The sequence below is a fragment of the Stutzerimonas stutzeri genome, assembly GCF_009789555.1.
In the GTDB taxonomy this organism is placed as follows: domain Bacteria; phylum Pseudomonadota; class Gammaproteobacteria; order Pseudomonadales; family Pseudomonadaceae; genus Stutzerimonas; species Stutzerimonas stutzeri_R.
This window is the reverse complement of sequence record NZ_CP046903.1, coordinates 107,789-164,992: the sequence shown is the minus strand read 5'-3', so window position 1 is coordinate 164,992 and position 57,204 is coordinate 107,789. Positions and strand designations below refer to the sequence as shown.

The 57,204-nt window shown below is 58.3% G+C and carries 48 protein-coding genes and 7 pseudogenes (2 of these 55 only partly in view); 18 read left to right on the top strand and 37 right to left on the bottom strand.

The annotated features are described in order from the left end of the window. Together nhaA and GQA94_RS22740 are read left to right on the top strand one after the other, a co-directional pair. Window positions 1–1,298, top strand: the 3' portion of a protein-coding gene (gene nhaA, locus GQA94_RS22745; protein WP_046618251.1) for a Na+/H+ antiporter NhaA. Its footprint begins 568 nt before the window's first position; 1,298 of the gene's 1,866 nt are visible here — the last part of the coding sequence; the start codon falls outside the window, past its left edge; it ends in the stop codon at window positions 1,296–1,298. Window positions 1,299–1,323: 25 nt separating this feature from the next. Continuing rightward, complete coding sequence (locus tag GQA94_RS22740; RefSeq protein ID WP_158190230.1) at window positions 1,324–3,975, top strand: excinuclease ABC subunit UvrA; 2,652 nt, start codon at window positions 1,324–1,326, stop codon at window positions 3,973–3,975. A 79-nt stretch (window positions 3,976–4,054) separates the two neighbouring features. Here GQA94_RS22740 and mobH (GQA94_RS22735) read toward each other — a convergent pair. From mobH (GQA94_RS22735) to GQA94_RS22715, 5 genes and pseudogenes are all read right to left on the bottom strand, one after another. Beyond that, window positions 4,055–5,503 (bottom strand): annotated as a pseudogene (mobH, locus tag GQA94_RS22735) (MobH family relaxase); the annotation flags it as partial. After that, window positions 5,501–5,837: pseudogene (locus tag GQA94_RS22730) on the bottom strand (IS66 family transposase); the annotation flags it as partial. The pseudogenes mobH (GQA94_RS22735) and GQA94_RS22730, both read right to left, overlap by 3 nt. Before the next feature lie 267 nt (window positions 5,838–6,104). Beyond that, complete coding sequence (locus GQA94_RS22725) at window positions 6,105–6,410, bottom strand: ArsR/SmtB family transcription factor (protein WP_012464920.1); 306 nt, start codon at window positions 6,408–6,410, stop codon at window positions 6,105–6,107. Between the two features lie 138 nt (window positions 6,411–6,548). Further along, window positions 6,549–7,532, bottom strand: coding sequence for an LLM class oxidoreductase (locus tag GQA94_RS22720; RefSeq protein ID WP_003291626.1), 984 nt, complete (start codon window positions 7,530–7,532; stop codon window positions 6,549–6,551). 66 nt (window positions 7,533–7,598) lie between these two features. After that, a complete protein-coding gene (locus tag GQA94_RS22715) occupies window positions 7,599–8,723 on the bottom strand; it encodes an alkene reductase (protein WP_034000002.1) in 1,125 nt (374 codons plus the stop codon). A gap of 648 nt (window positions 8,724–9,371) precedes the next feature. Between GQA94_RS22715 and GQA94_RS22705 the strand changes: the two genes are divergently transcribed. Further along, entirely contained in the window at window positions 9,372–9,677 is a 306-nt protein-coding gene (locus tag GQA94_RS22705; RefSeq protein ID WP_033999990.1) for a 4-methylmuconolactone methylisomerase, read from the top strand. 100 nt (window positions 9,678–9,777) lie between these two features. On the opposite strand, the gene GQA94_RS23315 is transcribed toward GQA94_RS22705, so the two are convergent. Both GQA94_RS23315 and GQA94_RS22695 read right to left on the bottom strand, forming a co-directional pair. Beyond that, on the bottom strand, window positions 9,778–10,494 hold the full coding sequence (locus GQA94_RS23315; RefSeq protein ID WP_196740286.1) for a transposase: 717 nt from the start codon (window positions 10,492–10,494) through the stop codon (window positions 9,778–9,780). Beyond that, window positions 10,461–11,600: a glutathione-independent formaldehyde dehydrogenase gene (locus GQA94_RS22695; protein WP_158190229.1), complete on the bottom strand. Its 1,140-nt coding sequence runs from the start codon at window positions 11,598–11,600 to the stop codon at window positions 10,461–10,463. The genes GQA94_RS23315 and GQA94_RS22695 overlap by 34 nt, the downstream gene beginning before the upstream one ends. A gap of 262 nt (window positions 11,601–11,862) precedes the next feature. On the opposite strand from GQA94_RS22695, the pseudogene GQA94_RS22690 reads away from it, so the two are divergent. Then, a pseudogene (locus tag GQA94_RS22690) lies at window positions 11,863–12,503 on the top strand (transposase); the annotation flags it as partial. Here GQA94_RS22690 and GQA94_RS22685 read toward each other — a convergent pair. The 5 genes and pseudogenes from GQA94_RS22685 to GQA94_RS22665 form a co-directional block, all read right to left on the bottom strand. Beyond that, window positions 12,497–12,817, bottom strand: a pseudogene (locus tag GQA94_RS22685) (recombinase family protein); the annotation flags it as partial. The pseudogenes GQA94_RS22690 and GQA94_RS22685 sit on opposite strands and share 7 nt — an antisense overlap. Before the next feature lie 286 nt (window positions 12,818–13,103). Beyond that, the gene (locus tag GQA94_RS22680; protein WP_032904188.1) at window positions 13,104–13,511 is read right to left on the bottom strand and encodes a hypothetical protein; all 408 of its coding nucleotides are present in this window, start codon (window positions 13,509–13,511) and stop codon (window positions 13,104–13,106) included. 35 nt (window positions 13,512–13,546) lie between these two features. After that, window positions 13,547–14,008 (bottom strand): hypothetical protein, encoded by a 462-nt coding sequence (locus GQA94_RS22675; RefSeq protein ID WP_032904189.1) that lies wholly within the window; start codon window positions 14,006–14,008, stop codon window positions 13,547–13,549. A 211-nt stretch (window positions 14,009–14,219) separates the two neighbouring features. Beyond that, entirely contained in the window at window positions 14,220–14,450 is a 231-nt protein-coding gene (locus GQA94_RS22670) for a DUF4113 domain-containing protein (RefSeq protein WP_079381875.1), read from the bottom strand. A 106-nt stretch (window positions 14,451–14,556) separates the two neighbouring features. Further along, a complete protein-coding gene (locus tag GQA94_RS22665; RefSeq protein WP_025297873.1) occupies window positions 14,557–14,859 on the bottom strand; it encodes an ArsR/SmtB family transcription factor in 303 nt (100 codons plus the stop codon). An 83-nt stretch (window positions 14,860–14,942) separates the two neighbouring features. On the opposite strand from GQA94_RS22665, the gene GQA94_RS22660 reads away from it, so the two are divergent. The 6 genes from GQA94_RS22660 (at window position 14,943) to GQA94_RS22635 (ending at window position 20,579) form a co-directional block, all read left to right on the top strand. Then, on the top strand, window positions 14,943–16,034 hold the full coding sequence (locus GQA94_RS22660) for an NADH:flavin oxidoreductase/NADH oxidase (protein WP_013983157.1): 1,092 nt from the start codon (window positions 14,943–14,945) through the stop codon (window positions 16,032–16,034). A gap of 126 nt (window positions 16,035–16,160) precedes the next feature. Continuing rightward, the gene (locus GQA94_RS22655) at window positions 16,161–17,150 is read left to right on the top strand and encodes a zinc-dependent alcohol dehydrogenase family protein (RefSeq protein WP_033999986.1); all 990 of its coding nucleotides are present in this window, start codon (window positions 16,161–16,163) and stop codon (window positions 17,148–17,150) included. A gap of 98 nt (window positions 17,151–17,248) precedes the next feature. Beyond that, window positions 17,249–17,542: a putative quinol monooxygenase gene (locus GQA94_RS22650; protein ID WP_033999984.1), complete on the top strand. Its 294-nt coding sequence runs from the start codon at window positions 17,249–17,251 to the stop codon at window positions 17,540–17,542. Between the two features lie 10 nt (window positions 17,543–17,552). Continuing rightward, complete coding sequence (locus tag GQA94_RS22645) at window positions 17,553–18,572, top strand: zinc-binding alcohol dehydrogenase family protein (protein ID WP_158190228.1); 1,020 nt, start codon at window positions 17,553–17,555, stop codon at window positions 18,570–18,572. A 340-nt stretch (window positions 18,573–18,912) separates the two neighbouring features. Next, window positions 18,913–19,545, top strand: coding sequence for a TetR/AcrR family transcriptional regulator (locus GQA94_RS22640; RefSeq protein WP_078465107.1), 633 nt, complete (start codon window positions 18,913–18,915; stop codon window positions 19,543–19,545). Between the two features lie 47 nt (window positions 19,546–19,592). Further along, on the top strand, window positions 19,593–20,579 hold the full coding sequence (locus GQA94_RS22635; protein ID WP_003288722.1) for an MDR family oxidoreductase: 987 nt from the start codon (window positions 19,593–19,595) through the stop codon (window positions 20,577–20,579). Between the two features lie 327 nt (window positions 20,580–20,906). Here GQA94_RS22635 and GQA94_RS22630 read toward each other — a convergent pair whose 3' ends face one another. The 17 genes and pseudogenes from GQA94_RS22630 to GQA94_RS22550 all read right to left on the bottom strand — a co-directional run bounded on the left by GQA94_RS22630 (window position 20,907) and on the right by GQA94_RS22550 (window position 38,072). Beyond that, the gene (locus GQA94_RS22630; protein WP_158190227.1) at window positions 20,907–22,475 is read right to left on the bottom strand and encodes a hypothetical protein; all 1,569 of its coding nucleotides are present in this window, start codon (window positions 22,473–22,475) and stop codon (window positions 20,907–20,909) included. 302 nt (window positions 22,476–22,777) lie between these two features. Continuing rightward, window positions 22,778–23,218: a hypothetical protein gene (locus GQA94_RS22625; protein WP_082041292.1), complete on the bottom strand. Its 441-nt coding sequence runs from the start codon at window positions 23,216–23,218 to the stop codon at window positions 22,778–22,780. Continuing rightward, a complete protein-coding gene (locus GQA94_RS22620) occupies window positions 23,211–25,274 on the bottom strand; it encodes an integrase (RefSeq protein WP_158190226.1) in 2,064 nt (687 codons plus the stop codon). The genes GQA94_RS22625 and GQA94_RS22620 overlap by 8 nt, the downstream gene beginning before the upstream one ends. Then, window positions 25,271–26,944, bottom strand: coding sequence for a site-specific integrase (locus tag GQA94_RS22615; RefSeq protein ID WP_158190225.1), 1,674 nt, complete (start codon window positions 26,942–26,944; stop codon window positions 25,271–25,273). The genes GQA94_RS22620 and GQA94_RS22615 overlap by 4 nt, the downstream gene beginning before the upstream one ends. A gap of 316 nt (window positions 26,945–27,260) precedes the next feature. Continuing rightward, the gene (locus tag GQA94_RS22610; protein ID WP_199270179.1) at window positions 27,261–28,148 is read right to left on the bottom strand and encodes a hypothetical protein; all 888 of its coding nucleotides are present in this window, start codon (window positions 28,146–28,148) and stop codon (window positions 27,261–27,263) included. A 155-nt stretch (window positions 28,149–28,303) separates the two neighbouring features. Beyond that, window positions 28,304–28,858, bottom strand: a pseudogene (locus GQA94_RS22605) (DNA adenine modification methylase); the annotation flags it as partial. 99 nt (window positions 28,859–28,957) lie between these two features. Next, complete coding sequence (locus GQA94_RS22600) at window positions 28,958–29,176, bottom strand: hypothetical protein (RefSeq protein WP_125869341.1); 219 nt, start codon at window positions 29,174–29,176, stop codon at window positions 28,958–28,960. A gap of 70 nt (window positions 29,177–29,246) precedes the next feature. After that, a complete protein-coding gene (locus tag GQA94_RS22595; protein ID WP_019406495.1) occupies window positions 29,247–29,654 on the bottom strand; it encodes a hypothetical protein in 408 nt (135 codons plus the stop codon). A 72-nt stretch (window positions 29,655–29,726) separates the two neighbouring features. After that, window positions 29,727–31,592, bottom strand: coding sequence for a VWA domain-containing protein (locus tag GQA94_RS22590; RefSeq protein ID WP_019406496.1), 1,866 nt, complete (start codon window positions 31,590–31,592; stop codon window positions 29,727–29,729). 81 nt (window positions 31,593–31,673) lie between these two features. Beyond that, window positions 31,674–32,837, bottom strand: coding sequence for a DUF3150 domain-containing protein (locus GQA94_RS22585; RefSeq protein WP_158190224.1), 1,164 nt, complete (start codon window positions 32,835–32,837; stop codon window positions 31,674–31,676). 83 nt (window positions 32,838–32,920) lie between these two features. Continuing rightward, window positions 32,921–33,901, bottom strand: a complete 981-nt coding sequence (locus tag GQA94_RS22580) for an AAA family ATPase (RefSeq protein WP_019406498.1) — start codon at window positions 33,899–33,901, stop codon at window positions 32,921–32,923. A 95-nt stretch (window positions 33,902–33,996) separates the two neighbouring features. Further along, entirely contained in the window at window positions 33,997–34,353 is a 357-nt protein-coding gene (locus GQA94_RS22575) for a hypothetical protein (protein ID WP_019406499.1), read from the bottom strand. Window positions 34,354–34,751: 398 nt separating this feature from the next. Continuing rightward, window positions 34,752–35,552: a hypothetical protein gene (locus GQA94_RS22570; protein ID WP_019406500.1), complete on the bottom strand. Its 801-nt coding sequence runs from the start codon at window positions 35,550–35,552 to the stop codon at window positions 34,752–34,754. Further along, window positions 35,545–37,011, bottom strand: a complete 1,467-nt coding sequence (locus tag GQA94_RS22565; RefSeq protein ID WP_019406501.1) for a 3'-5' exonuclease — start codon at window positions 37,009–37,011, stop codon at window positions 35,545–35,547. Before GQA94_RS22565 ends, GQA94_RS22570 begins: the two co-directional genes overlap by 8 nt. A gap of 20 nt (window positions 37,012–37,031) precedes the next feature. Beyond that, the gene (locus GQA94_RS22560; RefSeq protein WP_019406502.1) at window positions 37,032–37,409 is read right to left on the bottom strand and encodes a hypothetical protein; all 378 of its coding nucleotides are present in this window, start codon (window positions 37,407–37,409) and stop codon (window positions 37,032–37,034) included. A 151-nt stretch (window positions 37,410–37,560) separates the two neighbouring features. Beyond that, window positions 37,561–37,740 (bottom strand): hypothetical protein, encoded by a 180-nt coding sequence (locus tag GQA94_RS22555; RefSeq protein ID WP_019406503.1) that lies wholly within the window; start codon window positions 37,738–37,740, stop codon window positions 37,561–37,563. Next, window positions 37,737–38,072, bottom strand: a complete 336-nt coding sequence (locus tag GQA94_RS22550) for an HU family DNA-binding protein (RefSeq protein WP_158190223.1) — start codon at window positions 38,070–38,072, stop codon at window positions 37,737–37,739. The genes GQA94_RS22555 and GQA94_RS22550 overlap by 4 nt, the downstream gene beginning before the upstream one ends. 267 nt (window positions 38,073–38,339) lie before the next feature. On the opposite strand from GQA94_RS22550, the pseudogene GQA94_RS22545 reads away from it, so the two are divergent. After that, window positions 38,340–38,663: pseudogene (locus tag GQA94_RS22545) on the top strand (DUF4158 domain-containing protein); the annotation flags it as partial. Between the two features lie 554 nt (window positions 38,664–39,217). On the opposite strand, the gene GQA94_RS22540 reads toward GQA94_RS22545, so the two are convergent. From GQA94_RS22540 to GQA94_RS22515, 6 genes and pseudogenes are all read right to left on the bottom strand, one after another. After that, window positions 39,218–39,433 (bottom strand): hypothetical protein, encoded by a 216-nt coding sequence (locus GQA94_RS22540; RefSeq protein WP_144419321.1) that lies wholly within the window; start codon window positions 39,431–39,433, stop codon window positions 39,218–39,220. Window positions 39,434–39,527: 94 nt separating this feature from the next. Continuing rightward, window positions 39,528–41,357, bottom strand: coding sequence for a MobH family relaxase (gene mobH / locus GQA94_RS22535; protein WP_126588709.1), 1,830 nt, complete (start codon window positions 41,355–41,357; stop codon window positions 39,528–39,530). Window positions 41,358–41,738: 381 nt separating this feature from the next. Next, window positions 41,739–42,077: a DUF3742 family protein gene (locus GQA94_RS22530; protein ID WP_047882737.1), complete on the bottom strand. Its 339-nt coding sequence runs from the start codon at window positions 42,075–42,077 to the stop codon at window positions 41,739–41,741. A 404-nt stretch (window positions 42,078–42,481) separates the two neighbouring features. Beyond that, window positions 42,482–42,811, bottom strand: a pseudogene (locus GQA94_RS22525) (AMP-binding protein); the annotation flags it as partial. A gap of 72 nt (window positions 42,812–42,883) precedes the next feature. Then, entirely contained in the window at window positions 42,884–44,914 is a 2,031-nt protein-coding gene (locus GQA94_RS22520) for a PQQ-dependent dehydrogenase, methanol/ethanol family (RefSeq protein WP_047882977.1), read from the bottom strand. 86 nt (window positions 44,915–45,000) lie between these two features. Further along, window positions 45,001–45,930 carry a transporter gene (locus tag GQA94_RS22515; protein WP_082136209.1) on the bottom strand — a complete coding sequence of 310 codons (930 nt, stop codon included), beginning with the start codon at window positions 45,928–45,930 and terminating at the stop codon, window positions 45,001–45,003. 355 nt (window positions 45,931–46,285) lie between these two features. Between GQA94_RS22515 and GQA94_RS22510 the strand changes: the two genes are divergently transcribed. Further along, window positions 46,286–47,776 (top strand): aldehyde dehydrogenase family protein, encoded by a 1,491-nt coding sequence (locus tag GQA94_RS22510; protein WP_047882962.1) that lies wholly within the window; start codon window positions 46,286–46,288, stop codon window positions 47,774–47,776. Between the two features lie 41 nt (window positions 47,777–47,817). On the opposite strand, the gene GQA94_RS22505 is transcribed toward GQA94_RS22510, so the two are convergent. Further along, window positions 47,818–49,710 (bottom strand): sigma-54-dependent Fis family transcriptional regulator, encoded by a 1,893-nt coding sequence (locus tag GQA94_RS22505; RefSeq protein ID WP_158190222.1) that lies wholly within the window; start codon window positions 49,708–49,710, stop codon window positions 47,818–47,820. Between the two features lie 426 nt (window positions 49,711–50,136). Here GQA94_RS22505 and GQA94_RS22500 point away from each other — a divergent pair, with 426 nt between their 5' ends. The 5 genes from GQA94_RS22500 to GQA94_RS22480 all read left to right on the top strand — a co-directional run bounded on the left by GQA94_RS22500 (window position 50,137) and on the right by GQA94_RS22480 (window position 56,638). Continuing rightward, entirely contained in the window at window positions 50,137–50,646 is a 510-nt protein-coding gene (locus tag GQA94_RS22500; RefSeq protein WP_047882961.1) for a sigma-70 family RNA polymerase sigma factor, read from the top strand. Next, complete coding sequence (locus tag GQA94_RS22495) at window positions 50,643–51,608, top strand: FecR family protein (protein ID WP_047882960.1); 966 nt, start codon at window positions 50,643–50,645, stop codon at window positions 51,606–51,608. Before GQA94_RS22500 ends, GQA94_RS22495 begins: the two co-directional genes overlap by 4 nt. Window positions 51,609–51,709: 101 nt before the next feature. Further along, window positions 51,710–54,475, top strand: a complete 2,766-nt coding sequence (locus tag GQA94_RS22490; protein WP_053060113.1) for a TonB-dependent receptor — start codon at window positions 51,710–51,712, stop codon at window positions 54,473–54,475. A gap of 31 nt (window positions 54,476–54,506) precedes the next feature. After that, a complete protein-coding gene (locus GQA94_RS22485; protein ID WP_047882959.1) occupies window positions 54,507–56,348 on the top strand; it encodes an ABC transporter permease in 1,842 nt (613 codons plus the stop codon). Between the two features lie 2 nt (window positions 56,349–56,350). Further along, a complete protein-coding gene (locus tag GQA94_RS22480) occupies window positions 56,351–56,638 on the top strand; it encodes an ATP-binding cassette domain-containing protein (protein ID WP_158190221.1) in 288 nt (95 codons plus the stop codon). 17 nt (window positions 56,639–56,655) lie between these two features. Here GQA94_RS22480 and merR read toward each other — a convergent pair whose 3' ends face one another. Next, on the bottom strand, window positions 56,656–57,090 hold the full coding sequence (merR, locus tag GQA94_RS22475) for an Hg(II)-responsive transcriptional regulator (RefSeq protein ID WP_000429838.1): 435 nt from the start codon (window positions 57,088–57,090) through the stop codon (window positions 56,656–56,658). Between the two features lie 71 nt (window positions 57,091–57,161). Here merR and merT point away from each other — a divergent pair, with 71 nt between their 5' ends. After that, window positions 57,162–57,204: the start of a mercuric ion transporter MerT gene (gene merT / locus GQA94_RS22470; protein ID WP_001294667.1), read on the top strand. It continues 308 nt past the right edge of the window; 43 of the gene's 351 nt are visible here — the first part of the coding sequence; its start codon is at window positions 57,162–57,164; the stop codon falls past the right edge of the window.

Sequence of the window (57,204 nt, the reverse complement as noted above, 5' to 3'; positions counted from 1 at the left end):
GCGAGGAGATCCGGATCGTCCCGTTGCTTATCGCCCTCGCCAGCCTCGTTGGATTGTGGTTGTTGGGGCGCACCCGCCAGTGGCGGGCGACGCCGTATGTGTTGATCGTGATCGTGCTGTGGTTCGCGACCGTGTACTCCGGCATCCATGCCTCCCTGGCCGGGATGGCTGCGGGGCTCCTGATCCCCGCCTACGCGACGCAGCGTCACAAAGTCGTCGCGGCAAGACAACTGTTCCGTGACTTCTGGCAGTCTCCGAGTGCCGCATCGGCCCACGCGGTGGACCGCGGACTATCCCGCGGTATCTCTGTGAACGAGCGGCTGCACGAGTTCCTGCGGCTTCCGGCGGCACTGCTGATCGTGCCGGTGTTCGCCTTGGCGAACGCCGGGGTGGATCTGCGTGGCGGGTTGCTCGCTGAGGCCTTCGGCTCGCCCGTGACCTGGGGCGTCATCTCGGGACTCGTGCTCGGTAAGCTTCTAGGCATCGGGCTCATCACTCTAGCCGCAGTCCGCCTCGGACTGGGGCGCCTGCCGATGGGCGTCGGGATGGGGAGCGTGTTCGGTGGTGCGGCGCTGTCCGGGATCGGTTTCACCGTGTCGCTGCTCATCATCGGGCTCGCGTTCGGTACGACCTCTAACCTGGGCCGCCAGGCGACGGTCGGGGTGCTCGTGTCGATGGTACTCGCCACGTTGCTGGGGTGGCTCATATTCAAGGTCGCCGCTCTCAAGTGGGGGGAGGAGACTGCCGATTTGCCGATGGTACTTGAGCCACCAGTCGATCCGGAGGTCGATCACATCCGCGGTCCGGAGGACGCCCAGCTCACGCTCGTGGAGTACGTTGACTTCGAGTGCGCGTACTGTGCACACGCCACCGGTTCGTGGGACGATCTGCGCGCCCACTTCGGGGACGACCTGCGGTATGTGGTGCGCCAGTTGCCGCACCACCCCCACGGGCCGATCGCCGCGCGGGCGTCCGAGGCGGCATCGAACCAGGGGATGTTCTGGCCGTGGCTGGACTTCGTGTTCACCCGTCAGCATGCGCTGGAGCGAGAGGACTTGATCGGCTACGCCGCCGAGCTGGGTCTTGACATCGATCGGTTCATCGCGGATCTCGACAGTCCCGCAGTGATAGAGCGTGTTGAGCGTGACCTCGTCAGCGCGGTCGCCAGCGGTGCGCACGTCACTCCTACGTTCTTCATCGAGGGGCGTCGTCTGCTCGGCAGTTACGACGCCCGCACTCTCACCGCAGTGCTCGAAGCCAGTCGCCGCGGCCCTCGCACTCAGGAAGTCCCGTCCTGAGCGGGGCGAACTACAGGATAAGAACATGCCAAGCAATTCTTTCGGTGAATCCTCTTGTACCGCTGCAGCCAGCGGCCTCGTGCAGGTGCGTGGCGCGCGCGAGAACAACCTCAAAGAGGTGGACGTCTCCATCCCGCGGAATGCGCTGGTGGTGTTCTCGGGTGTCTCCGGCTCCGGGAAGTCCTCGCTGGCCTTCGGCACCATCTATGCCGAGGCGCAGCGACGCTACTTTGAGTCGGTGGCCCCCTATGCACGGCGCCTGATCGACCAGGCGGGCGTGCCGGACGTAGATGCGATCGACGGCCTGCCACCAGCGGTGGCGCTGCAGCAGCAGCGGGGGTCCAGCAATGCGCGTTCCTCCGTGGGCAGTGTGACCACCCTGTCCAGCCTGGTGCGGATGATGTATTCGCGCGCCGGCGCCTATCCCGCCAACCAGCCGATGCTGTACGCCGAGGATTTTTCGCCGAACACGCCGCAGGGGGCGTGCCCGACCTGCCACGGCTTGGGTCATGTGTACGAGGTGACCGAGGCGATCATGGTGCCCGACCCCTCCCTGAGCATCCGTGAGCGGGCGATTGCTTCCTGGCCACCCGCCTGGCAGGGCCAGAACCTGCGCGACATCCTGGTCAGCATGGGCTACGACGTTGACCGGCCGTGGAAGGACCTGCCGAAAAAGGATCGCGAGTGGATTCTGTTCACCGAGGAAACACCAACGGTGCCGGTGTACGCCGGTTTCACGCCTGCCGAAACCCGCACCGCGCTCAAACGCAAGATGGAGCCGAGCTACATGGGCACCTTCACCGGCGCCCGGCGGTATGTGTTGCACACCTTCGCCAATACCCAGAGCGCGCTGATGAGAAAGCGCGTATCCCGGTTCATGGAGGGCAAGCCGTGCCCCACCTGCCACGGCAAGAGGCTCAAGCCCGAAGCGCTGTCGGTCACCTTCGCTGGGGTGGACATCGGCGCGTTTATGCAGATGCCGCTGGACCACTTGGCGGCATTGCTCGAACCCATCGCACAGGGCGATTTCCGCGCCCATGCAGCGGGTGCGGCTACGGACAAGGAAGCGACCCGGCGCGAGCGTGCCGAACGCGCTGCCACCGGCCGTGCGGTCCATGCGGTATCGCCCGACGTGCGCCGTACCTCCGCGCTGTCGGAAGAAAAGCGCCTCGCCGCACAGCGCCTGGCTGGAGGCGTGATGGCGCGCCTGCGCCAACTGCGCGGGCTAGGCCTGGGCTACCTGACGCTGGACCGGGCCACGCCGACGCTTTCGGCCGGCGAGTTGCAACGCTTGCGGTTGGCCACGCAATTAAGTTCCCTGCTGTTCGGCGTCGTGTACGTACTCGACGAACCCTCGGTGGGCCTGCATCCCTCCGACAGCCAGGCCCTGTACGATGCACTCGACCGGCTGCGCGACGCGGGCAACTCGGTGTTTGTGGTGGAGCACGACCTGGACCTGATGCGCCGCGCGCAATGGCTCGTGGATGTCGGGCCGGATGCCGGGGAGCGTGGCGGCCGCGTGCTCTACAGCGGCGAGCCGGATGGCCTGCGCAAGATTGCCGAATCGCGTACTGCACGTTACCTGTTCGACGAAATTCCCGCACCCGGAAGCCGAGCACGCGAAGCGACCGGCTGGTTGGAGCTGCAGGGCATCCACCGCCATAACCTGCATGGCGTGGATGCGCGCATTCCGCTGGGCGTGCTGACAGCCGTTACCGGCATCTCTGGCTCCGGCAAATCCAGCCTCGTCGCGCAGGCCCTGCCGGAATTGGTGCTGCTGCACCTGGGCCACGAGCCTGAAGTCGATGCCGCCGAAAGCGCCACCAGCGAAGGGCCGGCAGTGGTCGAAGCGACCGGCGGCCATCTGGCGGGCGACGTGGACGCCATACAGCGCCTGGTGCAGGTGGACCAGAAGCCGATCGGGCGCACGCCGCGGTCGAACCTGGCTACCTACACGGGTCTGTTCGACCATGTGCGCAAGCTGTTCGCCGCCACGCCCGATGCTCGACGCCGCCGCTATGATGCCGGACGGTTCTCGTTCAACGTCGCCAAGGGGCGCTGCGAGACTTGCGAGGGCGAGGGTTTCGTTAGCGTGGAACTGCTGTTCATGCCCAGCGTGTACGCGCCGTGCCCGACCTGCCATGGCGCGCGCTACAACGAGGCCACGCTGAAGGTGCAGTGGAACGGGCGCAACATCGCCGAGGTGCTGCAGATGACCGTGGACGATGCCAGCGAATTCTTCGCGGGTGAAGACGCGGTGGCAAGGCCCCTGCAACTGCTGCGCGACATCGGACTGGGCTATCTGCGCCTGGGGCAACCGGCCACTGAGCTTTCCGGTGGCGAGGCGCAGCGCATCAAGCTGGCGACCGAGCTTCAGCGCAGCCAGCGCGGCCGAAGCCTGTACGTGCTCGACGAGCCGACCACCGGGCTGCACGCGTCGGATGCCGACCGGCTGCTGGTGCAGTTGCAGCGCCTGGTCGATGCCAGCAATACCGTAGTGATGATCGAGCACGACATGCGTGCGGTGGCCCAAGCCGACTGGGTGATCGACGTAGGGCCAGGCGCGGGCGCTGCCGGCGGCAGCATCGTGGTGGCGGGTTCCCCTCAGCAGGTGGCCCGAAAGTCTGGCAGCCGAACCGCTCCGTTCCTTGCACGGGAGTTGGCGCGGGTCGAGTAGCTTAGTTCGCCAAATGTTGCCAGCTTCGCGGGGCATTGATCGTCGCCACACGGTGGTGACGGTCGCTGCCCGAGTCGCGTCATCCTTCCTGAGTCAGAGCAAGATAGGGATTGTTGGGCGGTATTTCGGCGAATACCAAGGACCCATTTTCGAGGAGGTAGCCATGCAGTCGGCGGGACTTCCTCGGGCCCGTGACTTCACAGGTCCAAATGTTCAGGCCATTTGAGTGCTTGCGGTGTAGCTGCAGTTTCTCAAAGCGCTTTTGCACCCACTGCCAATCCTGTTGCTTGTCCTGCCTGGCTAGCGCATCCACCTGGGGATGTTCCTGCGCATAGCGATGGAACACGCCGGGACTGACCAGGTAGACGGTGTCGCTCACCGTATGCACGAGCGCCTTGGCGTCGTTGATGATGAGTCGCCGCGCGGCGACTCCCTGTTGCAGCCACGTCATGAAATGCTCCCCGGATGGTATCGCGACTATTGGAGTTGATGCAGGTCCAGGCGCAGGGGTAAGTGGCAAGGGAGACGCTGCGGCTGTGGTTGGGGCAGGAACGTCAGGCTGGGCAGGGACTTTCTCCACTGGCTCTTCACTCTTCCCCATGTCGGCCGTGCCATCCAATCCAACCATCGGCAGCATGTCCTCCATGACGTCGGGCACGGGCGGGGCCGCAGTCGGCAAGGCGGTATCGCTGCGAGGGCATTCCCAAGGGGGAGTCTCCTGACCTTCGGGTGCTGGCTGCCCCACGACCGCGGGCGGTGTGCCTGGTGCACTGCCGTTGATTTCCGCTGGCGTCGTGTCGATCGCCACCGTGCCTGCGAAAAGCGCTGGCCGCTCGCCGGATTCCCAGATCAGCGCGGGCGCGAGGCGCAACAGGGTGAACGAGTAGGACCAGCCGGTCGCACTGGTCACGGTCGCGCGCCAGACCGCCTTGCCGTCTGAGGTAGGCTGGAGCATGCCGTGGTCCTGCAGCACGTTGAAGACGGCGGTGTTGTTCGCAGGAATGCCGTCGATCCCCTGAGACAGCAGGTGCGCGCGCAGCTTGTCCGAGACAGTCTTGCTCACCAGCCACAGCCCATCCTCAGTGAGCCAGCCATCGGAGGCTTCCGGCTGATTCAGCTTCAACTGTTCCTTGAGCAGCAAGCGCAGCCCGTCCAGCAGCTTGCGTTGCAGCGCGTGCCTGGGCGCGGCCATGGCGCGCGCGGGATCGCCGCCCAGTTCCTGTGCCACAGAAGCGCGATCAGCCTGCACGACCAGTTCACCCAGCACGCCGGCGTGCTCGTACTGCCCGGCCAAGACGTAGAGCAATGGTGCCCACAGAGACGGATAGCCGCTGAGCCAGTCTAGGAGCGGACCATCGAGCAATTGGCGGTAGAGCAGCCCTGTTGCGGCGCTGTGCAACCGGTACTCGCGGTCTTCGCGGTAGCGGAAGCGGTACGACTGGTGCAGCGGGCCGTGCCAGGGATGCCACAGCGAGCCGTCTGCCAGCTCGACCAGCAGATCGACGGCCACCTTGCCGATGTCGTGCAGCCACGGCGTTGTAACCGGCGTAGTCGTCGGTCATCAGGTAGCCGCGGTAGCCATCGAGCAGGCGTAGCGGCACCTCCTGCGCGCGGCTGGCTGTGTAGTCGAAAAGGATCACCGGCTTGTCCGGCGGCCCACCGCTTTGCACCCACATCCAGGATTGTGCCGAGGGGTCGCGTCCCGGTTCATGCAGCACCTGCAAGCGCGTTTCGTCGCAGTGCAACACGGGGTAGTCCAGCAGCTTGTCGCGCATCAGGTTGAGCAACGGTTGCAGTTGCTCGCCACTTTGGATCACCCAACGCGCCAGGGGCTGGCGTGGGATGTCGACGCCGTGGCGGCTGCCCCCTAAAGAAGGTTGGCCGTAGAAGAGCACTTGAAGGGCTTCGCGTCCCTCTCTGGAGTGTGCTGTCTTTTGCGTGTACAGCCCCTGGTTTCAGCGTTGTCAAGTGGCAGTTTTGCTATAGGAGCGTTTTTTCCGCGCACCGCATCACTGGTAATGCTATTCGATCACTCGAAGCTTCGGATGATCTGATCGTTATTTGGTCAGATTGCTGTTTTTGACATCGGCAAAGACTGAAATCAGTCAGAAATACAAGGGTGTGCAGCCCTAGATTCTTTCTTGCAGCGCCTTGAAGAAGGCATCGATATTCTCATCGTGGCGTTTGTAGTAGGTCCAGGGGCCGATCCGCTGCGATGTCACCAATTGCGCGCGCTGTAGAGCTGCGAGATAAAGCGATGTCGTTGACTGCGAGAGGCCCGTGCGCTCTTGGATGATACTGACGCACACGCCTACCGTTTCTGGGTCGACTTCCTGCTCGGGAAAGACTGTCCTGGGATCCTTGAGCCAATTGAGGATGGCAAGGCGCGTCGGGTTCGCCAATGCTTTCAGGGCTTCGTTGACGTCAATAGTCATGAATTTTTTGAGACCTATTTTTTTCGATATCTAGATATCTTCCTGATTCGCGCATCAAATTGGAAGGCTTCGCCATGATCTCTGCGCGCCTGCCCGTCGCAATGACGGGCTGGTTTGGACTGGAATCCTATTGCCCTGTCAGGTAGGACTATCGGGCACCTGTGCGCCGAATTGCGGGACGATATGTTTGCCAAGTTCCTCGATAACCTCTGCTGCGGGGCGTTTACCATACTTGAGGTTCAGGATGACGTGATCTACACCGATTTCCTGAAGTGTATCCAGCAAGGCCCGCAGGTGGTTACGTCCCAGTCGGAATCCTAGATGGATAGGCGAGGGTGGCGTGGATGGGTGTTCGTCCAGGTCGATATACAGCGATTGCAAGAACGGCTTGTAGATAGTGCCACATTGTTTAGCCGTTTCCTGTCGCCAATCTTCCACGATGAGTCGCTGCATTTTTGGCGGACGTGGATAGTTGATCCATCCATGGCTTTCACGCGCGATCCAATCGAGCGGCTGGCGGCTGTGTCCGGTTACGAATAGCGGTATTTCCCGAGTCGTAGGTTTGGGAACGAGATCGGCCCCCAGTAACTCGCCGTGACTCCAGCGAATGGGCTCGAAGTGTGTTCGATGGGCTTGGCGTATCACATTGAGGTTTTCTTGAAAGGTCTCGCCACGCTGTTCTGGATCAATGCTGAATGCGGGAAACTCCACGGGACGATCGCCAGAGGCTACTCCCAGGAGCAAGCGACCTCCGCTCAACTGATCAATGCTCGCTGCGGCCTTTGCCGTGTGCAAGGGATTACGCAGAGTAAGGGCGATGGAGGCGGTGCCTAGTGCGATTTTTGTTGTATGGGCTGCCATGTAGCCCAGATACACCCAAGGGTCGAAAACCTGGCCGACATCGCCGAAGCTTGGGTCCCTGAGTGGGACGTCGCGAAACCAGAGCGCCGAAAAACCAAGTGCCTCTGCACGTTTGGCCAGCGCGACCTGATCTAGCATGCTCGGTGTATCACCTTCGAAAGCCTCCAGGGGAAAGAACAGCCCAAGGCTTAGATGACCCTGCCTGAAGGTTCGTTTGAATCCCCTATGCTCTTGGTAGGGGATCGTGCTCGGTTGGTACATGCTTAACTTCCTCGGTCAACAATCGCTGAGCCACGCCCCTGAGTTATGGGGCGTGGCATTGAGCGTTTAGGATTTGTAAGTCGGGTAGTCGGTGTAGCCCTTATCGGTACCGCCGTACATGGTGCTTGGATCAACTGGGTTAAGCGGCCAGTTGTTGGCGATACGAGCGGGCAGGTCGGGGTTCGCAATGAAGGGGCGGCCAAAAGCGATCAGATCGCCCCAGCCAGCTTTTATCACGCGATTTCCTCGTTCAGCGGTGTACTTGCCGGCATAGATAATCTTGCCGCTGAATGTCTTACGAACAGCTTCCCGGAACGTCTCAGGCAGCTCGGGTGCGTTTTCCCAATCGGCTTCGGCGAGCGACAGGTAGGCAATGCCCACTTCCTCGAGGATCTTCACTGCCTCGATGTAGGTTTGATGAGGATCTTCTTCGACCAGACCAAGGTAGACGCGGTCTTCGTCTGTGGTCGCGAACAGCGGGGCGAAGCGAACGCCAACGCGCTCCTTGCCGACCACACCAGCAACAGCGAGGGTGATTTCGCGCAGGAAGCGAAGACGGTTCTGCAGCGAACCGCCATATTCATCATCACGCTGGTTGGTATGAGCCGAAATGAACTGGTTTACCAGGTACCCGTTCGCGCAGTGAAGCTCCACCCCGTCAAAACCTGCGTCCAAAGCATTTCGGGCTGCTTGGGCGTAGAGCTCAACCAGTTCCTTTACCTCCTTGGTGGACAGGGCTCGTGGGGTCGAAGGGTCGGCCAGTGTACCCGTGCCGGGGCCAGTTTCGATGAACACCTTGACGTTGTCCGCGCGGATGGCTGATGGCGCGACGGGCGCTTCACCACCGGGTTGCAGCGATGTGTGCGACACGCGGCCCACATGCCAAAGTTGAGCAAAGATCACCCCCCCTTCGGCGTGAACAGCGTCGGTGACCTTACGCCAGCCTTGTATCTGTTCCGGGCTATGAATGCCAGGTGTCCAGGCATAACCCTGTCCTCGGGGTTCGATCTGTGTGCCCTCGGTCACCATGAAGCCAGCACCGCTGCGCTGACGGTAATATGTGGCCATTAGGTCGTTCGCAATATTGCCGGGTTGGGAGCTGCGCGAACGCGTCAGTGGCGGCAGAACGATACGGTTCTTGAGGGTGTATGGGCCCAGCTGAGTCGTTTTGAAAAGTTCTGATTGTGTCATTTTGCTTACCTGCATATCTGAAATATTCGATGTCGTAGGTCGAAAAAACATGGATCAACGAGGTCTGAAGAGTCCGAGCGGTGCAGGTCACGAAGGCGCGCTGTGCGCCCTGCACCGCGCGGGCGACGTCGGCAGCTGTGGCGTTGGGATGTTGGTGAGAATTTTTCCGTTGGCGGGGTTGATAATGTCGAGGGCTTCACCGTATTCGTCCGAAACTCATTGGTTGTCAATAAACAGGCCGTAGCTGCTGTCGGGAAGGTGATTCGGACGGGTATCGCTGGAATCTTTCATGGGAGTACCTCCTGAGGTTTCTAGCGCGGTTATGGGTAGGCTATTCTCGATATTCATATATGTCAATATATTAATATCGCTTCCGGCACGTACGCATGGTTCCACGCCCTTGCAGCTCACTTCTGGATCAGCTGGGAGCGCGCCGTGCTTCGCGCTAGGGTTGCCTATGCAGTCAGCTCCCTTGAGCTTTTCATCATGGAGGCTGGCTGCATCAGGTATGCCATTGCCGTGATTGCGTTGATGCTATTGCCCGACAACAAAGGTATTCACCTTGACGATCTGGATGACAGCGAAGTTGACGCTACGCCCGCACTTCAACCTTCTTCTCCTCAGACGCATGTATAAGGAATGTTCGCGATGATCCGAATTGTCTACTTGTTGGTAAAGCCTATGTTCCGCCAGGAATGTTTGCGTCACTATCAGATGAGTGAGGGTATCCCTGGCCTGTTTAAATATGAGGTTAGGTTGGTGGCTGAAAACCCTGCCGATACCCATGTGCCATACCTGGATGTAGGGCCGGTTCACGCGATTGGCGAATGCTGGTTCCAAAGCCCGGAGGACTACCAACGATATATCGAGTCGGCAGTGCGCAAAGCCTGGTTCGAACATGGTAAAACGTTCATTGGCCAGCTCAAGCCCTTCGTCACTGAAACACTTGTTTGAAAGCTGCTCGAAGCGGTTATCTCCGATCAGGCCACCCCTCCATTCATTCTGGAGGGGCTTTCATCTACGAGTGAACCCCTGGTTATTGATTTAACGTAAATCACTGGCAGATTCCCCAATGAACATGGGGACCCGTGCGAGTCTCAATTCGCACGAGGTGCCGTCTATGTGTCGATTTGACAGCGTGTCCAACGACTGCGCGTGGGAACCATCGATCAGGTCGCCGATGGGGTAAAACATATCGAGCGGCTGATGCCTGCAAATCTCTCAGAAATCCTGGCAAGTTGCCGGGATGGTTCAGTGACGTGCCATGCAGCAACCCCAAGATGGCCCAACTGCAGGCAGTGAAACTCATTTCGCAGGGGTACACACCGGGACACTGCCTGGACATCAGTACCATCTGGTAGCGCAAAAGGTTGTAGCCCAGCAGCACACCCCATAGCTCTTGAGCGATCATCTCTGGCGTCTTGCTTCTCAGGGTATATTCGCCGCCCAGCAGTCTCTGCTTGATCGCCCGATAGCCCAGCTCGATTTCCCAGCGTTGACTGTAAAGGTCGACGATCTCCCCACCCGGAAAGCGCAGCGGGTCGACCATCGAAGTCAGTACGCTTACCATTTTTCCCTTGATCATCTTGCGCAACAACCGCGCTCGCATTTCGAGCGGACGACAGGTGGTATGTGGTCGGTAAATACATAGCGGCCATACTGTAAGCGCGAGTAGGCGGGTCTTTGGGCTGACGCCCGGCGATATCGTCAGGGCGTCAGATCCATACAGCCGTTCGATCAGGCTGCCGGCTTCAGAATGACCTTTGTCCAACCCTCATCTCGCGCATCGAAATGCTTGTACGCATCGGGCCCTTCCGCCAATTTCAGGCTGTGAGAGATGATCTGCGAAGGCTTGGCGCGGTCGTGATGGATCAGCTCCGCAAGCCTGCGGTTATAGGCTTTGACGTTGGCTTGCCCGGTGCGTATCTGCTGGCCCTTGAACCAGAACGCGCCGAAATCGAAGGCCATTTTGCCTTCCTTCGCCAGTTCATTTTTCGCGCCCGGATCCTGAGGAACAAACACCCCGACGACGCCGATGCCACCCGTGGCCTTGGTGGAAGCTACCAGGTTGTTCATCGTCAGGTGATTGGCCTCATGGCCGTGATTGTCACAGCACTGGTACCCCACACACTCACAACCTCGATCAGTGCCTTTGCCGTGAGTCAGGTTGAGGATCTGATCAACCGCCTCTTTCTCCAGGGAGTTGATTGGCGTGGCCCCCATCTGCGCGGCCAATTTCAATCGATCCGGATGGTTGTCGACCACGAACACTTGCGAGGCGCCTTTGATCATCGCGGCATGAGCTGCCATCAGGCCCACTGGCCCTGCACCGTAAATGGCGATGCTTTCACCCGGCATCAGGCCAGCCAGTTCAGTGGCATGCCATCCGGTGGGGAATATGTCTGACAGCATGACGTAGTCGTTTTCTTTCTCTTGCGCATCCTCTGGCAGCACCAGGCAATTGAAGTCCGCATATGGCACACGCAGCAGTTCTGCTTGACCACCCTGGTATGAGCCCATATCGGCAAACCCGTAAGCAGCACCAGCACTGCCGGGGTTGGCCGTGAGGCAGAAACCGGTCAAACCTTTTTCGCAGTTTTCGCAGAAACCGCAGCCGATATTAAATGGCAAACAGACGCGATCACCTACCTTGATGCGATCTACGCCGGCGCCGACTTCGATGACTTCCCCGAGGTTCTCGTGACCGAAAACACGTCCCGTCTCCATCGAGGTGCGGCCCTCGTACATGTGCAGGTCAGAGCCGCAGATATTGGTAGTGGTGATGCGCACTACGGCGTCGGTAGGTTTTACGATCTTGGCGTCTGGGACATTTTGCACGCTGACGTCGCGTGGCCCGTTGTAAACGATGGCTTTCATTAGACTCTCCCGTTCAAGCGACGATGAGGTGGTTTCGTCTGCTTACGAGATATCTGTTTAGATCTACGAACGTATGTTCCACAAATCGAGCTATGACCAGACGAGTGGTGATGCCGTCGCCCGCGCGTGGCGGCCCTTGAATTTGCAGCTCGTGACGAACTTAGACAGTTGAACGCCATAGAAGGAATATGGCTACGTGTAGTGGTCTACTAATCCTGGACACCCTTTTAGGGCGAGAATGCTCGCCATTCAGAGGTGTTCGATGAGCAGACAACGACGTACTTTCACCCCCGAGTTTAAGCGCGAAGCAGCCAGTCTAGTGCTCGACCAGGGTTACAGCTGTCCTGAGGCAGCCAAATCCCTTGATGTAGGTGAGACCGCACTGCGGCGCTGGGTCAACCAGTTGCAGTTGGAGCGCGGTGGCATCACCCCCACAGCCAAAGCGCTTACGCCTGAGCAGCAGACTATTCAGGAGCTTCAAGCCCGCATCAACCGGCTGGAGCTTGAGAAGAAAATCTTAAAGGAGGCCACTGCGCTCTTGATGGCCGAGGAGCACGGGCGCAGACGTTGAAGTCGATTCGGCAGTTAGCAGCACGCTACCCAGTTCAACTGCTGTGTTCAGTGTTTGAACTGCCTCGTTCCTGTTACTACGCCCATATGGCTCGGCGCCGTCGCATTGATGTTCGGCGGGTGGGTTTACGCAGCCGTATTAGCGAACTTTTCAGTCAAAGCCGTAGTTCAGCTGGCAGCCGCAGTATCGTTGCCATGCTCAAGGATGAGGGCGTCAAAGTAGGTCGCTTCAAGGTCAGGGGCCTGATGAAGGAGCAGGGTTTGATCAGTAAGCAGCCAGGTTCTCATGCGTACAAAAACGCCACTGTTGAGCGGCCTGACATTCCCATGCTTTGGTGGCTGGTTGGGAGATCTAGAGCCACGATTCGCAGCCCTTTTCCGTCGATGGCGGCCTTGAGCTTCGACCAGTCTTCAGCCGGCAGGCGGGACAGTCGGTCGATAGATTCCACCAGCAGTACATCCCCCGGGTGGGAATCGGCCAGCAGGCGCACCAACTCGGGGCGATCAGCACGAGTACCAGATGCGTTCTCAATGTATTGCGCGGCAATGGCCTTGCCATGATCGGCAGCAAACTCCTCCAGGACGGAACGGGCTCGGGCAGCGTCTTGTTCGGCAGTAGAGGCCCGAAGGTAGGCACGGACAAACATTTCTTGATCCCTATGCGTGCTGTTTCAATTTGGGCGTTGCAGAAATATCGTTACAGTTTGGGTGTTAGTTATAGAGCGGCAAGGACGAATCTGCCGCGCCTTTTCCGTATCAGTTGAGGCATACCTCTAAAAACGCTAGCGTAGATTGATTACTTTTTGGTCTGCGATGGGCCGGAGTCGTTGCCGTAGCGGAGGTCCGTTGGCAACGCGACGGTGATTTTGGAAGTTAACGCCATCTCGAGCATGAGCCTGTTGCCGCAGTGGAGGTCAAACGGCAACGGTAGCTTCACCGTTTGTCGCTCCTGAGCCCGAAACAGATGCAGTAGGTTCCGGGTACGGCCATGACGACGCAGACGATTGGCCCCACGCCCACGATTTGCCCCCAGAGGCTTTTCAGCAGCGGATAAGCGAAGAACACCGCTGCCGCTTCTGCCGGTTGCATGGTGGCCAGTCTGCCGAGGATGGCGGCACTCATTCCGGAAAGAAGTAGCAGCATGCAGCCTGTTACCGCCAATACTGGTCGGAGTCGGGATTGTGGATTGTGACGATAGCCAGAAGCTGGGACGTCCAGTGGCAATGGAATCTGCCGGACGAGCCTGCTGCGCCCAATGCGTGCGTCGAGGGTCAGGGCCAGCCAGGAAATTCCGATGGCGAATGTGAGGATGAAGCTAACAACCAGTGCAAGTGGCGACATGATCAAACTCCTCTGAGTGCTGTGGCGACTGCCCGTTAGTCGAAACCGAAGGACGAAAAACTGTCTCCGAAGCTGCTTATGCCGTGATCAAACGACAGGCTGTCAGTCATCGTGTCCGTGCCGAATGCGTTACCCATGACATCGAAACAGCTGTCGAGCATGGGCATTCCGTTGGCGGGATTGAGCCAGAAGGTTTCCATGGGTTCGAAGTGGGTCGATGAGAAAGCTGAGAAAGTATCCTCGGCTTGGGTCTGGCCTACCGGGTCAAATGAATCAGCCCAGTTAGTGTGATCCTGCAGGATGCTGTCGAACGACGTACTCGTGTCCCCATCTTCCAGCGAATCGACCTGATACCACCAACGTTCCTGGCGAATACCAAGGCCGTCATGCACCACGACCGCTTTTCCCTGGCTGGGATAGATGACCGTGGTGAATGCCGCTTTTTCTGGCCGGACGACAGAGGTGATGAGATTGGCAATGTGCGTAAACAGGTTCATGGCTAGCTCCTCGGTTTAGTTGGTTTCAGCATCTCCTGAACCCCAAATAACCCAAGGCATGGGTAAGATCGCATACCGCCTTGGAGACGGATCATCTATTGCAAGCTCGGGTGCGTAGAGGGGCACAAGCACGGCCCGGATCAGCAATCCATTACCGCAGCCAGGCCCTTTCCCTTCCAGGAGAAGCAGCACAGCAGGCGCGCGATGCCGGCTACCGCGCGGATACCCGCCACAATTGATCTACTCGCGTCGTGAAACTCTGGCTCATCAGCTCGCGACGCATGCTCCAGGCGGGGGCTGCTGGTACCACACCAGGTCGCAACGTTCCCCGTCCCCATTTGGCGTTGATCGAATCAAGCACGGCCATCACCTTCTCCGAATTAGCTGGCTGACTGGAGGCGAACAGGTCGTCGGTGAAGGCGTTTACGTCGGGACTAGTCATGCTTCCGCAGTCAGCGGCGAGGTAGTCCCTGAGCTCACTGGAGCCCAGGGTTTCGAAGCAGGCCGTCTTCAGCGTCTTCCTCGATGAATTGACTCTCAAGCCAGCCTTAGCCGCGCTGAGATAAGATCGTCTCGAGCAAACCAGGAAATCGATTGTTCAAATCATCCCTGCGCAACGAGTTCATATGGGTCGTGCCGATGGTTTGGGTTTGGACCAACCCGGCATCTCGCAGCACCCTGAAGTGATGGGACATGGTGGACTTTGGTCGGCCACCGTCCAATTCGCCACAGCTGGCTTCGCCCAGTTCGGCAAGGCGTCGGACGATCTCCAGGCGCACAGGATCGCTCAAGGCGTATAGCAGACGCTCGAGGACGAATTCAGTGACGGGAGGGTGTTTGTAGGGGCGCATGAACGAAGCATACACGGGTTTGCTCTATCTCCATAGTTCGAATACTATCGAATTAACGTAATAGACAACCCTCGGAGAAACCAATGTCTGCGCTGTTCCAACCCTTCACGCTTAAAGACGTCACGCTTCGCAACCGTATTGCGATTCCCCCTATGTGCATGTACTCGTCAAACGATGGCCTGATCAACGAGTGGCACAGTGTTCACTACGCCTCCCTTGCGCGTGGCGGGGCGGGGTTGGTGATTGTCGAAGCAACCGCTGTAGCGCCAGAAGGGCGGATCACTCCTGGCTGTGCGGGTATTTGGAACGATGAGCTGGCCCAGGCCTTCGTACCGGTGGTGCAGTCGATCAAGGCAGCCGGCTCGGTCCCCGGCCTGCAGATCGCCCACGCCGGTCGCAAGGCAAGCGCAAACCGTCCATGGGAAGGCGATGACCACATCGCTGAAGATGACGCCCGTGGCTGGCAGACCATCGCTCCATCGGCCATAGCTTTTGGCGGTCACCTGGCCAAGCAGCCGCAAGCCATGACGCTGGAAGACATTGCCCGTGTGCGTGAGGATTTCGTCGCAGCCGCTCGCCGTGCGCGTGACGCTGGCTTCGAGTGGCTGGAGCTGCATTTCGCCCATGGTTATCTGGCCCAGTCGTTCCTTTCCGAACACTCCAACCATCGCGATGACGCCTACGGCGGCAGTTTCGACAACCGTAGCCGCTTCCTGCTTGAAACGCTGGCGGCTGTTCGTGAGGTTTGGCCGGAGCACCTGCCGCTAACCGCTCGTCTAGGGGTTATCGAATACGACGGCCGGGACGAACAGACGCTGACCGAGGCTATCGAACTGACACGTCGCTTCAAAGATGGTGGCCTGGATCTGCTGAGCGTCAGCATTGGTTTCACCATCGCTGAAACCAACATTCCCTGGGCGCCTGGCTTCATGGGCGAAGTTGCCCAGCGCGTGAAGCGTGAGGCGGGGATACCAGTGGCTTCGGCATGGGGCTTCGGCACGCCAAGCGTTGCCGAAGAAGCGGTCAAGAGCGGTCAGCTGGACTTGGCGATGATTGGGCGAGCACATCTGGCCAATCCAAATTGGTCCTATCTTGCCGCCCAAGAGCTGGGCGTAGAGCGTGCGTCCTGGACCTTGCCGGCTCCCTATGCCCACTGGCTTGAACGCTACAAGTGATCCGTCGGGGCGAAGACGGCCGTCATGGCCTAATCGCCCGCTGCCTCAGCGCCGATGTGCGCTGGTGGCTACCTGGCTGGGCCGCTCATGGCTCGGCCCTTCCGATAGATAGCTGAGGATTACGCTATGTCTCGCGTCATACGCTTTCATCGCACCGGTGGACCGGAGGTTCTCCAGATCGACGAGATCGACGTGCCGGCTCCCGGCGCGAACGAGGTTCAAATCAACGTCAGGGCGCTCGGCATCAACCGGGCTGAAGTGATGTACCGCACAGGCCAGTACGTCATCGAACCGACGTTTCCCGCCATGCTGGGCTATGAAGCGGCTGGGACCGTATCTGCAGTGGGTCCCGGTGTGGTCGGCTTCGCTGTTGGCGATGCGGTCAGCGTAGTGCCCGCGTTCTCCTTTGACGAATACGGCTTGTACGGTGAATTGGTCAACGCGCCGGCTCACGCGGTGGTCAAACACCCGGAAGTGCTCTCTTTCACGGAGGCAGCAGCGACCTGGATGAAGTTTGTCACCGCCTATGGCGCATTGATCGAGCTTGGTGGGCTGCAGGCCGGCGAGACGGTGCTAATCCGTGCGGCGTCCAGCAGCGTGGGGCTTGCCGCTATCCAGATTGCGAACATGGTGGGCGCCGTTCCTGTGGCGCTGACCCGCACCAGCGACAAGCGCGAAGCCTTGCTTCAAGCGGGGGCGGCGGCAGTCATCGCGACCCAGGAGCAGGACATGGTGGCTGAGGTCATGACGGTGACTCATGGCAAAGGCGCTCGCATGGCCTTCGATCCCGTTGGCGGACCCGAAGTGGCCTTGGTGCTCAAGGCGCTAGCGAACCACGGCATCTTCTTCCAGTACGGCGCTTTGGACACTCGGGATATCCCTGTGTCGGTCATGGACCTGCTCGGCAAGCATCTGACGCTGCGCGGTTATCAGCTGTTCGAGATCACCCAGAATCGAGAAAAACTCGAACGGGCCAAGCACTTCATCAATGAAGGGCTCGCCTCTGGACAGCTGCGTCCGGTGATCGACCGTACATTCAGCTTCGACGAGATGGCCGAGGCTCACCGGTACATGGAATCGAATGCCCAGGTGGGCAAGATTGTTGTAACGCTGTAAACCACGTTCAGGTCTTCGCGGCATGGCCGGTAGGGTCACCTTCGGTAAGCCCATGCCAGTTCGATGCGTCTTTCACACATGCACAGACAGGAGGTTCGATGACCACCCCACTCACACTGGTTGCCACATTGGTCGCCAAGGCCGGCTCCGAAGATGAGCTCCAGCAGACGCTGCAGGATCTGCAAGGCCCAAGTCGCGCCGAAGCGGACTGCATCCAATACGACTTTCATAAAGATGCAGAACAGCCTCGCACCTTCCATATGGTTGAGCAGTGGCGAGACGAAGCGGCGCTGACTGCGCACGAGGCCACCCCGCATTTCCAGGCAGCGCTGCCGGTTATCGAGCGCGCCGCCGAAAAATTCTCCGTCATGAAAATGTACCGCGTCTCCTGAGGAGCTCCGAATGAAAGCGATTGCACACTTCAAATGCCTGCCTGTTGAGAACCCTGACGCCCTCGTGGAGATCGATCTACCCGAGCCAGTGCCGGGGCCGCGCGACCTGCTGGTAGAAGTCAAGGCCGTATCGGTCAACCCGGTCGATACCAAAGTCCGCCAGGGCTACGTGCCGCATACAGACGAAACACAGCCGCGCATCCTCGGTTGGGACGCTGCCGGCGTGGTCAAGTTGGTCGGTTCCGACGTAACGCTGTTCAAGCCCGGTGACAAGGTGTGGTACGCCGGGTCGCTGATCCGCCCGGGCAGCAACAGTGAGTTGCAGCTGGTAGACGAGCGCATTGTCGGATCGATGCCACAGTCGCTGGAGTTCGCCCAGGCCGCGGCGCTTCCCCTGACGTCTCTGACCGCTTGGGAATTGCTATTTGATCGCCTCGGCGTAGCGCGCGACACCACCGACCGTGGCGAAACGCTGCTGATCATTGGCGCTGCAGGCGGGGTGGGTTCAATCATGACTCAGCTGGCGCGTCAGTTGACCGGCCTGACCGTCATTGGTACGGCTTCGCGCCCTGAAACCCAGGCCTGGGTCACCGAACTCGGCGCCCATTACGTGATCGATCACACCAAACCACTGAGCGAAGAGCTCAAGCGCATCGGCCTTCCGCAGGTCAGCTACGTCGCAAGCCTGACGCAGACCGATCGGCATTACGAGCAGATCATCGAGTCACTGAAGCCACAGGGCAGGTTGGGCCTGATCGATGACCCGGCCACGCTGGACGTCGTACCGCTCAAACGCAAGAGCCTGTCGCTGCACTGGGAGCTGATGTACACGCGCTCGCTGTACGAGACCGAGGACATGCAGGAGCAGCACAACATCCTCAATGAAGTGGCCCGCCAGATCGATGCGGGTGTGTTGCGCACCACCGTTGGCGAAAACTACGGGCGTATCAGCGCCGAAAACCTACGTCGCGCCCATGCCTTGCTGGAGAGCGGCAAGGCAAAGGGCAAGATCGTTCTGGAGGGCTTCTGACGGTATCTGGCTACCGGCTCATGCGGTAGGTAGCCAATGCTGGATTCAAGAGTAGCGCCCATGAGCGATTCAGTGAGCGCCTTGAAATGCCTCCTATTGAGATCGTCTCGCAAGACCATCACCCAGCCGTCAACGACTTCATCCGAAACGTCCAACTAATAGGAACCCCATATGAACAACGCTACCGGCTATGCCGTCGATATCTCGGGATCGAGGTAGATGACGCTTTGGAAACGGCAGAGCAGACGTTTGGCCATGCATAAAGCACTGAATCCCAAACCGCATTTACGACAAGCAGACAGAATGTTGACATTGTAGACAGTCGGTCTAATGTATTCCCATGACTACTTCAAAGCCCCAAGCCCGCCGTGGCCGACCACCCAAAGTCGCGAGAGGCTTTGACGACACTCGCGAGGCATTACTGTGTTGCGGCATGGAAGTGCTGACCGAACAGGGTTTTGCCGCCACCGGCATAGATGCCGTCCTGAAGCGCGTGCGCGTACCAAAGGGTTCGTTCTATCACTACTTCGACAGTAAGGAAGCCTTCGTCCAAGAGGTGCTGCAGCGCTATGCCGCTTATTTCGCGCGCAAACTGGATCGCTGGCTGCTGGACGATCAGGTACCGCCCCTGCAACGCCTGAGCAATTTCGTCGATGATGCCAAAGCCGGCATGGCCAAGCATGAGTTTCGCCGAGGTTGTCTGGTCGGCAACCTTGGTCAGGAGATCACGGCACTACCCGCCAGTTTTCGCCAAGCACTGGAGGATGTCCTCCTCGACTGGCAAGACCGGCTGGCCAATTGCCTGGTTCAGGCAGTCAACCACGGGCAGCTGGAGCCCGACAGCGATTGCGATGCGCTTGCCGCTTATTTCTGGATTGGCTGGGAAGGCGCAGTACTACGCGCCAAGCTGGCGCAGAACGCCCAACCACTAGACACCTTTGCCAAGGGCTTTCTGGCCGGTGCCGCGAGGTAGTGTTTTTTCGACCATTTAAAGACGATCAGTCTAAATAAGGAGAGACCATGTTCCACGCATTACTCATCGAGAAAAACGACGACAACTATCAGACGCGGCTGACCGAGCTTGATGACTCGCAGCTGCCTGAGGGCGACGTTACCGTGCGCGTCGAGTACAGCACGCTCAACTACAAGGATGGTCTCGCCATCAGCGGACGTAGTCCGGTGGTACGGCGGTTCCCCATGGTTCCTGGCATTGACCTGGCAGGCGTTGTCGAAGCCAGCGATCATGCTCGTTACAAGGTTGGCGACCGGGTGTTACTCAATGGTTGGGGCGTTGGTGAGACGCACTGGGGGGGCCTTGCTCAAAAAGCCAGGCTTAAAGGTGACTGGCTGATTCCCCAGCCCGCTCAACTGAGCGCACGGCAGGCCATGGCAATCGGTACTGCCGGTTATACCGCCATGCTGAGCCTGATCGCACTGGAGCGTCACGGCTTGTCACCAGAGAGTGGTGAAGTGCTGGTCACAGGTGCCAATGGTGGGGTTGGTAGCTTTGCCATCGCACTGCTAGCCAAGCGCGGTTATTCGGTAACCGCTTCAACCGGTCGTCCGGCCGAAGCTGACTATCTGAAGCACCTGGGTGCTAGCACAATCATCGATCGAGCCGAGCTGGGTAGCCCAGGGCGCCCCCTGGCAGCAGAGCGCTGGGCAGCAGTAATCGACTCGGTGGGTAGCTATACTCTGGCCAATGCCTGCGCCAGCACACGTGCAGATGGCGCCGTTGCGGCATGCGGCCTGGCCCAGGGCATGGATTTCCCAGCCACTGTCGCCCCCTTTATCCTGCGCGGGGTCAGCTTGCTGGGAATCAACAGTGTGACCCGCCCCTATGAGGAACGGGTAACGGCTTGGCAGCGCCTGTCCTCAGAATTGGGCTTGGCGCTACTGGATGAAATGACTCGGGAGATCGCGCTCAGCGAGGCCATTGACATGGCCCATGATCTGCTCAATGGCAAAGTCCGAGGGCGCGTTGTGGTTGATGTCAACCGTTACTGATACCCCTGCTTTTAACAAAGCCCTTCCTGGGTTCGGCTCCCCTGACCTGACCCAGGCCGCCTGATCTAGGTCGGTTGGCACTTGAAGCCGTTGCTAACCGGCCTGACGAGCCCTTCAGGAATGTCGATTTTATCGAGCCTTAACACTCGCCAACCAGCCCTGTACGGATGGTATTTCGCGACAAGCCTTGGCTTCACTGGCCCATCACACTGTTAAACCATTGTAAACGACCGCTATTGGCCGGTTCCCGCCTGTCACGAACCATTCGCTCCGGGGCGATAGCGGCCCTGGGCGACAGGTTGCTTCGACCTAATATAGGTACTTCGTTCAAGCAAAGCTTTGTATCAGGCGCTGCTGGAACCGATCGAACGCCCTCATGAAGGTCACAGGGTGCTGCGCCCTCCAGTATTTACCGTTAGCCCCTAACAGGCCTTCCATGTCAGCCATCGATCGCTCAACGGCAACCTCGATACCAACGTCGCCGCGCATATCCAGCCCCTTTATGTGTTCACCGATATGCTGGGCCAAGCTGAACCTTGCTCCTCCCGCCTCACGCTGTTTATCTGCTAGCTGATCAAGCAACTTAAAAACTGAGTCTTTAGGCTTGTCCTTTAGCCACTCGGTCAAAAAATTCAGATCTTGAAGCGTCATATATAGAACGTCCGCCATTGGCACCGGCAGCGCTCCGTACTCCTTAACAAAGTCCGCCTCAAGGCCCTCGCTTATAAAATCAGCCACATACTCGCCACCATATATAAAGAAATCATCAAGGGTGATAATTATAACCCTGGCTCTCATGCCCTTGAACTTTCCCGATACCGCTAACTTATGCGCAGTTTCCTGCCCCTGAGCAATCCCCTTGATGAAGCTATCTCTTAACAGTTTAGACAGATGTTCAGGGTCATAAGCGCACTTCATTAGCACATTGGGTGTTATGGATTTTGACTCAAACACTATTATCTCACTACCATCGCTTGCGACGTAGTCAGCGATACTTCCGCTTTTAACCGTTATCACCCCCTTCAAGTCCTCCACCGAATACACATCAAGCGGAGTTAATTTCAGCCGCTCACCAATATAGTCCTCAACATCTTCACCAAACCGATCAGTGAAGGCGTCATCCCCTTTAAGGATGTCCATAGCAATGCTTTTCAGCCCGCTGATACATATCCCGGCATTGAAAATTACCAACCCATTACCTTCTAAAATGATTGGTTTATTCTTGAGGGGAGTTTCTTGATAAAGCTCTGCGGAGTTCGAGTCTTTAACCACGAACTTTTGCATGTAAGGATGGAGGTGTGAAAATGGAAGCGCTACCAGACGCAGAAAGCCCACCAATGTCTCATCAGGCATCTGCGGCGACAGGTGCGAGTAGAAAGATGTCAATCCATATCGGATAACACTATTCGAACTCTGCTTTCCCGCCTGACTTAGAAGATACACAGTAATTTTGTAGTAATCCTGCAAGCTGATCCCCGTCCGCGACAGGAATAGTCTTTCATTAATATCCGCTGATCGATCAAGCAAAGTCTTTTGCAGATACACGTAGCGCCAAGCTTCAGCAGGTGGCACCTGATACCATAGCTGCTGGGCCAGCATCGAACGAACCATCAACAAAAATGTCTTGCTCGGCACATCTACGAGATAATTTCCCAGTTTGAAAATTTTATTCGCCAATACGTGAAATGCTTGCGGACTTATATGCAGAGCGCCACTTTTTTCTTGAAGAGAAAGCTTCAATAAAAACATGATGACCCAAGGCATAGTCCCAAACGAGTCTTTGCCGTCTCTTGGGTTTAGATGATTCAAAGCGCAATTGAATACAGATAGATGGGAGTAGCGAGAAAGCTCGGTTTTGATTCCAGCCAGATTTTGAGAATATTTTTCTACTAGCATTTAGATATCCCTTCCTATCACTGCTTTAGAGGACTAGTTAAAGGGCTCAAGTCCTCCAAGTGCCCGCATAGTTTCGCGCCGTGGCCGGGGTGGCGTGGCCCAAGACGCGCGGTAGGGTCAGCATATCACTTGCCATTCAATATATTGGGTTGACGAATGGAATGTGCAGGTATGTTCGTATTAATGCCCAGAACCGAAATGGCCGCTTCTGGCCGGTGGCGGACGCTAGTGACACGCAGCTATCGGCCAATTGCGAGCAGTCAAGAACTAGCTTGGCTGGTCGGACTGGTGAGGCATGCAGGCTATTTTCTGGGCTTGAGCTTTTTCTTTGGCTCATGGACTGTAGGGAGCGGGGTCATGAGTCTCTCTCGTGAAAGTCCTGCTATAGATGCGTTATAGATAAGTCGGTTGGCGAGTTCAGCCATTGTGGAAAGTTGTGCCTTCAGAGCGTCATTCTCAGCTTGAAGTCGGGAAATTTTTTTCATCGCATCTAGTGTGCTTCTTGGTTTCGACATCCCATCGAGTTTTGTTTCGACGGACTTGAGTTGACCTTTCTTTGCTTTGTAGGCGCTTTTAATCAGCAGTTTTTTATTGAGTGCTTGACGAGTTGGTGGGGCTCCCCAGCCTAAAATTTCTTGAGCACCAAGGCAGATGCTGTTCCAGTTCAGTGAATGATCAGTCGGCCAGTTTCTAACAAGTTGCGCGATCTGCCTTTCATTCTTGTCAGAGATGATCTTAGGCATTGTCGGTGCTCCGGAGAAGTTCTAGGCAAGCTAGAAGGTCATCGCCATAAGTTATTCCAAGCATTTGTTTGTCAGGCAGCCTGATCGCGGCTGCTTCGGCTTTTTCGGAAACAATTGTCTGTTCATGGCTGAAGTCCCTGCCCTCTATTTCGATGGGACTCCCATCCGGGATCGATATATCATTCAAAATTGAAAGCAAATTAGTGATTTGCTTAATTTGTGCGGCCGTAACAAGCGTCCAGCGCGACGCCGACCTTTCTCCATCTGATATCGCCTGCTGTGCGGCATCGTACGTCTGTCTAAGGTTATCTAGATCATGTTGAATCGTATCAGTGGCCAGCCTATCTCCTTTACACATCAATAGCTCAGAGCAATTAAGACAGTCTGCGAATTTGTTGCAAGGGCCAGCTCGCCAGCTACGACGACAAATACCGTAGCGGCTGCGATGGAATGGACCATGGCCATATTTTTCTGCATGTTCTTCAGTAACCGGTTGAAGTGGCTCATTTTTCTGGACCGTACCTAGTATGTCTGCTCCTTTGGCGACGAACGTGAGCGGGTCATCATTCAAATATGTGCGCGTCTGCCGACTGGTGGCGCGACTGCTCCACTCCGTGATCAGATCCAATGAAATGCCGCTGCTGCGAGCGAGTCTATTAATTAGGTGGCGAATGCTGTGTGACTTTAACTTAAATGCCTTGTATCCGTGATAGGCGAAAAAGTTAATGGACTCGGCCGCGGCGTTTCCAGTGTCCAGGCGCTTCCCATAAAAACTAGGATCAAATGGCGCTAACAGAACGGGACTTGCAGTGCTCCGCAAGCGCAATTGGTTGCGACGAAGGCATAGCAGTGACTCAGACATTTTCAATGGAGGATTGGTAGATCCCTGGTGTGGCTCCTGGTAGGGGAAATATGGGTTGGTGGCTTTGTGCTCTATTAGTATAAGTTTCCAAAGCGAGTCTAGAGTAAATCCGGACAATGACCAACTACCGGTTAGTCTATGGATAAGGGATTGGCAGCAGGTTCGATCGGTAAAACCTAGAGCCTGCATTACTTGCTTTACCGAGAGTGGCTCGTTGTCTTGAACATTAGGGCAATTGGCGTGGCGGTAGAATCTCGATGGGTTGGTTTCCATGTAACGGGCCAAGGAGCGGCCTTCGTCAGTGATTTTTACTAGCCGATTTATTGCGTCTGTAGTGATATTTATTAGTGTTTTCGGAATTGGTTTGCGTGCAAACTCTTTGGTCTTTGGGACCCAGTAGACTAAATAGTATTGAATCTCCCCGTTTTTGTCGTGATCGTCTCGCAAGCAATCAATGCGAAAGCGCAGGGTCTCACCTATACGCATGGGTGCACTTAGTAGTAAAGCGGTAATGCAAGTGACCATAACGTCATTATCAATCTGCACTTCATAGGCGCCATGTGAGAATACCTCTGCAATCGCAAGTAGCGCATCCTGATCAGGAGCTTTCTGAGCCTTTACTTCAGCAGGTGCTTGAGAACCATTTAAGTAATCGTAACTGCGCGCACCTAGGTAAGGGTGCCTCCAAAAACGCGGGTCGACCTGTATTATGAAGAGATCTGATAACGATTTTAGAATGGAAAGCACTATGTTGCAGAGCGATTGCCGTATAGTGCTTGACTCCAAAGTGCAGACGATTATTTCCCAATGCCGCTGGTCAAATTTAGTGATGTCGGGTGTTGCCATGTTTTGGCGCAACGAAAATTCGATCAGTCGTAATGCAGCGATGTCTCTGCTTATTCCCTTGGTTGGGTGCAGGGTGTGTTTGTATCGGAGAAATGCCTTGGCGAATTCGATAAAGGATGGATGCATCAAATGGATTGGCTGGCTTCGGGACTTGGGTGGTAGGTCTTTATTTTCAAAGTTTATAAAACGGATGCCCGTGTGCGTTGTTTGCCACCTATCAGCTGTCCAAGTAAAGCCGCGCAGGTCGGACCAAAGCGTTAATTCGTTATGAGCAAAATTGATGAAGTCGTCTAGGTTCTGATTGGCTGATATTTCGTGCTTTGGAATAAATTGGATAATCTGGGTCATTGAGTTAGCCCCAGTTCGACAATTCGGTTGTTGCAGCGGGTAATGCAATTTTTTACTGCAAGAATGTCGGCAGAGAGATCAATGGGAATAAGTAGATTTCGCTGCCCGCCAATTCTTAACGCTTGATTCTCCTCAGACTGCCTCTGTAGCAGAGCATCTAGTACTTCATGGTGTGGCGCATGTACGAGAGGTTCGAAATGCTTGCAGCGGTAGCAGGGTATAGGAACCGAGGTCGTAGCGCAGAAGCTGTGCTTGCCACAGCGTCCGACGCTAAGTAGCTCTCCAGGGCGTGAGAACTCGAGTTTGCTAGTCGGATCGGTGGCTCTTGTGGCCTGCTCATCTGAATCGATCAAAGCTCCAGCAAAAGCCATTGCTAGCGGTGCCAAGGCCGGACCCATGGCCTCGTCTATGACACGGGCCTGTTCCGCTGGGTCGTTATAATAGGCTTCGAGTGCTCTTTCTGTTGTGTGGCCCAGCCAGTGCGAAAGCAAATTTTTTGGTACGCCCTTTCGCGCAAGTTGACGTGCTCGTGTATGACGCATTCGGGTCGCATTAATAATCATTACCCGACTGGTGCGGGGGCTGATTGGTGCCTTCGGGCATTTAGAGTACTGACCCTTAGCTGCGCCATATGCGCAGGACGGGGTGTTTCTCTTCCATCTTAATATCTCAGTAATTGAATGCCGTTCAAGATGGAAATGAGGAGAGTCTAGGCTGTCAAGAAGCTCTAGTTTGAGGTGGGTTTCAATCAGGCTGCGGGCTTCTTTAATGCGTTCTTCACTGCAGAAGAAAGGTAGTAGATTTAGTTGGTCGTCCGTGAGAGAGAGGCCGAGAGTATGCTCATAAAGTTCTCTGACTTCTTGGCGCTGAATTTGGCAAAGCCCCCATACGTGATCTGCCAGTGGGTGTGGTTCGAATTTGCTGTCTCGAAAGCCAGTCTCGGCTGCTTGGTCTTTGATTCCTGGGAAATCGATGATTCGGCCCGTTAGTCCGATTTCTTTTGATTCATCAAAGCCCCTTATATCGCCAGCTTTTAGTAGCGCGATTTGATTTGGCCTTCGCGCGTATTGCATAGACAAGATTTTACTTAGTGTTACTTGGGTGTCAGAGACTCCTGTGTCGTAGTTGTTCCAAGTGGACATCAACAAGGACTCGTATTCATCATCGGTTAGCCAGCTCTTCTCAGGGTCGTCTGAGAGCACGTTACGTGGGCCGTTAGGGCGAGCAGCTGTTTCTTGCAGCAAGTGCAATGCGTCTATCTTAATGGCTGAATCGTAACGCTCCTTCCAGTGCAGGAAAAATTCGATGGCGACTCTTTTCGCGCCATGGAATCCCGGTCTGGCAATGGAATGCGCTATCCAGCCTGCGTTGAATTCTTCAGGAGGGTTGGAGTTCAATGCTGCCCTGAAGTTCATGAAGAAAGTCGTGCAGGAGGTGGCTGAATAAGTTCCCTGTTTGCTGAAGGAGATTAGGTGAAGTTTGAAGGAGGTCTTGATTGATGAGAGTAATCGCGACAGGCCATGGGTCATGTCGATCCGTTTTTGACCTGTTCTAACTAAAGTGTCATTATCCCAATAAAACAAATCTCCATGAGGCTCAGGGCGATCCGTGCGTTGTAGATCGATGTCAAGCTCTGTTGAGATGTTTGCATGTGTTGGCGTGCTATTCACTGTAGGCCCCTCGCTGAGTCAGATGCAATGGATAAGCCGACTTCGAGCGATTTTTCTTGCACATGTCGATAGTTGTAGCGGTTTGACATGGCTGAGCCGGGGGCCCAGCCCATTAAATACTCTCTTAATTGTCGTTCTTCTTCAAATGACATGCCGATCGCATCTACTTTCATTGAGAATCGATAGTTCCAATCGTGGCGTAAAAGGTGCGGGTGAATCGGTGTTAGTGCCGGAAAGGATTTTTTGAGGTTAGAAAGTCCGGAGTCGAAAGAACTTTTAGGGAGTGCTTGGCCTAGGGTTCGCCCGGCTCGATGGATTACAAAAATGAAGTCTTCGTCAGAGAAACCGACACCTTCGACTTCAGCTCGCCAGTTGTTGCAGTATTCATCAAGTTGTGCCTCGAGGCTTTCCGATATTGGAAGCGTACGGCCGAGTGTTTTAGCAACTGGCTGGTCAGTCTTGAATCGAATTCATCATGGTGATTGCGGGTGATCTCTAAGGTGGCACTATCCTCGCCAGTTGCATTGCTAAAGTTTTTTAGCTTGAGGCCTAGTAGCTCGCCGACGCGCATGCCAGTTTCGTAGAGAATACGGAGCATTACGATATTCCGTATCCTGGATCCTAGATCTTGAGTGCGCGTTATGCCTTCGAATGGTTGCTCGAACAGGCTCAATAATTTGCCGCTGGAGGCAGTGGTCAGGCTTTTGGTAACTACACGACGGTTTTGCGAGGATTTTGAACCGCTTTTTCGGATTTTCTTTTTTAAGAGCATATCGCTTTGAGCTTCGATTGATGCTCTTACGTTTACTGTGTTCCAGTCCGTAATAACCTCTTGGGCAAGCCAGCGAAGATACTCTGTTGCATAGGCGACATAGGTGTTGTACTTCGGGCTTCCGATGACTTCGCCTTTTCCTCCGAGCTTGCTGGCTCTTAGATGGTTAGCAAGGTCATCAATCTGGGCACAGGTGAGAAACTTACTTCTATGGAAACAGTTGGCGAGGTCCACCTGTTTGGTAAATTCCCATTCGCAGATGCGCTTGATCACGGCCAGATAGACTTTCTGCGTCTCGTGAGTGGCTGAGCGGAGGAAGCGAGCGACAAAGGCTGTCGGGTAGAATAAAGGGAGGCCTGGCGTCTCTGTGTCGTAAAGCTGGGAAAACCGCTCGCCGGACCTTGTCATGAAGGTTTTGATTGTGTAGGGCATGTTTACATTTTTGCGCAGTTGAGTGGAAGACGATTTTTGGTTTACATCTTTGCGTTGGGCATCGCGAGCAATTTTGAGCTGGATGCCAGTGTTTGTGACTACTTTGGGGCAAGTGCGCTATGACGATTTACAAATCGAATACTGACAGGGTGGTAGTGCTGGACCTTGATGACCTCATCGATCAGCCGGCCCGGCGCAATTCGTTCCACGAGTGAACTAAGGTTATAGTATGTACCTTTGGCGCGCATGTTGCCCATGAGGATTCCATATACGCCGCCACGTTCAACTGCGTCGTGGATATTCATAACGGCAAGTTCCAGTGCTTCAGTGAAGTCCTGGAAATTCATCCGTGACATATCCCACTTATTTGGCTCCCCCCACTCTTCGCCGCTATACTTGAGCATTCCCGCATCCGCATATGGGGGATGCCACCAGCAAACGTGAGCCATCTCACCGATGTACGACGCAAGGTCGTCCGTAAGCAAGTTGAAGCCCTGATGTAGGTCAGTGCCAACAAATCGCAGTCCCATCTCCCTAGCAACATCGACGCTAGTACCGCCACCGATGCTCGGATCTACGACCAGGCCATCTTTTCTTTTCATGTAACTTTCCAGAAAGTCTTTGATAATTCTTCCTGTGCAGTTACCGCGATAGGATGACTTGCCCCAGTGACCACGATCCGGGTAAGAAACAACTGAGCCTGCAAACATGTCTATTCTCCATTCATTTTTGATGCTGGAGAACCCCGACTGGAGTTTCCCAGCCGGGTTTTAGGCGCTCGCCGTGTTAACCACGACGAGTAGCATTAGTCAGACAAACTCACCCTCTTCGCCGTTTGAGTAAACACGACAAGATGATGCGTAGTTCAACCAGCAAGCAGGATACTTATCCCGAGCTTGCTCAATTGCATGTAGCGAATCTTCTGCATCGCACTCGAACGTTGTTTCAGGGAGCAAAGCTCCGTTCACACGTTCGCGCAAGTAGATCCGATAGCGCAGATACAGCCGTGGTATCACCATGACTGACATGTTTCTCTCCTTTCATTTTCCAGAAGGGAGAAAGCCCGGTAAGGGGCTTCCCCCCCTACCGGGCTCATATTTACTTGCGCCGCATCATGCTCAGGAAATTCTCACGAACCTCCTCATGATCAGCGCCAGCTGCGTTACAGCAGGTTTTGAAGCTGAACGGTTCATCTTCGTCCGCCAGCACCCACAACATGCCATCCCACCAGTTTTCAATACTCACCTGAGGGTGAAGAATCTGGCGAAGTGTCATCTTGATCATGTAACTGCGCATCCAGTCGATGTAATCGTCAGTGATTTCATCCTCTGCGCGCAGCAACTCCAACTCCGCATCTGACATCTCAAGGATGTCGAGAAACCCAAGCTGAACCTGTACCTGGATGGGAACAGTTTTTCGCCGGGTGCGGCGCTCAAGAGAGCGGCGTTGAATAATTACTTCATCACCGAACAAGTCGAGTAATGGAGCTACAGCTACATTTTCCATTCTGGCCTCCCTTTCCAAGCGAAGGCCTCCCCCAGCAGGGTTGGCCCCTGCTGGGAATGGTTTGTTGTCTAGTTAAGCGGTTAGTACGTCTCGAACAACCTCAAACAGCGCTGTCTTCAATCTACTTACCGTCCCAACTGCAACGTATTTGGTGAAAAGCTTGCTGAGAACATAGCTATTAGCCGAGCCGAAGCCGAGTCCAATAACCTGTATCCCTGAAGCCTCACACCGCTCGAACATCTCTTTGCAATATCCGTCAGTACCGGAATTTGGCTCGCCATCGGTTATCACGAAAAGAATCTTCCGCTCTCCCTTTGCGCGTAAAACCTCAATCGCGGCAGGCCATATAGCCTGTGCCAATGGAGTTCCACCATGCGGCAGAGCACCAAATCCACCCGCTTCCACTGCAGCGCCAAGACGCTCGGTTGAACGCTTGATCAGATCGCAGCATTGACCGGCCCCAGCTGTGGTTGTGCCTGGAAAAGACATCGCCCCAGTTGTCACCAGTGGCAGCCCTTCAAGCCCCCTGAGAACGGCATACAGCGCCGCCTCAGCTTGTTCCATTGCCGCATCCATACTTACTGACTTGTCGAACAGGAACTGGATAGCAGCTGACTGACGCTCGGCCCGCGCTTTGCTTCGGAACACCCGCGTTTCGCCAGCTGGAAGCATGGCAATGCGCGAGGTATCGATCCGACGCCCTTGGCGCTTGAGCCTTACCCGACAGTCCACCTGTGCCTGCAGCAGTCCATTTAGGATCTGACGCAGACCAGCAGAGTGCGTTTCACCGGAAATACGACGCCTGCATGAGGCTTCGGCTGACCGGCGTACCGCTCTCCCTCCCAGGGGGAATGGCTTGATCGGAGTGAAGTGTGCCGCTGCCTTTCGGCCCAGCAACTCAGCTGCCGCATCGCCAACCTCCGAAATCAACCCTTGCAGGTCTTTTTCAGTGGCTTGCATTACGCGCTCACGCAATCCCAGTGGGGCACCTTGGCCATCACCGGGCTGTAGCGTTGCATCGCGCTGGCCTGAATCCTTCTGGTCGGAACTTCCGCCCTGACCTTCAGGAGATGATTTCTGCTCGGAATTTGGTTGCCCGCCTCCCGTGCCATCCTCACCGCCATTGGCTGGTTGATCACCGCCCGCTTCGTCACCCTGCGAAGAGTTCTGCTCTCCCGAAGGATCGCTTCCTTTTTCGCCGGTACCGTCACTGTCGGTGTTGCCGGTTTCGCCTTCGCCCTCCCCTTGCGGGTCGGCCTCCGACTCACCGTTTTCACCACTTTCGTCAGCACCTTCGTCATTGCCCTTTTCAGGCTCCGGCTCAGGCTTATCTTCGCTTGACGGAAGCAGCTCGATTATCGAATCCACCAGCGCCAGAACCTCTTTCGTGCTGTCGCACTTCAGAGTTTTCAGCACCTCGGCCATGATCTTGTCGGCTAACTCTTGGCCCAGTCGGGCTTCAAGCGCTTCGAGATAGGCTCGCGCGGGTACCTCTAGTTGCGGCTCCTGCAGTTTCCAGTAGCCGCCCATGAGGATTGCGTTATGGATGATCTCTACGTCTGTTGCCTGCGCGACTCGCTCAGGCTGAAACGGATCAAGCAGAACCTTGCGGTTCAGGTACCGAATGTCATCCTCGGTGCCAGGGTACTGATCCATCGACAGACGCTCGATACGGATGTCCTCCAGGATGTTCAGCAAGTTTTTGCGGAACGGAACCGGGGCATCCGCGCCGAATACCGCCATGTCAGTGTTACGGACATGGGAGCACTCATGCGCGATGAAGCCGAAGGACAGCGGTAAATCATCCTCACTGAATGGGACAGTTACCGTTTTTCCATCTGTGAAGGCTCGGGTTCCTTGCACCACCACCTTGACGCCGGTTTGTTCGGCCAGGTGTTGTGCGTAGTACGGGAGCGATCCAATCAGGGATTTAGCCATTTCGTTTCTCCATTCTCGCCACCGCCAGACGGAGAAACCCCCGCTGGGAGGTTTGCTCCCAGGCGGGGTTTAGTGTTGGTGTCAGAAGCTGAATACGCCGTGAGAGACGACGCTACTGACAGATACGGGTGGAACAACCAGCGGTTGAGGCTCTGGAAGCACGTCCTCGTCCTCTGCTTGCTCGGTTGAAGCAGCATCCTCGGCGCCGACCAGATCAAAGGGGTTGAACGAATCAGCCATGCCGGCCTGCTCGATCTCTTCCTCTGCCTGGATCTGCTGGGATACCAGTTCGTTTTCTAGCTGCACCTTCGGCTCAGTCGCTTCAGCAGGTTGCGTCGTGACTGTTTCCGCAGGCTGCACAGCAGCTGGTACCGCAACATCATCCTGCTCGGGCGAGCCATTGGCGATGTTGAGGTTCATGATCAGCCGGCGTATCGAGTCCTCATCCGAGAGCCCCGATACCAACGTCACAATGTTGCTGTACTGCGTGCCATTGACCACCCCTGAGGCCGGCAAAACCGCAAGGGTTTCGTCGATGTAGGTGGACAGGGCTTGGACATCGCTCGACAGGAACATCAGGCCCTTGAGCTTGGTGTTCATCTTGCGAATCGTGTTGAGGGTCGTCTGGGTGACATGGCCACGAGTGGCCAGGCCGTTTTCCATCAAACGTTCGGCTGTCTCTGCCGTCTCAGCGTAGAGCTGATCCGACAGGCCGCGCACTTGACTCCCAAGCGTTGCAGATAGGTGCTTGTCGCCGTCCGGCGCCACACGGCAAGCCGCGTAACCGAACTGAAGACCGGCCTCTACCTGATGTTTCGGCGTGATGCTTTGCATAATGGCTTCTCGCCATTCGGCACGCTCCCACTCCTGCTGCACCCATTCATTGACCCAACGGTCATAGTTAGGAATGAAGTTTTTCTTCAGGTCATAGAACTGGTTCTTCAGAGCTTCAAGCTCGTCTACAACCCTCTGGATCTTCTCCTGCGGTATGGCATAGCCGCCGAGGAATTTGATTCCATAGTCTTCCAGGACCTTGATCGCACGCCGTTTGACTTTCTCGAACGGCTTGAGCTTTTCGGGATCGATTACTCGCATCGAACCCAATGAGGCCAGCCGTGCCGGTGGAATTTTACCCTCCAGCATTTCAGGCTTCAGTTTCTTCCGAGCAGTCCACAGGTGGATGCCCGAGAGGTCTACCAGCAGGATCTGGTCCAGAATCTGGATTTCGTTCTGTTGGATAGTCATTGCGAAGTTCTCCTTTTCTCTAAAGCAAAAAAAGGGGGAACTTCGCCCCTAAGGGGAAAGTTCCCCCTCAGGGCTGTTTACGATTAGAACGGTTTATCTACTTCAACCGGCCAGTCGTTACCAAACACGCTGCTTGCCATCTTATCGATTGCAAGCTTCTGCACTTTGTCGCAGCGATTAAGCAGCGACTCTTGCAGAGCGAGTTTCAACGGGTTTTTCTTCTTGGCCAATGTATATCCATTGCCAATCCGAGCCCAACGCAACAAAGTCCGAGTGGACATTGTAACGCTGAGATAGTTACCGCCTTTACCTTGGTGTTGATCACGAACACTATTTGCAATCTTCACCATGTTCTCGACGATTTCCTTTGTTATCCCTGGTACGGCTTTAACGACCAGATCAACTTCATCCTTCGGCTCAAGGTATTCCACCTCGAACACTCGGAATCGGTCGAGCGATGCCAGGTTCTGCTGCATCGTAGCGGCATAAACCCCCATCTCATCCGACTGCCCTGCCGTGTTGCCGCAAGCGACGAAACGGAAATTGGCATGTGGCCGAATGACCTCGCCGTTGTTTTCAGCGATCACCAGTGGACGCCCCTCCATTACCGCGTGGAGGCCCACCGTTACCGAAGGATCGAGGGTGTCGTACTCGTCCAGGACGAACACGAGCCCATGTCGCATAGCCTTGGTGAGCGGCCCGTCCACGAATTTCGTGTTCAGATCGCCCGACACAGGGTCCGTTACTGGCAGGTTGTAGCCTGTCAACTCCGGCATCTCCATGCGGCTATGTGCTGAGACGGTAATGCTTGGCCAGTTGAGTCGCGCGCACGTTTGTTCGACGAGCGAAGACTTACCGGCACCCGTTGGGCCGACGAGCAAACAGCTGTCACCTGCCGGGGCGTAAAGCCAACTCATAAACTGAGAAAGCAGTTCCTTCCTGAAGAAGTACGGCTTTGCTGGCTCAACGTGTTGCGAAAGATTGTGGTTTGGCGAAAAAGCCGGCGCAGTTGCATCGGATTGGAAGCCAAACTCTTTCATTCCAACTTGGATATTCAGTTGCATTTTATTTCTCCATTCTCAAAAGCAAGTTGCCCAAAGACGGAGAACTCCCATAGGGGATATCTCCCCCGATGGGTAGGTTGGTTATTTGTTGCGGCTTATGCAGCTGCTACAAGAGAAACAAGGACATGTCCCTGTTCAAGGTTTTTCTTGGTGAAAGACACCACTGGCTTGAGGCCGTGATACAGAAGCTCACGGCAAAGCGTAGCGTTCATCCAAGGCGGGCAGGCGACCAGAACGTCAACCGCACCCGTTTTCTTAGCCTCCTGCAGGGCGATCTCACCCAGGCGCTCAACGCGACTGGTGATAATCTCCGGCGAGGGAGGGGTCGGGAAATACAGAAGATCTCGGATTTCCTGAAACTGTTTCCAATCCGACAAATCGTGAACGCCGAAACGTTCCATCTCGGCAGTAGCCTTGAACTTCGTCAGATTGATTACGTGCTGCTTTTCCATTTCTCTACTCCAGATTTGAGCGGAGAAATCCCCCTTACGGAGATTCCCCGCAAGGGCTATTGGGCTGAATGAGTCGTCAGCTTCGACCCGTGCTAGGCACGGAACAAACACCAACGCGCATGCGTGGGTGATTGATTTCTGGAGCGGCACCTTTCGGTACACTTGGAGTGCGAGACGTTTGCACGTCTGCAAGAGATCTTTAGCTGTTCAGCGCACAGCTTGCGCCAGAGCATCATGCCATCGCCTGGATGGGTTTCACAAGGGGTGCACACAAGATCCTGACCCACCGAGGTGGTATGGGCTCGGCTTCAGCGCACCCAAATCGCTTGCCCCACGGGACTGAAGATCTTGGGACGCGCTTCCCTAGATATCTGAGCAATTTCTGCCGCGTTGGTCACTCAGATATCGCCGCGCGCCCCTCGGATGAACTGAACTACTTGCAGGCACAGAGAGGGGATCACGATGAGTGCCAGCCCGCCGAGGATCGTCAAGGTGACCAAGCTCACGGCCCCGTAAAGGGCTGCCCACATGCCCCTTTCTATTTGGAGCGTCACCACTCGAACGATGCTGTCGAGATCCTTGCCTACGTCTGGCCCGTACACCCAGAACAGATCGATGGCCACAGCTACAGCTGCTGCAAACCCCACCAATACGATCAAGCCCCGCAAGCCGGATTTGATATCTGCCAGGCTCGGAATTGCGTGCATGCTGATGATTGTCGCCAATAGCACAGCACCTAACCCCACCGGGCCGGTCATGGCCTGAGCCCAGGCTGCGAGAGCGGTACCTACGACTACTCCGCCAAGCCACCCCACGATATGTCCTACGCCACTATCCGGCAGCTCAGCTGGCCCACGGTTGGCCAGCAGAAGCCCCACGATGACGGCTCCGGCGAGAAGCGGCGCAATGCCCTGCAAGGCCATCCCAAGCGCATGCTTCATTGAGTACGGCGAATAGCGGTACTCGACGAACCCTAGCGTGCCGGTGGCACTGTTCGGCTGATAGAACGCCATCTTCGTTATCCGCATACCAAACAGCACGCAGACCAATGCGTGAGACAGTTCGTGTACTGGCACCCCGATATAGCCCGTCAGCCGCGTCAGTTTGCGCGCACTGGGTGCAAGCCTGTGCATCATCAGATCCCAGATGGTTATGACCGATGCAGGCACCAGCAGCAGGGCAACAAATAGCTCAATCATGGAGGGATTCTCTACTTGCAGGCAGCCCTCTCTTCGCCGCTCTGTGTGCTCGAACGATGATCGTTTGAACGATGGAATTGATGACAAGGGTTCGTCGCGCGCGCGTCACGGCCACATACAGAAGGTTCAGCTCATCACCTACTTGCGAGGGGTCTACTCGTTCCTCATCGAAAATGTCCGGGAAATCTTCCTCCAGCAGCACTACATCCCATTCAAGGCCCTTAGCTCGATGCGCGGTGCTCAGCACCACGTCAGCTTCGGTGATGTCATCGACCGTGCATTGACGCAGCGATGAGATCAGCCGGGGGATGTCACCGTAGGTTTTCAGAATCCGCATGGTGCGAAGCATCTCGGGATCTTCACTCGCCTCAGCAGCGTCGGTGTATGCCTCGTATGACTTGAAGTGCTTGAGCCGATAGTCCTGGATCTGGCTGTGCTTGTTGGTCTTCAGGTAGTAGACATCTTCGAGCTGTGACAGATTGTAGGCCTCGATTCCGCCGTTCCAGAACACAGTGAGTCCGTTGGCTACGGAGTCGATGGCAGACATCAGCACACCTGTCACGGTGCGGTTCAGGATGGTGTACTGGCCGCGTATCCCGGACATTGAGGTCTGCACTCTGTCAGCCGGCCCTAGCCCAACCAGTGGGCGTGTCTCGCCCTGGAGCCGCAGAATGGCATTGGCAACGCCAGCGATCATCGGCCCGAAGCGGAACGAGTTGGTCAGGTACATCGCTTCGGCGCCCTGCTCGATCTGCTTATCCAGGGCGTTTTCCGCGCCGCGCCACCTGTAGATCTGCTGCAATTTATCCCCCACAAAAATCTTCTGCCCACGCTGGCCGGCGACTATGGCTCCAAGGACGGGGTTTGTATCTTGTGCCTCATCGAGCAGGATGCAGTCGTAGTCGAGCTGCGGATCGCTAAGCTGGTACAGCTTCAGGTATGCGTCATGCGCGCAGACAAAAGCGCTCTTCTCGTCGGTCATGGCCTCCCAGACTGCCCCCGCCCCGTTGAGTAGTTTTTCGATGCGTGAATCTCCGTATGCGTCTCGCTCTTCGTCCGAGAGAGCCGCGATGAAATGGCACATGCCAATTTCCGGTTCTGCACTGCTGGTGAAGTTGTTGAAGACGGCCATGACGTGCCGCACGAACCCCCAATCGCGTGTCGCAAGTAGCTTGGAGACATCGGTGAGCTTCGGATTGCCCAGCTTATGGGCGTACCGGGTGCCAAAGCGCGGCCATGCCAACTGATGGCCTGTCTTGCAGATCACGTTGTCAGGGAATCGGGCCATGGCCTCATCCTTGATGGCCTTGTTGTAAGCCAGGTACAGAATCTTGATCGACGTGTTGGCGTAGGCGAAGGCTTCGAGCGTTGCCGTTTTTCCGCAGCCGGCATACGCCTTCACAACGAGATATGGCCCGCGATAGTCGATGATCGGTTGTTGTTCGTGGGTCGGATTCACAGAGAAAAATTCGCCTGGAATTACTGGCAGCTGACCGCGACACGATCAGCACGGAGGACAAAGACGGCTTGAGCACTGAACAGCCAGAGCTTGATCAGCAGGATGAACAGATGGGGGCTTTCGAAGAGCAGCAGCAGGGCGAGTTCCACCGGCGCGGTGAACAGTATGAGAGCGATCATGGCTGCCGCGCTTCGCCGGCCGAGCACAACGTAGAACACACTGATCGCTATGCCGGTTACCAGAGCGGCTTGCCAGAACGCCAAGAACTCAACTTGATCGCCGGCGACCGGAAGCAGCGCAGTTACTCCGGCGACAAGGCTCGCGACGATGCCGAGTAGCAGCATGTGCGCGCCCCCCAGATCAAGCCCCGCGCCCCGATGGCGGAAAGTCAGAATCATCCAGGCGTGGCTCGCTAGGTCTGTGAAATGACCGGCGCCGGTGGTCTTGCCGCAAGAAATCGTGGACATGAAAAAGCCCCTTGGTGATTGCGGTATGGTCCCATACGCAGCCTCCACCAAAAGGGGCTAAAGCAGCACGATTGTTGTAGGTTTAGCCCTCCCCTCCCCCCAGAAGCTGCGCGCAGCGTCGGGACATCAGATCGCTCAACACCTCGGCATCATTGGCAGCATCCACGGGATCGCGCAACGACGCTGCTATCAGCGCATCACGCAGCCAGTGGCTGGTTTCAGGAGCCGTAATGACCGCCTGAATCTCTTCCTGGATGCTCATTTTCCCCCCTGATTGACGGCATCCTTGAATGCCTTGCCGGGGGTGAACTTCGGGGTCGTCGATGCGGCAATGGTGATCTTCGCGCCGGTCTGAGGATTGCGCCCATCGCGCTCAGGCCGGCTCACCGGCTCGAAAGCGCCGAAGCCGACCAGTACCACTTTGTCCCCTGCAGCCACGGTGTCCTGGATCGTCCCAATCATGGCGTTGAGCATTTCGTTTACAGCGGTTTGGCTGTGGCCTGCCCGCTCTGCAACGGCCTTTACCAGTTCCTGTCGAGTCATGCGGTATCTCCTGTGCTTGTTGGAATGCAGTTTTCTGTTTCGAGAGCCCATTGGCTCAGATTGCGATGCCCTGGCCCGACTCCACTTTTGGCCGTGCCTCGCTGTTCGGCGCGTGGCCGCGCGGCTCGATCCATTGGCAGTGACGTACCCCTGCATGGGTCTTGCAGCTGGGCAGGATGTAGACCGGGTCATGCCGAGATGAAGGGAAAATTCACTCACTTCGCTCGTAACGTGTTGATGCCAAGAGAATTTACCAAATAGACCGCACAGCCTCTGATCGTGGACTATCTTTTCTGACTCCTCAGAAAAGGAGTTCCTATGGCTTCATTAGAGCGTACGGCGTATCCCACTCTGCCAAAGGCGTATTCAAAAGCTGAGCTGCAGCGAGATTTTTCGTTCTCAGATGATGAGATTAAATGGGTACGAAGCAAGTCCAAGGCCCCTTTTCACCTCAATCTCGCCGTTCTCCTCAAGACCTTTCAGGTGCTCCGGTATTTTCCTGATATCACCGACGTACCTGATCAACTGGTGGATTTCATTCGCGGAGAGTTGGGTCAGCGTAGCAAGGTGAAACTCGCGGAATACAAGTGGTTCCAGCAATATCGCCACATGAACGCGATCCGAGTTCGCCTCGGTGTGACGAGGGTAGCGTATGTCGGCACGCCCAATGTATTCGAGCGTAGAATTCACCTATGGATCAAAAGGTTAGAGAGGAAGTGAGTGAAATTTTCCCTTATCTCGGCACGCACCCTAGTCCAGCCCCCTGTGTAATCCTCGATGTATGCACGGTCCTATGTGGGTGCTCTCCCTAGTTCCTTCCGTCTCGCCCGATACCAGCTTTCGACCCCTAGGGCCATTGCTCTTGGCAACACAACTGTAAAGAGCGCTACAAGTATAAGAGAACATCCGGCGAGCCATAGATAGCGCCCATTTATCAATCCTGAACCGCCTACCAAATATGAACCGTCAATAGCGCCAAGCAACATCAGCGGAACCATTGCCAACAATGCATAACCGAATAATGGGAGCCACCTCCAAACTAAGAACGAGGCGAGGAAGGACACGCGCATAGCCAGCGGCATTTTCTCCCAGTCCCGCGCAATCCGCCGCTTCCAAGCGTCGCCGTCTGCCTCAGACGAAGGTAGCGTTGATAGCCTTTCAAGGCTTGCTCGATTACTCATAGGTTTATCGTCCCCCTATGGGTTAACTACTTGACCACCCTTCAAAAATGACGACCACCATTGCTGATATTCGTCCGCATCGAACGTATGGTTAACAGTCGAACCATCAGCGAGCTTTAGACGAAACTCTCTTTGGCCATAAAGCATACCTTTATTTTCTACTTCCTCTGCCTCTAGGACCGCCAAATATTGATAGTGAGGAGAGTGGGACAGATGTTTTTTCCAGAGCATATTGAAGTCCTTAATCGCATATTGTTGTACGCGTGGCGCCAATCCGCACAACCGTTATCAGCACCGGAGCGCTGGGGAAACGGCTATCCGATACCTAATGCTCATCCTGACTCTCACAAAGTTTGAGGTTGGGGTTATCCAGCATCTCAGTTGTGAATACGTCGCCGGGTTTTTTGAGCATATAACCCTTCAATGTTTTCGTTTTCCGAGGTCCAAAGACCTCGCACGTCCAGATGTTATGTCCGTTGTTCTTCTTAACGTGAAGCTTCAGCTTTTCAAACGACTTTTGAACCTGCAGCCATGGCTGTCCTTCACCAGCCCTCGCGGAGAAGAGCGTCGGATGCTCCTGGGCATACCTTCTGAATATTTCAGGTGTCACTAGAAAAGCCGTGCCGTTAACGGTGTGAACCTTGGCTTTTGCATCATTGATAATGATCTTGTGGGTTCCTACACCCACTTTTAGCCAGTGCATGAAAAGGTGACCTAGCGTGTCGCCGATCGGGCCAGCGATGGTAGCGGTCGCGGCAGTGTCTGACTGAGCTTCGACCTCGGACGCCGCCGGCATCGCCGGGGCGGGTACCGAATTGGTCGGCGCGTCACGCATATCCATCAGATCCAGAAGGTAGTCTGTATCATCTACCTCATCGGGTTGCGGTCCATGGTCACTTGCGGGTTCGTCCCCTTGAGGCTCTGCCGCAACGGCATCGCCGCCCCCGGCAGTAAGGCTGGGCTTTTCCTCCTGCGCTTCGGAAGCTGCGGCAGGGGCTGCTTCTTCGTTGAGGACTTGCACCGAGCCGCCAAAAGGCTCCGGGCGGTCTTCGCCAGCTGCCCATATGAGTGAAGGTGAAACTCTCAAGAACGTGAATGCGTTCTTCCATCCCGTAGGGCTCAGGATTTCGGCATCCCAAATAGCTTTGCCAGCAGGATTCGCAACAATCAGGCCGTTATCCTGAAAGACATTGAAGAGAGTGGAGTTGCGGTCCGGAACACCCTCAATCCCTTGGCTGAGGAGGTGAGCACGCAGCCGATCCGAAACGGTCTTGCTGACCAGCCAGATCGCATCGGCCGTGATCCAGCCATCGGAAGCGTCTGGCTGATTCAACTTGAGCTCGTTCTTCACCAGGTAGCGCAGCCCATCGAGGAGCTGACGCTGAAGAGTGTTACGCGGTGCTGCCACAGCTCTGTCTGGATTGCCGCCAAGCTCATGGGCGACCGACGCCTGGTCAGACCTTACAACGATGTCCCCAAGAACCCCAGCGTGCTCAAACTGGCCAGCCAGTACGTACAGCAAAGCACCCCAGAGCTCTGGATACTGCGACAACCAATTCATCACCTCGGAAGGAATCACCCGCGTATACAACAGTCCTGCAGCAGCCCCATGCAGGTTGTACTGCCGCCCTTTCACATACTGAAACCGGTAATCCTCCTTCATCGGCCCGTCCCATGCGCGCCAGATCTCTCCGCTGCGAAGTTGGACTTTGACGTCGACCGCTACCTTGCCGATGTCGTGCAGGAGCGCTGCGAACACAACCGCCGCGGACCAAGCCTCGGACTGGGCCGACTGAACTTCTGGGGTGCTTCCGACCGGCAAGACGAAGGACTGACGCAGTTTTAGGGCATACGCGATGATTTCCAGGCCATGGTCGATCATGCCTCCCAAGTAGGCATGGTGATGATTCTCGGAAGCCGGCAACTGCTGGACGATTTCCGCGTACCGCTTGATAGGGTCGAGGTAGAGTTTGTTGAATTGCTCCCGGTTCACCGACGTACGGTGCCAAATGTTTTCGAGCAACAGCTGCCGACGCGGCGTGGCCAGAAGCTCATCCGCAGACTTGTAAGGGACGAAGCCATCAGCGCTTTTATGTACATTTTCGGCCGGGGCCGAGCGAATGAAGGGGATCCACGCCAGCATTCGACTACGCATAGCTGCGCTCCCAGCAGATAACGCTGTCCAGACTGATACTGCATAGACGGCACTGCCGAAGGCACGCTGCCGCCCCTTTGCCCTTTGGCCCTTTCACGAGTTATCTATCCCCTGAGGCAATTTCCAGAGCGGGTCGTTGTAACCCTTTCAGGGTAGGGCTTTTACCTTTGAAGCCCCATTCCATTAACCCCTTACCCTTTACGCTATTCCAACCTTTTACCTTTTCGCATAGTCGATCAACGGAAAAGATGATCTGGCCGACCACCCTATTTCTGAGCGCTTGAAATGGTGCAGCAGCGACCACCGTCAACGCATAAAAACGGCCCATACGAAAAAGCCCGCGTCGTGCGGGCTTCTTTCCTTTGGGATGTTCAGTGCTACTTAGCCGATTCGGGCGCCATCCTTGTAGAGGCCGAACCCTTCATTGCCTTCAAACAGCTCTGCTTCCGAGGAACTTGGCTGTGACACCAGATCCGCGACCGTCTCACCGGCCCCGATCTTGGAGATCACTCCTATTGCACACAGCATGAGCAAGGTTGGGACAAACAGGAAGTAGAGCAGCGTTGCTGCAACTGCTGCTCTAATGACGACTCGAATCGTGAGGGCGATCGATCTTGGCAGGTGACCCAGGAGACGCCCCTCGGCAGTGCCAAAACCCTGATAGGCGCGGCCAACAAACCCACCGATTCGCATCGCCGCTGACTGCTGTTTACCGGCCATAACTCCACCCTCACGTCAAGCTTTTTTCGCTAATGGTTTCAGAGTAGCGCTCTTGGCACTCAGTGGCAATTAATTAACGATAAAATACGTTATCGTTATATTTGAAGAGCGCCGGCGCCGATGAATTTGCGTCGGGAAGTGTGGGGTTGGGGGAGCAACGGAACAGAAAGTGCACTTAAGCTCAGTCGCTGCCCCGCAAACCCTTGCAACGTCTGGATAGTTTCGAAAAACGACCGTTTTATGAAACCGTTTCCGCTATCGCGAGGAAAGGTCACCAACACCCGAAAATCAGTGCAATAAACCTTTCTCACGAATCAAAGTTCGTTAATTCGCAGTCGCTGACGAGTAAAACGAACTCTAATTCGGCTTACGTTGGTTTTCAGTTCCATTGCTCCCCAACCCCCATATTCGAGCTCGCTGCTGCGATACGCCGGGTTGATATTGACCAGAATTGCGCCAACCTTGGCGCTGGCCAGTTGGGCAATGCACCACTGGGCGCAGTTCGGTGCCCAGATGCCGAGGCGTTCGCCGGGCTTGAGCCCGAGCATCAGCAGGGCCCGGGCCACGACCAGCACCTCGGCGGCCAGTTCGGCCCAGGTGTAGCGCAGGTTCTGGTGGCAGACCACCAGCGCCTCACGCTGCGGATAGGCGGCCACCGTGGCATCCAGGGCTTCGCCAATGGTCATGGCCAACAGGGACTTGTCCCGGGGGCCGCGGGTGTAGGACTCGATCATGCTGACTTCCCTTGTTGTTCTTGTTGGTCGCCATCAGCGGGCCGGTACCGGGGTGCCGGCCCGCTGGTTTTCTCAGGGGGCCTTTTTCTGGCGGGCCATATAGTCCTCGTACTCGCGGGACATCACGTACAGCTTGATCTGCTCCACGTCCGCAGGCTTGAGCGAGTCCTCGAAGGACGGCATGCCCGCAGGCTTGAGCAGCCCCTGCAACACGATCTGCTGGAAGTGCTCGCGGGTGGCATCGCTGGACTGGCGCAGGTCCGCAACCAGGCCGCCGCTGATGGTCCCCATGCCATGGCAGACGCTGCAGAACTGCCCGTACAACTGTTTACCCGGCGTGACATCGGCCGTGACGGCAGGCGGTACGCGATCACTCTTCGCGGCCGTCGGCGCTACCGCCGGCAACTGCGCCTTGCCATCCAGGGCGAAGACCAGCAGACGACTGCGGTTTTTCATGCCCGGCTGGTTCATCGATTCGCCGCCGGTCAGGGTAGCCACGCCGCCCCAGCCCGCCATGATCGCCACATACTGGCGCCCGTTCTGCTCGAAGGTCATGGGCGCGGCGACAATGCCGCTCTGCGCTTCGTAGCTCCACAGTGGTTCGCCCTTGTCCGCCGAATAGGCATGCATCTGTCCGGTCGCGGTGCCCTGGAAGACCAGGTTGCCGCCGGTGCTCAGGGTGCCGCCGTTCCAGTGGGTCGGATACGGCACCTTCCAGGCTTCCTTCTGTTTCACCGGGTCCCAGGCCAGCAAGGCACCGCTGACCACGGCCGACGGCACATCGGTGGCATCGGCAAAGCCGGCGCCGGTGTTGAATGCCTTGCGTGAGACGAAGTCCTTGCCTTCATTGCGATAGACCCCCGGCACTTCCTGGTAGGGAATATAGACCAGGCCGGTTTTCGGGCTGAACGACATCGAATGCCAGTTGTGGGCGCCAAAGGGGCTCGGCCACATCACGATCGGCTCTTTCTCGTAGCGCACGCCGGGCGCCTCCACCGGACGGCCGGTCTTGAGGTCGACACGCTCGGCCCAGGTGACCTTGCCGAATTTTTCGGCCGAAATCAGCTTGCCAGTGGTGCGATCCAGGACATAGAAGAAGCCGTTTTTTGGTGCCTGCATCAGCACCTTGCGCGGCTTGCCGTCGATTTCCAGCTCGGCCAGGGTGATCTGCTGGGTCGCGGTAAAGTCCCAGCTGTCGCCCGGGGTGACCTGGTAATGCCAGGCCAGCTTGCCGCTGTCAGGACGGATCGCCAGGATCGACGACAGGTACAGGTTGTCGCCACCGCCCGGGCTGCGGATCTCGCGGTTCCACGGCGAGCCGTTGCCGGTGCCGACATACAGCAGGTCCAGGTCCGGGTCGTAGGCCATGCTGTCCCACACCGTGCCACCGCCACCGAGTTTCCAGTACTGGTCGCCCTTCCAGGTCTTGGCCGCTTCGCGCAGTTCCGGGTGCTCGTAGGGCAGCGCGGGATCGCCCGGCACGGTGTAGAAGCGCCACACCATCTTGCCGCTCACGGCGTCATAGGCCGAGACAAAACCGCGCACGCCATATTCGGCGCCGCCGTTGCCGATAATCACCTTGCCCTTCACCACGCGCGGTGCGCCGGTGATGCTGTAGGGCTTGCTCGGATCGGTGGTCTGCTGGCTCCAGAGTTCCTTGCCGGTCTTGGCATCCAGGGCGATCAGCCGGCCGTCCAGGGTGCCGACATAGACATTGCCGCCCCACAGCGCCACGCCCCGGTTGACCGCGTCGCAGCAGGAGGTGCGCGCCTTGACCCGCTCGACCTGCGGGTCGTAGCTCCACAGTTCCTTGCCGCTGACCGCGTCCACGGCGATCACCCGGCTCCAGGACATCGAGGTGTAGATCACCCCGTCGTGGAACAGCGGGGTCGATTCAAGGCCCCGGGTATTGTCCAGGTCCTTGTACCAGGCCAGGCCAAGGCCCTTGACGTTGCCGGCGTTGATTTGCTCCAGCGGGCTGTAGCGCTGTTCGGAATAGGTGCGGCCATGGCTGAGCCATTGCCCGCCCTCGTGTTCGGTGGCGCGGATCGCCGCTTCGTCCACCGCCGCGGCCAGCAACGGCATGGGCACGGCGAGGCACATCAGCAGCACGCAGCTGCGCAGGGAACTGGGGAAAGACAGAGTATTGAACATTGCAAGGCTTCCTCGGTGAACGCTGGGGGCGCGGATCAGAAAATCTGCATCAGGCGGAGGTTGATGCGATCACCCTCCCTGAAACCGTTTTCCACCGATTGGTCGCGGCCATAGTTGACCAGCAGTTGGGTCTTGGGCGCGACAAACCAGCCGGCGCCGACCGTGAACTTCTGGGTCTTGGGTTCATCGCGCTGATCCAGGCCATCGAGACGGGTCTCACCGCCCCAGAGCCGCGAGTAGCCGACGCGCACATCGAAGGTCGGGGTGACCTGATAGCGCAGGAACGCCTGGCCCTGGTACAGGGCCGACTGGCGCAGGGTCAGGCCGGCTGCCGTGGCGTCGTCGTTCTTGCCGAACCAGGTGACGTCCCCCACCAGATCGAGCCACCACTTGTCGCCCAGGCCCTGGATATAGCCGGCCTGAAGCGCGAATTTCCAGCGGTTCTCGCCAATGTTCAGCGCATCGTCGCGGTCGTAGCGACCGGTGGGCACATAGAGGAACGGCGTAATGCCGAAGTAGGTTTTCTCGGCGGGTTGCTCCACCAGCCAGATGGTCGACGCCAGGATCAGGTCGCCGATGCCGCCATCACTTTTGCCCAGCCCCTTGGTGTCGCGCTTGCCTTCCAGTTGGCCGAACGGCAGGAGAAATTGCGGGTCGATGGTGAAGCCGCCAAGCTTCATGAAGTGCACGCCCCGCAGGATGCCGATATCCGAATCGAGCCCGGCGCGCAGGGGTTGCTTGTGGCCGTCGGCATAGAGCGAGCGGCGTTCGGCGTGCTGGTAATAGACCATGCCCAGGGTGGTGCCTTCGGGCAGCGCGGTGTAGTCGCCGGCATCGACGTCGACGGCCTGAGCCTGGCCCGCGAGGCCGGCAGCCAGGGCCAGGGTGCAGGCCTGCAACAGTGTGGCGAGGGGGCGGCGCCGCACAGGGAGCGCGGGCACGGTTGACAGTGTGGTCTTGCTCATCGTGTCACCTGTTTATTGTTTTTGTGGATGAGCCACCCAGTGGGCAGCACTCAGGCAATAGCAGGCTTCATGCCAATAAAATTAATCCTTTTATATCAGCTACTTAATCAATATCCCCAGTAACCGGCCGGATGGGCAGTGGCCGGCGCAATGGCGGCGAAGGCCCGATTTACCGAGGCTTTGGCGCCGTCTCGGGGCTGTCTCAGCTGTCTCATCGCGATTCTCATCATGCGAGACAAACGGCCTCGGTAAAAGCCTTCAAACCCCTGAAAAACAAGTACTTTGGTACTGGTTTGAAGCTGGCATAGGGGTTGCCGAGGCAAAGCGTCACTTTCAATAAGAAGAGAGCCACTCCATGTCCCATGCCTTCCCGATTCACCCGGATACCCAAGCGTTCCTCGACCGTCAGCACCGCATGCTGATCGGCGCCGACTGGTGCGCCGCCAGCGATGGCGCGACCCTGCAACTGGTCAACCCGGCCAATGGCCAGGCCCTGGCCCAGGTGCCTGCCGCCACCGCCCAGGACGTCGACCGTGCCGTGCGCGCGGCACGCCAGGCCTTCGACGATTCGCCGTGGAGCCGGATGCGCCCGCGCGAGCGGCAGAACCTGCTGTGGAAACTCGCCGACCTGATCGAGCGGGACGCCCAGGTGCTGGCCGAGCTGGAATGCCTGAACAACGGCAAGAGCGCCCAGGTCGCCCGGGCCATGGATGTGCAGATGGCCATCGATTCCCTGCGCTATATGGCCGGCTGGGCCACCAAGATCGAAGGCAGCACCCTGGAGCCTTCCGTGCCGTTGTTCGATGGCCAGTTCCATGCCTTTGTGCGCCGTGAAGCGGTGGGCGTGGTCGGCGCCATCGTCGCCTGGAACTTCCCGCTGCTGCTGGCCTGCTGGAAGCTCGGCCCGGCCCTGGCCACCGGCTGCAGCGTGGTTCTCAAGCCGGCCGATGAAACGCCGCTCAGTGCCCTCAAGCTGGCCGAACTGGTGCTCGAAGCCGGCTACCCGGCGGGCGTGCTCAACGTGGTGACCGGGGTCGGCGCAGTGGCCGGTGCGGCGCTGTCGGCCCATCCGCAGCTGGACAAAGTGACCTTTACCGGCTCCACCGAAGTCGGCAAGTTAATCGGCAAGGCCGCCATGGACTCCATGACCCGGGTGACCCTGGAACTGGGCGGCAAGTCGCCGACCATCGTGCTCGCCGACGCCGATCTGGACACGGCCGCGGCCGGCGCCGCCAGTGCGATTTTCTTCAACCAGGGCCAGGTCTGCTGTGCCGGGTCGCGCCTGTATGTGCAGCGCAAGCACTTCGACCGGGTCGTTGCCGATATTGCCGGGATCGCCAACCGCATGAAGCTGGGCAATGGCCTGGACCCCAGTGTCGATATGGGGCCGCTGATCTCGGCCAAGCAGCAAGCGCGGGTTTCGCGCTATATCGACATGGGCCGGGAGATGGGCGCGCACCTGGCGTGTGGCGGTGAACACTACGGGCCGGGTTACTTTGTCCAGCCGACGGTGATCGCCGATGTCGACCAGCAATGCTCGCTGGTCCAGGAGGAAATCTTCGGCCCGGTGCTGGTGGCGATTCCCTTCGACGATGTGGAGGACGCGATTCGCCTGGCCAATGACAGCACCTACGGGCTGGGCGCCAGTATCTGGTCCAACGACCTGGGCCAGGTGCATCGGATGATCCCGCGCATCAAGTCCGGTTCGGTCTGGGTCAACTGCCACAGCGCCCTTGATCCGGCGCTGCCGTTTGGTGGCTACAAGCTGTCCGGCGTCGGCCGGGAGATGGGCGCCGCCGCCATCGAGCACTACACCGAGCTCAAGTCGGTGCTGATCAAGCTCTGAGGTACGCCGACGCGCCCCAGCCAATCCGGGGCGCGCCGTTGTTATTGCTTGAGCTTGCGGTACAGGGTCGCCCGGCTGATCCCCAGCGCGCGGGCGGCCGCCATCACATCGCCCTGATGCCGATCCAGCGCCTGCTGGATCGTCGCCGCGCCCTGCCCGGATCCGTCCTGGCGCGTACCCAGCGCGGGCTCGCGCAAATCATCGAGGGTGCAATCGGGCAGATGTTCGAGGGTCAACAGCGTTTCACCTTCGTCACGCATGGCCATGGCGGTGCGCAGCAACATTTCCAGCTGGCGGATATTGCCCGGCCAGTGGTATTGGCTCAGCAGCTCGTTCAAGGCCTCATCGAGGCGAATGCCCTCGCCGCCCATACCTGACAACAGTTGGCGACACAGGGCTGGCAGATCGTCACGCTCGCGCAGCGGCGGCAATTGCACGCACAGGCCATTGACCCGGTAATAGAGGTCTTCGCGAAAGCGCTGGGCCTGGACTTCCTGCTTCAGGTCGCGGTGGGTCGCGCAGATCAGCGCGATATCCAGCGCCTGCTCTTCGCCACCGCCCAGGGGCGCGACCTTGCGTTCCTGCAACACGCGCAACAGGCGGGCCTGCAACGCCAGGGGCATATCGCCGATTTCATCGAGAAACAGCGTGCCGCCATGGGCCTGGACCAGACGCCCGACCATGCCGCCACGGCGCGAGCCGGTAAAGGCACCTTCGCGATAGCCAAACAGTTCGGATTCGATCAGCCCCTCGGGAATGGCCGCACAGTTGACCGCGACAAAGGCCTTGTCCGCACGGCTGCTGGTGTCGTGCAGGGCCTGGGCCACACGCTCCTTACCCGTACCGGTCTCGCCCTGGAGCATGATGGGCAAGGCATTGCGCAAACCGCGCCGCGCCATACCCAGGCTGCGGGCAAAACGCAGGTTGCCGCCGGCCAGGGCCAGCAGGCGGTCTTCATCGGTTGTGCGCTCGCGGGCGACCGGCGGGCGCTGCGCAATTTCGTGCACCAGCAAGCGCAACGGCGCTTGCAATGCGCGATAGAACAGTTCGCCACGGGGGCTTTGCAGGCTGGCGGTGGCGCCCTGGGACAAGCGTGCGAGTTGATTCGCCTCGTCGCCCAGCAAGGCCTGGATCGTCTTGCCCAGCAGCGCTTCGCGGGGCTGGCGCAACAAGGCGCAGGCATGCTCGTTGGCGGCCAGCAGCTCGCCGTCAGCGCCAATCGCCAGCAGGCCCTGCCAGGAGGATTCGAGGTATTCACGACGGGGGTGGAAGGCCAGGATCAACTGGCGCGGATAGCAGGCGCTGAACAGCCGGCTTTCGATCTGGCTGGCACTCAGGGCCAGCAGCGACAGGCTGTCATGGGGCTGGCGATTGTGGCCCTGGCGGGTCAGGTCGAGCACGCCCTGCACCCGACCGGCCGGATCGCGGATAGGCACCGAGGTACAGCAGAACGGGCTGAGACGGTCGAGAAAATGCTCGTTGTAGTCGATCACCATCGGCCGCACTTCCACCAGCGCCGTGCCCAGGGCATTGGTGCCGCGCGAGGCCTCGCTCCAGCAGACGCCGGGGGCGATATCGCGCAATTCGCGCTGCGCCAGGGCCTTGTGCCCTTCCACGGCGACGATGGTCGCCTGGGCATTGGCCAGGATCACCAGGCTGTCGCCGTGGGTCTTGCCGAACTGCGCCGCCAGTTGCTCCATGATCGGCGTGGCCGCGTCGATAAAGGGCCGGTTGCTTTCATAAATCCGCGAATGGCTGGTGCGCGGCGTATCGCAGCCATCGCCCAGGCGGCGGCCATGGCCGAGGCTACGGCGCCAGGACGCGTCGATTTCATCGCGCAACAGCCCATCGGGAATCACGCCTTCCTGGCGGACGATACTGCGTACATCGAGGAATTCACGCAAAACAGCTTCGTTTCTTATTTTTGTCTGCATGCCAACTCCAGCACTCACCTACGGGCGTCAGGCAGCGGCCCGTCAGGAACACACCCGCCACATAAACATGCAGCCGGCGCCAGGGCAATGACCGACGAGTCACAATCGAACGCTTTCGTCATCGACCCTTACGCTTACGTCAAGGTAAGACAGATCGCCAGCCGATACAAGCCACCTGCTGCGCCGACAGCCCGAGGCCCCGACCCGCCCTGAAACGCCCGTAAAAACGACCGCCAACCCTGCCGCACATATAACCTAATGGAATTTATTTTCCATATTTTATTCTTTCTACTGCTATGAAATTCCAGTCATAGTTTCCCCACTGCCCTCGGCAGGGCGTACCCCTATACCCAGGTCGCCGGTTGCACACTCACTGCCTGCCACCCTTCGCTCCCTGCGGCGCAGCAGCTTCTTGCGTGATTCGCCATGGCTACTTCCCACGTTGCCGACCGCGAGCTGGTCGGCCAGCTGTTCAAACTCAACTATGACTGGCTGCGGGCGCGCGTACGCGCACGCCTGGGCTGCCCCCACGATGCCGACGACATTGCCGCGGAAACCTTTGCCCGCGTGCTGGCCCTGCCGGATCCCAGCGCCGTGCGCGAGCCCCGGGCGCTGCTGACCACCATCGCCCAGCACCTGATCTATGAAGGCTGGCGCCGACGTGATCTGGAAAAGGCCTACCTGCGCGCCCTGCATGATGTACCGGAGCAACAGCAGCCGGCCCCCGAGGAACACCTGATGCTGATCGAAAGCCTGCTGGCCATCGACAAGCTGCTCGACGGCCTGTCGAGCCAGGGCAAGGCGGTGTTTGTGCTTAGCCAGCTCGAAGGGCTGACCTATACCGGCATCGGCGAGCGCCTGGGGCTGTCCCTGGGCAGCGTGCATCGGCATATGAGCGATGCCCTGCGCTGCTGCTACCGGGTCTTTGGCGCATGAAGCGCAACGCCAGCACGGTGCTGGACGATGCAGTCGCCGAAGCGGCCATTTTGTGGATGGTGCGGTTGCAGTCCGGGGAAGTCAGTGCTGCCGAGCAGCAGGCCTTCGACGCCTGGCAGGCCGCCGATCCGCGCCACGCCAGCGCATTCGAGCGGCTGGCCGGGGGCCTGGCGATCGCGCGCCGGTCACCCTGGCAGGGACGCCCCAGCGGACCGATGCTGCAAGCGCTCGAAGCCCCTTCGAGCCGCCGTAGCTTTATGCGCAACAGCCTGGCCCTCGGCGGGCTGGCGCTGTCGGTTGGCCTGCTGGCACGTGCCGGGCTGTTGCCCTGGTCCCTGCCCGGTGATCTGCAGACCGGCACCGCCCAGCGCCGCGACTGGCAACTGGCCGATGGCAGCCGCCTGCAACTCAATGCCCGCAGCCGGGTGGCCACCGCGTTCTCGACGCAACGCCGCGACCTGCGGTTGTATCAGGGCGAGCTGGTGCTGGAGCTGGCCGCCGACCCGACGCGCACGTTCCACCTCAGCTCACAGCAGGGCCTGGTCAGCGCCAGCAGCGGACGTCTGTTGCTGCGCCAGCAAGGCGACTCGACCCGCCTGATCACCCTCAGCGGCGCCGCTCGACTGACCCCGGCCAATGGCGTGCAGCAGATTATCGAACCGCGGCGCAGCGTGCTCTTCGACCAGACCTCGATCCTCCAACAGGCGCCCATGAGCCGCCGCGATACGGCCTGGCTCGACGGCTGGATCGAGGCACGCAACGAGCCTCTGGCGCAGATCATCGAAACCGTGCGCGCCTACCGGCGCGGCATTGTGCGCCTGGATGCCAGCCTGGCGAACCTGGCCGTCAGCGGCCTGTACCCGCTGGACAACAGTGACCAGACCCTGGAAATGCTCCAGCAGCAACTGCCGATCCGGGTCACGCGCTACAGCCCCTACTGGATCGAAATCGAGCGCGCCTGAGCGGTTCTATCCATAGGCCCAAACGGTCTAGGGCGGCGTGGAAAATTCAGCCCGCTCATTGCTCATGGTGAATAACTCCACCCTGAAACAGTGAATTTTCCATGCCGACCCCAGCCCGCCACTTCGCCCTTGTTCCCCTTGCCTACGCGCTGCTGGCCGCCACTGCCGCGTTGCCGGAGCGCGCCCATGCCGGCGACACCCCGGTCGTGCATTCGCTCGAATCGTTCTCGATTGCCGCCGGCCCGCTGGCCGATACCCTGCTGGCCATCTCGCGTCAGACCCATACGCCGATTTCCTTCGACCAGGCGGCCCTCGACGGTTTGACCAGTGCGCCCATCGAAGGGCAGCTGAGCCGCGACCAGGCCATCGACCACGCCTTGCAGCGCAGCGGCCTGCGCGCCCACTACACCGCCAGTGGCGCCATCGTGATCAGCCAGGACAGCAGCGGCGCCAGCGCCCGTCCCAAGCCCGCAGCCCAGCACAACCGTAGCGCAACGCCTGCGGGCGGCGCCGATCCGGTACTGGCCACCGTCGTCACCCTGGGCACGCGTCGCCAGGATGTCACGGCCCTGCAAAGCCTCGCGCCGGTGGAGCTGATTACCCCCGAGCAGATCACCCGCACCGGCGCCGTGACCCTGAACCAGGCCCTGAGCCAACTGGTGCCCTCCTTCAACTTCCCCCAGGGCCAGAACGCCTCCAAGGGCACCAGCGCCGTGCGCGCCGCCTCGCTGCGCGGGCTGAGCCCGGCCTATACGCTGATCCTGGTCAACGGCAAGCGGCGCAACCCGACCGGACGCCTGTCCGGTGTCGATCCATGGGGCGCCGACCAATTGGTGGAGCTGAACAATATCCCCATCAGCGCCATCGAGCGGGTCGAAGTCCTGCGTGATGGCGCCTCGGCGCAATACGGCTCCGATGCCATCGCCGGGGTGCTGAATATCGTGCTCAAGGAGCGCGACAGCGGCGGCGGTTTCCAGACCCGCTACGGGCAATACAAGGAAGGCGACGGCGAAACCCGCAACGCCAGCGGCTGGTGGGGCACCAGCCTGCCCGGCGATGGTTTCCTGACCCTGAGCGCCGATGGCCTGAGCAACAACCCGGTGGACCGCAGCGGCACCGACCATCAATACGTCAACGCCGGCCCCGCCGGTGACCTGCGCACCGGGCGCTGGGGCCAGGGCGGCCGTCAACAGGGTTCGGTGCTGGCCAACGGCGAGCTGGGCTTCAACGACGAGACCCGCGGCTACGCCACGCTCAACTACGGCTACACGGAAAACTTCAACGACATCAACCCCAACTTCAGCCGCTCCAAGGACAATATCCTCGCCGTCTACCCCAACGGTTTCCAGCCGCGCACCCGGGAGAAGCGCTTCGACCTGTCCTCCGTGGTGGGGGTCAAGTACAGCGAGGCGCAACTGGGCAACTTCGACCTGTCGCTGTCCTACGGCAAAAACGAGGTCAAGGGTTACCTGGAGAACAGCCTGAGCCCCAGCTACGGCCTGGCCAGCGCCACCCACTTCGCCCTGGGCGCAACCGAAAGCAAGACCACCAATCTGACGCTGGACTGGGACCGCGAGCTGAATTTCAACTGGGCACCCTCGCCCTGGACCCTGTCCGCCGGCACCGCGTATCGCCATGAATACTTCGCCATCGACGAGATCGGCGACGAGCAATCCTGGAATTACGGCGGCGGCCTGATTCCCGCCGGCCAGCTCAATGCCGGGCAACCGGCACGCTTCGGCGCGGTGGACCTGGCGGGGATCAACCCCGATGACCTGGGCAGCCAGTCGCGCAATGTCTACAGCCTCTATGGCGGGTTGGAGGGGCATCTCACCGATAACCTGGAGCTGGGCACCGCGCTGCGCGCCGAGCATTACTCGGACTTCGGCGCCACGGTCAATGGCAAGCTCTCGGCGCGCTACACCTTTACCCCGGCGTTTGCCGTGCGCTCGACCTTCAGCACCGGCTACCGCGCCCCGAGCCTGGGCCAGTTGGCGACGCAGACCACCACCTACACCGGCAGCTGGAGCTTCGACGGCGGCCAGGCGGCGCCCGGGCGTACCCGCCTGTTCCGTCCCGGGGACTCAGCGGTCGCCGCCTTTGGCGCCAAGGACCTGGACCCGGTCAAGGCCCGCAACTACTCCCTGGGTTTTGTCTGGACCCCTACCGAGCGCACCTCGCTGACCGTGGACGCCTACCGGATCAATATCGAGGGCAATATCCTCGCCACCTCGGTGCTGCAGGACCCGGCCGACAACAGCTCCACCGCTGTGCGCGACCTGCTGGCCCAGGCCGGCCTGAGCAATTTCTCCGGTGCCTCGTTCTATACCAATGGCTACGACACCCGGACCAAGGGTATCGACGCCCTGCTCAAGCACCGCCTCGACCTGCAGCGCTTCGGCAAGCTGGAACTGGGTGCCGGGGCCAGCGTGACCGACACCAAAGTCAGCAACGTCAAGCAGGGCACCGTCCTGACCCGCACCGGCACCACCCTGTTCAACCGCGATGTGCTGCGCAACCCGGAAAACGGCACGCCGGAAAACAAGCTGATCCTCTCGAGTGACTACACCTATGGCGACGTGGGCGTAAACGTGCAGGCCACACGCTTTGGCGAGTACACCTACAACCACCCGACCCTCGCCAGCCGCGACCAGACCTTTAGCGCCCAATGGGTGGTGGACCTGGACGTGCGCTACCAGTTGACCCGTGAACTGGGGGTGAACGCCGGGGCCAATAACCTGTTCGACACCTACCCGGAGAAATTCAAGTCCTTCAACCAGGTCAACGGCATCAACCGCTACGGCTTTATCGCCCCGGCGGGCGCCTCCGGGGCCTTCTATTACGTCGGCCTGAACTATCAGTTCTGAGACGTACCAGTTCTAAGACGGAGCGCAGCCCATGACCACCAATACCCTCCAAACCGTGACGCCCTCACCCGGTCCCCTGCACTGGCTCGCCATCCAGCTGGCGCGCCTGAGCCGCCAGCGCGTCAGCGCCCGGGCGCTGCTCAAGGGCGTCTGGCTGACGCCCTTCCTCGGCCTGATCGGCGTGCTGTTTGTCTGGCCACTGGTGATGCTGGTGGTCGGTGCCTTTCGCAGCCGTGCGCCCTTTTTGCCGGGCGAATGGACACTCAGCGCCTGGAGCGTGGCGTTTCATAATCCGGGCATGCTGGCGGCGGTCTGGGCCTCGATCAAGATTGCGCTGGTCAGTACCTTCGCGGCCCTGGTGATTGCCGCGGCGCTGGCCTTTATCAGCGAGCGGACCAGCCTGTGGCTGCGCCGCGCGATCATGCCGAGCATGTTGCTGGTGTTCGTCACGCCGGGGATCTTCTACGCCATTGCCTTTACCCAACTGGCCAACCCCTGGACCGGGCTGGTGAACGATGCCCTGCGCTATGCCTTCGACCTGCCGACGCCCTGGCTGAACGTGCAGGGCTGGTGGGGCATCTACACCGTGCTGATCCTGAAAAAGGTCGCGCTGAGCTACCTGTTTATCGTCGGCGCATTCCGGGCCCTGGACAGCGCCCAGGACGAAGCCTCGTACCTGTGCGGGGCCGGGCCGCTGCGCACCTTCGTGCGGATCAACCTGCCGAGCCTGGCCCCGGCCCTGACCAGCGTCGCGCTGCTGGGGATCATCGCCGGGTTGCAGGTCTTCGAGCCGATCCTGATTCTCGGCGGGCCGGACAATATCGTGGTGATCGCCACCCTGCTGCTCAACCTGCTCGGCGGGGGCGCGGGGCCGGCCGATTACGCCCAGGCCAGTATTCTTTCCAGCGTATTCGTGGCCTTTGTCGCCGTGCTCTATGTGCTGCAACTGCGGGTGCTGGGGCGCAAGGGCTATGTCTCGGTCAGCGGCAAGTTTTCCCGCACGCGGCTCTTGCCGCTGCGCGGTGTACGCACCCTGGTCAGTGGGCTGGTCATCCTGTTTCTGCTGCTCTCGTTCGCCCTGCCCCTGGGCGCCCTGCTGTTTTCATCATTGCAGCCCTACCCCGGGATCTACAGCGGCTTCTCCCTGGCGCGCTACAGCGATGTACTCAGTCAGCCACGGGTGGTCGAGGCGATCCGCGTGACCCTGGTACTGGGGGTGATCGTCGGTGCGGTGGTGATGACCCTGGCCTTTAGCGTCACCCGTCTGTCCCAGCAGATGGGCCGCCGCAGCCGCGCCGCCGTGCGCTTTGCCACCCTGATTCCGCTCGCGATGCCGGGTGTGGTCACCACGGTGGCGATTTCCTGGGCCTGGCTCAGCCTGCCGGCATTTGCCTCGCTCTACGGCTCGATCTGGCTGGTGGCCCTGGCCTTGATCGTCACCGCCATGCCGTTTGCCAGCCAGATCGCCCTGTCGGCCATCTCGCAAATCGCCCCGTCGCTGTCCGAGGCCGCCCGCATGAGCGGGGCCGGGCCGACCCAGACGTTTTTCGAGATTGTCCTGGCGCTGGCCGCGCCCAGTTTTATCGCCGGCTGGTTTATGAGCGCGCTGATGGTCTCCGGCAATCTGGAAGTGCCCCTGCTGCTCAAGTCGCCGGGGGTCAACACCCTCGCCGTGATCACCTACAACCTGCAAAGCGCCGGCGACTACAGCCTGGCCGCCGCCTTGCTGATGGTGCTGATGGCCTTTTCCATCGCCCTGTGGCTCGCCAGCCTGCTGACGCTCTGGCTGTTTCGCCGCGCCCGCCATCTCAACCACCACCGTCACGAACAACGTGCCCTGGCCCTGGCCAGCAGCACCAACCCAAGGTTCTGAGCATGAGCAGTGTCACTCTCAACGGGATTCGCAAGGCCTTCGATGGTCGCGTCAACGCCATCGAGCAACTCGATCTGCATATTCAGGACGGCGAATTTTTCGTCCTGCTCGGTCCCAGTGGCTGCGGCAAGACCACCACCCTGCGCTGCATTGCCGGGCTGGAAGAGCCCGACAGCGGCACCCTGCTGCTGGGCCAGCGGGCCGTCGCCGACAGCCGCCAGGGCCTGTTTGTCGCCCCGGAAAAACGCAATATGGAGTCGCCTCAGAAAACGGAAAATAAAGCACGCTAAGGCGTAGTTCCCTCGGGCTACACCGCGTCCGCACTGCGCGGTTCTTTCTTCCCTTGCAGTGACGCAATCAGCGGGCAGGAAACGTTCCCCTTCCGCGCATGGCAGGCGCACACCAAATCAGACAGCACGGCCTCCATGCGCGCCAGGTCAGCCATCCTCTCGCGCACGTCCTTGAGCTTGTGCTCGGCCAGGCTGCTGGCTTCCTCGCAATGGGTGCCATCCTCCAGCCGCAGCAGCTCGGCGATCTCATCCAGGCTGAAGCCCAACCGCTGGGCTGATTTCACGAAGCGCACCCGCGTTACATCCGTCTCGCCATAGCGGCGAATGCTGCCGTAAGGCTTGTCCGGTTCCGGGAGCAAGCCCTTGCGCTGATAGAACCGGATGGTCTCCACATTGACCCCGGCCGTCCTGGCGAAAACGCCAATGGTCAGGTTCTCCAAATTGTTTTCCATATCGCTTGACTCCGTACATAACTACGGAAGTAAGCTTAAGCTATCCAATTCAGATTCGAAAGGACAAACGTATGTCTGAACCTCAAAACGGGCGCGGCGCGCTCTTCACTGGCG

What these genes read in the sequence shown, in the direction of transcription:
- GQA94_RS22550 (WP_158190223.1), bottom strand. Translation starts at nt 38,072, where the DNA reads ATGGGCTCTCGAAACAGAAAACTGCATTCCAACAAGCACAGGAGATAC.
- GQA94_RS22480 (WP_158190221.1), top strand. Translation starts at nt 56,351, where the DNA reads ATGAGCAGTGTCACTCTCAACGGGATTCGCAAGGCCTTCGATGGTCGC.
- GQA94_RS22720 (WP_003291626.1), bottom strand. Translation starts at nt 7,532, where the DNA reads ATGTACCAACCGAGCACGATCCCCTACCAAGAGCATAGGGGATTCAAA.
- GQA94_RS22570 (WP_019406500.1), bottom strand. Translation starts at nt 35,552, where the DNA reads ATGATTGAGCTATTTGTTGCCCTGCTGCTGGTGCCTGCATCGGTCATA.
- GQA94_RS22530 (WP_047882737.1), bottom strand. Translation starts at nt 42,077, where the DNA reads ATGGCCGGTAAACAGCAGTCAGCGGCGATGCGAATCGGTGGGTTTGTT.
- GQA94_RS22630 (WP_158190227.1), bottom strand. Translation starts at nt 22,475, where the DNA reads ATGCTAGTAGAAAAATATTCTCAAAATCTGGCTGGAATCAAAACCGAG.
- GQA94_RS22740 (WP_158190230.1), top strand. Translation starts at nt 1,324, where the DNA reads ATGCCAAGCAATTCTTTCGGTGAATCCTCTTGTACCGCTGCAGCCAGC.
- GQA94_RS22490 (WP_053060113.1), top strand. Translation starts at nt 51,710, where the DNA reads ATGCCGACCCCAGCCCGCCACTTCGCCCTTGTTCCCCTTGCCTACGCG.
- GQA94_RS22495 (WP_047882960.1), top strand. Translation starts at nt 50,643, where the DNA reads ATGAAGCGCAACGCCAGCACGGTGCTGGACGATGCAGTCGCCGAAGCG.
- GQA94_RS22590 (WP_019406496.1), bottom strand. Translation starts at nt 31,592, where the DNA reads ATGGCTAAATCCCTGATTGGATCGCTCCCGTACTACGCACAACACCTG.
- GQA94_RS22675 (WP_032904189.1), bottom strand. Translation starts at nt 14,008, where the DNA reads ATGAACCTGTTTACGCACATTGCCAATCTCATCACCTCTGTCGTCCGG.
- GQA94_RS22595 (WP_019406495.1), bottom strand. Translation starts at nt 29,654, where the DNA reads ATGGAAAATGTAGCTGTAGCTCCATTACTCGACTTGTTCGGTGATGAA.
- GQA94_RS22695 (WP_158190229.1), bottom strand. Translation starts at nt 11,600, where the DNA reads ATGAAAGCCATCGTTTACAACGGGCCACGCGACGTCAGCGTGCAAAAT.
- GQA94_RS22665 (WP_025297873.1), bottom strand. Translation starts at nt 14,859, where the DNA reads ATGCGCCCCTACAAACACCCTCCCGTCACTGAATTCGTCCTCGAGCGT.
- GQA94_RS22705 (WP_033999990.1), top strand. Translation starts at nt 9,372, where the DNA reads ATGATCCGAATTGTCTACTTGTTGGTAAAGCCTATGTTCCGCCAGGAA.
- GQA94_RS22575 (WP_019406499.1), bottom strand. Translation starts at nt 34,353, where the DNA reads ATGGAAAAGCAGCACGTAATCAATCTGACGAAGTTCAAGGCTACTGCC.
- GQA94_RS22680 (WP_032904188.1), bottom strand. Translation starts at nt 13,511, where the DNA reads ATGTCGCCACTTGCACTGGTTGTTAGCTTCATCCTCACATTCGCCATC.
- GQA94_RS22485 (WP_047882959.1), top strand. Translation starts at nt 54,507, where the DNA reads ATGACCACCAATACCCTCCAAACCGTGACGCCCTCACCCGGTCCCCTG.
- GQA94_RS22515 (WP_082136209.1), bottom strand. Translation starts at nt 45,930, where the DNA reads ATGAGCAAGACCACACTGTCAACCGTGCCCGCGCTCCCTGTGCGGCGC.
- GQA94_RS22670 (WP_079381875.1), bottom strand. Translation starts at nt 14,450, where the DNA reads ATGACTAGTCCCGACGTAAACGCCTTCACCGACGACCTGTTCGCCTCC.
- GQA94_RS22585 (WP_158190224.1), bottom strand. Translation starts at nt 32,837, where the DNA reads ATGACTATCCAACAGAACGAAATCCAGATTCTGGACCAGATCCTGCTG.
- GQA94_RS22660 (WP_013983157.1), top strand. Translation starts at nt 14,943, where the DNA reads ATGTCTGCGCTGTTCCAACCCTTCACGCTTAAAGACGTCACGCTTCGC.
- GQA94_RS22655 (WP_033999986.1), top strand. Translation starts at nt 16,161, where the DNA reads ATGTCTCGCGTCATACGCTTTCATCGCACCGGTGGACCGGAGGTTCTC.
- GQA94_RS22500 (WP_047882961.1), top strand. Translation starts at nt 50,137, where the DNA reads ATGGCTACTTCCCACGTTGCCGACCGCGAGCTGGTCGGCCAGCTGTTC.
- GQA94_RS22715 (WP_034000002.1), bottom strand. Translation starts at nt 8,723, where the DNA reads ATGACACAATCAGAACTTTTCAAAACGACTCAGCTGGGCCCATACACC.
- GQA94_RS22560 (WP_019406502.1), bottom strand. Translation starts at nt 37,409, where the DNA reads ATGATTCTGACTTTCCGCCATCGGGGCGCGGGGCTTGATCTGGGGGGC.
- GQA94_RS22620 (WP_158190226.1), bottom strand. Translation starts at nt 25,274, where the DNA reads ATGACCCAGATTATCCAATTTATTCCAAAGCACGAAATATCAGCCAAT.
- GQA94_RS22505 (WP_158190222.1), bottom strand. Translation starts at nt 49,710, where the DNA reads ATGCAGACAAAAATAAGAAACGAAGCTGTTTTGCGTGAATTCCTCGAT.
- GQA94_RS22520 (WP_047882977.1), bottom strand. Translation starts at nt 44,914, where the DNA reads ATGTGCCTCGCCGTGCCCATGCCGTTGCTGGCCGCGGCGGTGGACGAA.
- GQA94_RS22600 (WP_125869341.1), bottom strand. Translation starts at nt 29,176, where the DNA reads ATGTCAGTCATGGTGATACCACGGCTGTATCTGCGCTATCGGATCTAC.
- mobH (WP_126588709.1), bottom strand. Translation starts at nt 41,357, where the DNA reads ATGCGTAGTCGAATGCTGGCGTGGATCCCCTTCATTCGCTCGGCCCCG.
- GQA94_RS22635 (WP_003288722.1), top strand. Translation starts at nt 19,593, where the DNA reads ATGTTCCACGCATTACTCATCGAGAAAAACGACGACAACTATCAGACG.
- GQA94_RS22645 (WP_158190228.1), top strand. Translation starts at nt 17,553, where the DNA reads ATGAAAGCGATTGCACACTTCAAATGCCTGCCTGTTGAGAACCCTGAC.
- GQA94_RS22540 (WP_144419321.1), bottom strand. Translation starts at nt 39,433, where the DNA reads ATGCTCTGGAAAAAACATCTGTCCCACTCTCCTCACTATCAATATTTG.
- GQA94_RS22510 (WP_047882962.1), top strand. Translation starts at nt 46,286, where the DNA reads ATGTCCCATGCCTTCCCGATTCACCCGGATACCCAAGCGTTCCTCGAC.
- GQA94_RS22640 (WP_078465107.1), top strand. Translation starts at nt 18,913, where the DNA reads ATGACTACTTCAAAGCCCCAAGCCCGCCGTGGCCGACCACCCAAAGTC.
- GQA94_RS22725 (WP_012464920.1), bottom strand. Translation starts at nt 6,410, where the DNA reads ATGACTATTGACGTCAACGAAGCCCTGAAAGCATTGGCGAACCCGACG.
- GQA94_RS22580 (WP_019406498.1), bottom strand. Translation starts at nt 33,901, where the DNA reads ATGCAACTGAATATCCAAGTTGGAATGAAAGAGTTTGGCTTCCAATCC.
- GQA94_RS22650 (WP_033999984.1), top strand. Translation starts at nt 17,249, where the DNA reads ATGACCACCCCACTCACACTGGTTGCCACATTGGTCGCCAAGGCCGGC.
- merR (WP_000429838.1), bottom strand. Translation starts at nt 57,090, where the DNA reads ATGGAAAACAATTTGGAGAACCTGACCATTGGCGTTTTCGCCAGGACG.
- GQA94_RS22610 (WP_199270179.1), bottom strand. Translation starts at nt 28,148, where the DNA reads ATGCCCTACACAATCAAAACCTTCATGACAAGGTCCGGCGAGCGGTTT.
- GQA94_RS22625 (WP_082041292.1), bottom strand. Translation starts at nt 23,218, where the DNA reads ATGCCTAAGATCATCTCTGACAAGAATGAAAGGCAGATCGCGCAACTT.
- GQA94_RS22555 (WP_019406503.1), bottom strand. Translation starts at nt 37,740, where the DNA reads ATGAGCATCCAGGAAGAGATTCAGGCGGTCATTACGGCTCCTGAAACC.